Consider the following 57112-nt stretch of genomic DNA (forward strand, 5'->3'; position numbering starts at 1 on the left):
CCGTGCCCGCTACCTCTCGGCCGCCGGCCCCCCCCCCCCGCCGCCCCCCCCCCCCCGCCGGGGGGGGGGGGGGGGGGGGGGGGGGGGGGGGGGGGGGGGGAAGGGGGACGCGAGTCTCGGGGCACTCGGATGGCATGATCACGGTGGAGCCGCCCGCGCCGGACGGGCAGCGGCCTGCCTGTGCGGGTGTTGGCGAGGCCGGTGATGGGGTAGCGCTTCGGGGGCTGCCGGTAGGCCCTGGCGCGCGTGGGCGTGGGTCTTGGCGCGTTCGGGCTGAAGGTGTGCTCGCGAGCGGGCTGTTAATTCCTTGTTATCAGGACGGGTAGGTGTTTCAGGCCGTTCTGGAAGTTGGAGACGAGGCGGACGGGGGCGCCGGCGGGGGTGATGTCGAGGGGGAGGAGTTCGCGGTAGATCGCGCGCATCTGGGTGCGGGCCAGGTGGGCGCCGAGGCAGATGTGGGGGCCGAAGCCGAAGCTGAGGTGGTCGTTGGGGGTGCGGGTGACGTCGAAGCGGTCCGGGTTCGGGAAGACGGCGGGGTCGCGGTTGGCGGACGCGTGGTAGACGACGACCTTCTCGCCGGCCCTGATCGCCTGGCCGCCGAGGGTGAGGTCGCGGGTGGCGGTGCGGCGGAAGTCCATGACCGGGGGCCAGAAGCGGAGGATCTCGTCGACGGCGGTGGGCAGGAGGGACGGGTCGTCGCGCAGGCGCCGGAACTCGGCGGGGTGGTCGAGGAGGGTGAGGAGGCCGCCCGGGATGCCGTTGCGGAGGGTCTCGTTCCCGGCGACGGCGAAGAGGAAGAACATGTTCTCGAACTCGGGGCGGGTCAGGCCGCCGGCGAGCATGCGGGACATGACGTCCTCGCCGGGTGAGCGGCGCTTCTCGTCCGCGAGGGCGTGGGCGTAGGCGAACATGTCGCGCAGGGCGGCCTCGGAGCGGGGGTTCATCGGACGGCCGTCCGGGCGGGTGAGGGCGGCCGGGCGCTGCGCCACCGAGGCGCGGCCCATGGGGCTGAGGGCGTCGATGTCGGCGGTGGACAGGCCCGCGTAGTCGTCGTCCTGGTAGCCGATGATGCGGGACGCCCAGTCGTAGAGCAGGCGGCGGTCGCCGTCCGGGATGCCCATGATGTGGGCGAGTGTCCAGACGGGCAGGTCGGCGGCCAGCTCGACGAAGTCGATCTCGCCGTCGGCGGACGCGACCAGGGCGCGGGCCCGCTCGCTGATCGTCTCCTCCAGGGCGCGGACGGCCCGCGGGGTGAACGCGGCGGCGACGATGCGGCGCGTCCGGGAGTGGTCCGGCGGATCCTGGTTGAGCATCATCGCCTGGACGAACCGCAGGTCCTCAGGCGTGTCGGGGTCGCGGATCTGGGTGGCGCCGAGGTGGGACGAGAAGTCGGCGGCGGTGCGCAGCACGTGCTTGACGTCCGGGTGGCGGAAGGCCGCCCAGTAGCCGGGGCCGGACGGCCAGGGGCCGACGGCGGGTTCCGGGATCCGGCAGACCGGTGATTCCGCACGAAGCCGGGCAAAGGTGTCGTAGGGCACGCCTTCGGCGTAAGTGGCGGGCAGGAAGACCTCCGCGAGCATGATCCCAGCGTGCATCATGACGGGGTGACGGTAGAAGAGGCGGAGAAGGTCCTGCGCGAGAACTTCGCGCCGTGGGTGCTCGACCTCGGGCTGCGCGTCGAGGACGTCGGGGAGGGCGCCGCGCGCGTGCGCCTGCCCTGGTCGGACCGGCTGGCGCGGGAGGGCGGCGGGCTGTCCGGGCAGGCCATGATGGCGGCGGCCGACACCGCGACGGTGATCGCGGTGTCCGGGGCGCGCGGCGGGTTCGTCCCGATGACGACCGTCCAGCTCAACACCACGTTCCAGCGTCCGGTGAAGGACGCCGACGTGCTCGTGGACGTCCGGCTGACCAAGCTAGGCCGGACGCTGGCGTTCGCCGACATCGCGATGACGGCGGACGGACGTCCGGACGACATCGTCGCGCACGCCACGACCGTTTACGCGATCATGGGGTGATGACGAAGCGCACCGAGACCGTCCGGGTGCCGGACGGCGAGTTCTCCCTGCACGTGTGGCTGCCCGAGAAGGGCACCGGCCCCGGGATCCTGCTCATCCAGGAGATCTTCGGGGTCGGCGACTACATGGCCGCCGTCGCGGAGGACCTGACCGCGCTCGGCTACGTCGTGGCCGCGCCCGACATGTTCTGGCGGCTCGAGCCCGACTGGTCGGTCGAGCAGAGCGAGACGATGATGGCCGAGGCCGGCGACAAGGTGTCCCGGTTCGACTGGGAGAAGGGGCCGGACGACCTGGAGGCCGCGCTCGACCGGATGCGCGAGCTGCCCGAGGTGACCGGCGGCGCCGGGGCGATCGGGTTCTGCTTCGGCGGGTCGCTCGCGTTCGTCCTCGCGGCCCGCGCGTCCGCCAAGCTGGACGCCGTCGTGTCGTTCTACGGCTCCCGCGTCTCGAACTTCCTCGACCGCGCCGGGGACGTCACCGCGCCGATCCAGTTCCACTTCGGCGGGTCCGACCCGTTCATCCCGCGCGAGGAGGTCGCCACGGTCGAGGCGGCGCTCGCGGGACGCGACAACGTCGAGTTCCACGTCCAGGAGGACGGCGGGCACGCCTTCCACAACCGCACCTCGCCGATGTTCCACCAGCCCGAGCCCGCCGCGCGCGCCTGGGCCCTGACCGAGGACTTCCTCGCCCGCCGCCTTCCGGTCTCCTGACCTTCCCAGCGGTCCAGCGCCGAGGCCCAGGGCTTTGACGTCAAGGCTCAGGGCTCCCGCGCCGAGGCCCAGGGCTCTGATGTCGAGGTTCAGGGCTCCTGCGCTGGGCCCCAGGGTTCTGACGTCGAGACTCAGGGCTCCAGCGCGGAGGCGATCGCGGCCAGATGGTCGTCGGAACCCGCCCGTCCGAGCAGCATCACGCCGAACGGGCGGCCGTCCACCTGGCCGTGCGGGACGGCCACGGCCGCCATGCCGAGCATGTTCGTGGAGTTCGTGAACCGTCCCAGCCGGGCGTTCGCTCCGACGGGGTCGGCCGCGACCTCGGCGATCGTGGGGTGGCCTGGGGCCGTGGGGAGCAGCAGGGCGTCCGCCTCTCCCAGGGCGCTCATGGCCTCGTCCCGCAGCTCGGCGAGGCGTTCACGGTCGCTGAACAGGCGGAACGCCGGAATGTCAGAGGTCGCTGCCACGATGGACGCGACGGTGGGATCGAGGTCGGGGGAGCCGTCGGCGATGAACGCGCCGACGGCCGTGTACCGCTCGGCGATGAATGCTCCTCCGTAGAGGAGATCGCCGGCGTCGACGAAGGGGGAGACATCGACGGGCAGCCGATCCGCTTCTAGAGCGCGCGCCGCCGAGGCGTAGGCGTCGGCCCAGCCCCGGGCCAGTTCGCCGAGGTCATCGGTGCTGTTCGGCACGGCTACACGCCATGGGCCGGGACGTCGCGGAGGGGCCGTGACCGGGCCGTCCGCCAGGTGGCCGAGCACGCGATGGGCCAGGCTCAGCGTGCGCGCGAAGACACCGACGCAGTCGAGGCTGCGGCATGCCGGGACGACGCCGTCCGTCGTGATCAGGCCGGGTGTCGGCTTGAGGCCGACGACCCCGTTGAACGCGGCGGGGACGCGCGCCGAGCCTGCCGTGTCCGTGCCCAGGGCGACGTCGGCGATGCCGAGCGCCACGGCGACCGCCGATCCTGAACTCGACCCGCCGGACACATACGCGGGATCGACCGCGTTGCGCACCACGCCGTACGGGCTGCGCGTCCCGACCAGCCCGGTCGCGAACTGGTCCATGTTCGCCGTCCCCAGGACGACCGCACCGGCCTCGCGCAGCCGCGTCACAGCGGGCGCGTCCGCCCTGGCGACCTGTCCGTAGGACGGGCACCCAGCGGTCGTCCGCAGCCCCGCCACGTCGAAGTTCCCCTTGACCGCCGCCACCATTCCGGCCAGCGGTAGTCCGGGATCGACCGCGGCCGCCTCATCCTCGACCTCCTCCTGAGGCCGCAACGCGATCCAGACCTCCGGACGGTCGACCTCGGCGATCCGAGCGAACGCCCGCCGAACCCGCCCCACCACGTCCACGGACTCCCGCGCCGCGTCCATGGCACCCAGCATCTCGCCCGCCTTCAACCCCATGCCCACCCACCTGCTCCGCGCCGCAGCCCACCGCGCCGCTCGTCCGCTCGGCGTTCCACTGCGGGGATACCCGTTCGGGCCGTTCGCTCTCAGGTCGCCCTCCTGGACGACGTCCAGCAGCGACAGAAGGCCGGGGGCGTCGGCTTGCTGGTGGGCGGGGTCAGGCGGGGGTGGGGAGGGGGAGGCGGGCGAGTTCGCGGCGGGAGGAGATGCCGAGCTTCGGATAGGCCTTGTAGAGGTGGTATTCGACCGTTCGGGGGCTGAGGAAGAGCTGGGCGGCGATCTCGCGGCTGCTGGTGCCCGCGGCGGCGAGCCTGACGACCTGGAGTTCCTGCGGGGTCAGGCGGTCCAGGAGGGTGGGGGCGGACGCGAGGGCGGGGGGCGTGCCCTCGCCGCTGGCGCGGAGTTCGGCGCGGGCGCGGTCGGTCCAGGGGACGGCGTGGAGGTACTCGAAGGTCTCCAGGGCCGAGTGCAGGCGGGCGCGGGCGTCCGAGCGGCGGCGGTGGCGGCGGAGCCACTCGCCGTAGGCCAGCTCGGTGCGGGCCTTCTCGAAGGGGCGGACGGACCGTTCGTGCAGGTCCAGGGCCTGGACGAACGGGTCCTCGGTGTCGGAGACGAGTGCTTCACAGCGGAGCGCGACGGCGCGGGCCCACGGCTGCCCGCCGGCGTCCGCCCAGCGGGAGAGGCGGGCCTGCGCGGCGGCGGCCGTTTCCGGACGGTCGATCCGCAGGGCCGCCTCGACCAGGTCGGCGGACGCCGCCATCACGGCGGCGGTGTGCCGGTGCGGGCCGTGGAAGACGTCCTCGAGTCGCCGGACGACCTCGTCGTGGCGTCCGAGGCTCAGGTCGAGGAGGGCGCGGGACGTCTCGGCGCACGCGTCGTCCGGCAGAGCGGCGCGCACGCCCGCCGCGTCGCCCGAGAGGGCCGCGAGCCGGGCCAGGACGGCGTCGCCGCGCTGCCGGAGGCCCGTGTCGCGGGCCAGGGCGCGGGCCTCGCCGGCGGACGACTCGGCGTCGGGGTGCAGGCCCATCGCGACCTGGACCTGGGCGAGCGCCTCCAGCAGGTCGGGGAGGGCGCCGATCCGTCCCAGGCGGCGGTCGCGGGAGGCGGCGGCGGTCGCGAGGCCGAGGGTCTGCTCGTCCGCGCCCAGGATGACGCCCGCCCGGACGGCGTCGGGGCCTCCGTCGCGGACGGCCTGGGCGAGCAGCGGCAGGCCGGTCGCGTAGTCCTCGGTCGTGAGGGCGGCGAGGCCCGTGACGAACGCGTCGTCGCCGAGGCGGGACGCGGCGTCCTGGACGGACGCGGTGTCGCCGCCCGTCCACGCGTAGGCGGCGGCGATGCGGAGCATGCGCCGGGTGTCGGACGGTTCGGCTTGTCCCGCGTGGGTCAACAGGAGGCCGGCGGCGCGGCGTCCGTCGCCGCGTTCGGCCTGGACGGCCGCGCGTACGCACGCGAGGCGGGCCAGCAGGACGGGGTCGGACGTCAGGGCGGCCGCCTCCTGCGCGCTGTCCTCGGCGGCCTCGGGGCTTCCGGCGGTGAGGACGGCGTCGGCGGCGGCCGTGAGGCGGGCGGCGCGGGAGTCGTCGTCCGGGCTGAGCGAGGCGGCCTGCCGGTAGAGGCGGGCGACGACGCCGATGGCCGCCTTGCCGCGGGCGCGCTCGGCGGCGGCCTGCAGGTCGGCGGCGACGTCCTCGTCGGGTCCCATGGCCGCGGCGGCGCGGTGCCGGACGCGGCACTCGGGGTCGTCGGCGGCCATGGCGAGCGCGCGGTGCACCATGATCCGGCGGGCGGTCGGAGCGCCCTGGTAGGCGGCGGCGCGGATCAGCGGGTGCCGGAACGCGATCCCGGTGCCGGTCACCTCGACCATGCGCAGCCGCTCGGCATCGGTCAGGTCGTCCAGGCCGAGGCCGAAGGACGCGGCGGCGCGCACGAGGCTCGGCAGGTGGCCCCGGCCCTCGGCCGCGGCGATCAGCAGCAGCTCGCGGGTGCGTTCGGGCAGCTCGGCGATCTGGGCGCGGAACGCGGCGAGCACGCGCTCGGTGACCGGCAGCATCCCGGGAGCGGCCGGCCCCGCCGTGCAGAACTCGAGCAGGGCGAGGGGGTTGCCCGCGGCCTCCTCCATCACCCGCTGGACGGCGTCGGCGGTGAGTCCGCGTGCTTCGAGGACGCGGACGGCGTCGCAGTTCTCGAGGCGTCCGAGGGGCGCCTCGGGCAGGCCGGAGCCGAGCAGGGCCTCGTCGCGCGCGGCGACCAGGACGACCACGCCCTCGGCGGCGAGCCGCCGGACGGCGAACAGCAGCGCGTCGACGCTCGCCGCGTCCAGCCACTGCGCGTCGTCCACCAGGCAGAGCGCGGGACCGTCGCCCGCGAGGTCGGCCAGCAGCGTCAGCAGGCCGAGCCCGACGCCGAACCGGTCGCCCTGCCCGCCGTCCGCGAGGCCGAGGGCGGTGCGCAGCGCCTCCGCCTGTGTGCCCGGCAGCGCGTCCACGCGGTCGCGGACGGGCCACAGCATCTGGTTGAGCCCGCCGAAGGCGATGCTCTGCTCGGCCTCGTATCCAGTGGCCCGCAGTACGCGCGCGTGCGCGCACGTCTGAGCGGCCCACTCCAGCAACGCCGACTTGCCGATCCCGGCCTCGCCGCGCAGCAGCAGGGCGCCGCTGCGGCCGTTGTCGCGCGCGTCGTCCAGCAGTTCCGCGATCCGCGTCTGTTCGGTGTCCCGCCCGTAAAGCACGTGACCAACTTACGGGCACGAATACCGAAGTCCTACGGATTCGCCCCGTAGTTCCCGGCTCGTACCTTCGTGACCAGTGAGAACAGCAGCATGACACGCAGGGAGTTGGACGAGATGGACGAGTTCTTCACGCCGGTGGCCGTCGGAAACCTGAAGCTGCCCAGCCGTCTGGTGATGGCCCCGATGACCCGCAGCCGCGCCGTGGACGCAGGGAAGGTGACCGAGCTGACGGCCGAGTACTACGGGCAGCGCGCCGCCGCCGGGTTGATCATCACCGAGGGCACTCAGCCGAGCGTCAAGGGCCAGGGGTACGTGTCCACGCCCGGCCTGCACGACGACGACCAGGTGGTCGCCTGGCGCGCGGTGACGGGCGCCGTCCACGCCGAGGGCGGACGGATCTTCGCGCAGATCATGCACTCGGGCCGGATCGGCCACCCCTACCTGTACCCGGACGAATCGCTGCCGCTCGGCCCGTCCCCGATCGCGTCCGGCGAGAAGCTGTACACCCCGGACCGGGGCATGCTCGAGCATCCCGCGCCCCGTGAGATGACCCTCGAGGACATCGCCGTCGCCATCGAGGAGTTCACGGCCGCCGCGCGCAACGCGATCGAGGCGGGCTTCGACGGAGTCGAGCTGCACGGCGCGAACGGCTACCTGATCCAGCAGTTCCTCGCGGACGGCAGCAACCACCGGACGGACGCGTACGGCGGCTCGATCGAGAACCGCAACCGCTTCGCCGTCGAGGTCGCGCGGGCGGTCGCGGACGCGATCGGCGCGGACCGCGTCGGGCTCCGCGTGTCGCCCGGGACGTCCGTCAACGGCATCAGCGAGAGCGACCCGGTCCCACAGTACGAGGCGCTGCTGCGCGAGCTGAACCCGCTCGGGCTCGCCTACCTGCACGTCATGGAGCTGGGCGACCGGGCGCTGACGCTCCGGCTGCGGGACGCGTGGGACGGCACGCTCCTGCTCAACCCGCACCCGACCCCGGCGGACTTCCCCGCCAGCCCCGAACGCGGCGCCGAGGCTCTGCGGGACGGCGTTGCCGACGCCATCGTGTTCGGCGAGCTGTGGCTCGCCAACCCCGACCTGCCCGAGCGCATCAAGGTGGGCGGCCCCTACAACAAGGCCGAGCAGGCGAGCTTCTTCGGCGGCGACCACCGGGGCTACACCGACTACCCGTCCCTCGGCTGAGAACCCGAACGAGAACAGAACCCCGAACGAGAGCGGAGCCTGGACGAGAACCCGGACGAGAGCGGAGCCTGGACGAGAGCGGAACCCGGACGAGGAACAAGGAAGCCGTGCACTGCCCCGAGGGGCGGCGCACGGCTTTCCTTGAGCGTGCTGCTCAGCGGTGCCTGGCAGCGATGCTCCGCAGCGGTGTCTAGTAACCGGGCCGGACGGCCCCGTTGAACACGCGCTTGTAGTAGCTGTTGAGTTTGACCTTCTTGACGTGACGGCCCGAGCCCGGCGCGTGGATCATGTAGCCGTGGCCGACGTAGATGCCCATGTGGGTGCGTCCGCCGTAGAAGAACAGCAGGTCACCCGCGACCGCGCCCTTCCACGAGACCTTGTAGTGGACGGCACGGTAGATCTGCTGCGTCGTGCGGGGCAGCTTCACCCCGGCCTTGCGCCAGGAACCGCCGGCGAGGCCGGAGCAGTCCCAGGAGCCGGGACCGGTGCCGCCGTAGCGGTACGGGTCGCCGATCTGCTTGTAGGCGTAGGCGATGGCGACCTTCGCACGGGCCTTCTGCCGGGCGGCACGCTGCTTCGCGGTGAGGGACGCGAGTGCGTTGACACTGGTGACCGGCGACGCCGGGGCCGCGTGCGCGGGGGCCGCGACGAGCGCGGATCCGCAGACGGCGGCGGCGGTGGCGACCAGGGCGGCACGCTTCAGCGGCTTGAGGTTTCGGGGGGTATGCAGAACGACTCCAGACCTAGCAGTGGGTGCCTGCCGGTGCGGCGTGGTTCGTCGTCCGCTCGCGTCAAGGGGGGCCGCGAGGGCGGCGGGCCGCGGTGCGGACCCGGGCGCGTTCCGGTCGACGCTCCAGGCGGGAGCGGTCCGGAGGGACGCCTTGGGGGCCGCGTCCGGCTCCGTGCTTCAGGCTGCACGGACTCGGCGCTCGACGTCGGCGGTGCGGAGCGGGGGATGCGCCCGCCGTGCGTCGGGTGTTCTGTTGTCGGCGGCGTCCATGCCGCGGGTGATCGGCAGGAACGTAGCCAGACTTCGCCTTTGTTGGCAAATCCCGGGAGTCGCCGGACGTGTCCGAAGGGTCGCGACGGTTCCGCTATTGGGCGTTCTGCCTGCGATTTTCCGCGCCCTATTCGTCCAATGTGATCTGCCTCACATGGCGACTCTCAGGGCGGTTTCGGGGCCCCGGAGGTCTCGGGCGACGGTGACGGTCGGTAGTGAAGGCGGGTTCATCCGTGCTCGCATGTAGTGCTCCGGTCACCCTTTGTCGGCGTCCGGGGCGATGGCCGTCGAGCGGGTCATGCCGAGGTAAAGCTCCCTGTTCACGCCTCACCGGGTGGTCGCCGTCGGAGAACGGACAAAGGTCCCAGATTGCTGTGATGGAGGGCAATGGGGAAGTTGTTCCGATCGCCGTAATGGTGATTACCCGGTGTTATCTCATCTCGTGGAACGGCCCGGTCTTAATGGTTCCGTGAACCACGTCACAAAGGGGTGACGCGTGGAGGAGGCGGCCTTTCAATGCCCCGGTGTCCGGTTCCACGGCCCCGCCGGAACGCCCCCCGGGCGAACGAGAACGGCGTCCGCGTCGAGCGCGAACGCCGTTCCGTGTCTGCTCCGTGACTGCGGCTCGCTTCGGGTCCGTCCTCCGATGCGCCCGCGGTCCGCTTCGCGCCTGCCGTGCCTGTTGTCCGCTTCGTGTCCGTCGTGCGTCTTGTGTCCGTCGTGCGCTTCGTGGCTGTCGTGCGCTTCGTGTCTGTTGTGTGCTTCGTGCCTGCCGTCCGCTTCGGGCTCGCCTCGCCGGCTCCCCGGCGGCGCGTCCGATGGCCCGTTCCGGCCATTCGCGGTTGGGTGGTGCGGGAGGTCGGCCAACGGGGCGTCGATCAACCCCAGGAGCCCGAGGCCGACTCGACGTAGGGGGCGTTCGGCGGCAGCGGCGAGCCGGGCTGGACCGGACGCGGCGCGATGCCCGCCTCCTGCCGGTCCCGCACGCACTTGGCCAGCGTGAACGTCGAGGTCGTCACGTAGAGCATGCCGAGGGCCAGGAAGCCGCGCACCCACATGGGCGCCGGCAGGTACACGATCCCGACGGTGACCGCCGCCATCGAGACCATGAAGGAGATGATCGCCTGCACGAAGAACGCCGTCGTGCTCTTGAGCTGGAGGAATCGATCCATGCCGTTCACTTTCCTCCGCGCCGGGCGGCCGCGCCTGAGTAGCAGGACGGGGAGTGCTACTCATTCCGTGCACTCGGGTGCCTAGGTAACCGGCGGTTTTCCCGCCCGTCGCGTTTCACACCGCTCTTTCCATCTGCTCTTTCGCACCGCTTCCTCCCTCTTCTTCCCCCTGGCTTTGCCGCATCCGGTCAGGCGCGCCGGTTGACGGCCGTCCCGTCCGCGCCTGTGATCGCAAGCGGGGAACCCCGGAGGGAGCCGTCGTGCCAGCAGGAACCGCATCCGGAAGAACCGAGCCGACGCCGCAGTCGACGCCGACGCCGGCACCGGCCGTGGGCCGCCGCGCCGCCGTGACCGCGCTCGCCCTGGCCGCCTCGTCCGCGCTCGTCCCGCAGAGGGCCGCGCGGGCCGAGGCCGCGAAGGCGTCGAAGGTGCCGAAGGTCCCGGCGAACTTCATGTGGGGCGTCGCCACGTCCGGCTTCCAGGCCGAGGGGAGCTTCCCGGACAGCAACTGGACGCGGTTCATCGCGCAGAAGAAGCCCGGCATCACCGACCCGTACAAGAAGTCGGTGGACTTCCTGCACCGCTACCCGGAGGACCTCGCGCGCGCACGCGCGTTGGGAGTGAACGTGTTCCGGACGTCCATCGAGTGGGCGCGGGTCGAGCCGAAGCGCGGACACCGCGATCCGGCCGCCCTCGCCTACTACGACGACCTCGTCCGGCGGATCCGCGCCCTCGGGATGCGCCCGATGCTCACGCTCGACCACTGGGTCTACCCCGGCTGGGTCGCAGACCAGGGCGGATGGGGCGACCCGAGGACGGTGGCCGACTGGCTCGACGAGGTGAGCTTCATCGTCCGGCGCTACCGGGGGATGGGCGTCATCTGGATCACCTTCAACGAGGCGAGCTTCTACCTCGTCCGCGAGCTCGCGGACGCGCCGCTCACACCCGCGCAGGCGGACGTCATGCGCGCTGGCCTGGTCAAGGCGCACCGCGCCGCGTACGACCTCATCCACAGACTCGATCCGGGCGCTCCGGTGTCGACGAACATCGCCTACGGGACGGTCCTGAACGGCTTCATGGACGGCGTCCTGTTCGACCACGTCATGGACAAGCTCGACTTCGTCGGCGTCGACTACTACTACGGCGCGAGCCTCTTCAACACGTCCGCGACGAACGCCATCACGGGCGCGCCCTGGAAGGTGGACCCGGAACCGGACGGCCTCTACTACGTCCTGCGCAACTACCAGCGCCGCCTGCCCAAGCTGCCGCTCTACGTCGTCGAGAACGGGTTCTCGACCGACGGCGGGAAGGCGCGCGCGGACGGCTACACCCGCACGGACCACCTGCGCGACCACGTCTACTGGCTGCAGCGCGCGATCGGCGACGGCGTGAAGGTCATCGGCTACAACTACTGGAGCCTGACCGACAACTACGAGTGGGGAAGCTTCCGGCCGCGCTTCGGCCTCTACACCGTGGACGCCCTGACCGACCCGAAGCTGACGCGCCGTCCGACCGACGCCGTCGCCGCCTACCGGCGGATCATCGCCGGACGCGGCGTGCCGTCCGGGTACACACCCGTGAGAAAGCCCGCCTGGTGCACGGTCGAGGACCCGTCCACCTGCCTCACCCCGACCCCGACCCCGCCGGCCCAGTGACCACAGACCCCGCCCGTCCGATGACCCGCCTGAGACCGTAATCTGACCTGTGGGTAACATCACCCCGAACCAGATTCGGTCTGACGTAAGGTGCTGCTTATGGACCTGAACGGAGTATCCGCCGTCGTCTCCGGCGGTGCGAGCGGCCTCGGCGAGGCCACCGCGCGCGAGCTGGCCGCGAACGGCGTCAAGGTGGTCGTCGCGGACCTCAACGAGGACAAGGGCAAGGCCCTCGCCGAGGAGCTCGGCGGTGTGTTCGTCAAGACCGACGTGTCCGACGCGGCGCAGGTCGAGGCGGCCGTCCAGGCCGCCGTCGACACCGGCGCCCCGCTGCGGATCATCGTGAACTCCGCGGGCATCGGCTGGGCCGAGCGCACCGTCAACCGCGACGGCTCGCCGCACAGCCTCGAGACCTACACCAAGGTCATCCAGGTCAACCTGGTCGGCACCTTCAACCTCATGCGGATCGGCGCGGCGGCCATCGCCAAGACCGAGCCCGCCGACGCGGACGGCCTGCGCGGCGTCGTCATCAACACCGCGTCCATCGCGGCGCTGGAGGGCCAGACCGGCCAGCTCGCCTACTCGGCGTCCAAGGGCGGCATCGTCGGCATGACGCTGCCCGCCGCCCGCGACCTCGCCGCGATCGGCGTCCGGGTCAACACCGTCTGCCCGGGGATCATCGACACCCCGATCTACGGCGAGGGCGAGGCGGCCGAGGCGTTCAAGGCCAAGCTGTCGGCCCCGGTGCCGTTCCCGAAGCGGATGGGCCGGCCGAGCGAGTTCGCGCACCTGGTGCGCTCGCTCATCGAGAACGACTACATGAACGGCGAGACGGTCCGGTTCGACGGCGGCATCCGCTTCCAGCCCAAGTGAGGCCCTGAATGTCCGAAGCTGTACTGGTCGAGGAGGACGGGGCCGTCCTCGTCATCACCATCAACCGCCCGGAGGCCCGCAACGCGGTCAACGGCGCGGTGGCGCAGGGCATCGCGGCGGCCCTGGACACCCTCGACTCGCGCAAGGACCTGTCCATCGGCGTCCTCACCGGCGCGGGCGGCACGTTCTGCGCGGGCATGGATCTCAAGGGCTTCCTCACCGGGGACAACCCGATGGTGGAGGGCCGCGGGTTCGCCGGGATCGTGGAGCGGCCCTCGGCCAAGCCGCTGATCGCGGCGGTCGAGGGCTACGCCTTGGCGGGCGGCTGCGAGATCGCGCTGTCCTGCGACATGGTGGTGGCGGCGAAGGACGCGCAGTTCGGGCTCCCCGAGCCCAAGCGCGGCCTGGTCGCGGCGGCCGGCGGCCTGCTCCGCCTGCCCCGCCGGATCCCGTACCACATCGCCATGGAGATGGCGCTGACCGGCGACAAGTACCCGGCGGACCGGATGGCGGAGTTCGGCTTCGTCAACCGGCTCACCGAGTCCGGCGGCGCGCTCGCCGCCGCCAAGGAGCTCGCGCTCAAGGTCGCCGAGAACGCCCCGCTGGCCCTCGCCGCCACCAAGAAGGTCATCGTCGAGTCGCCCGAGTGGACGGCCGACGAGGCGTGGGCGAAGCAGAGCGAGATCGTCATCCCGGTGTTCGGCTCCAAGGACGCCCAGGAGGGCCCGGCCGCCTTCGCCGAGAAGCGCAAGCCGGTCTGGAAGGGCGAGTGACGCTCACCTGAGCGCCGGCCCGAACAGAGATCGTCGGAACGCCCGGGGGCGCGCGCCCCCGGGCGTTTCGCTGTCCTCTGCGTGGTGTCAGCGTGGTTTGTCTTACTTCTGAGTAAGTCTTCCCGTACTCTTTTCGCGTTCTGATCGATCTCGCGGGAGTGGGTGCCCATGCGCTGGAACGCGGTTCTCAGTACGGCCGTCGCCACCACGGGCGCCGCGTCGCTCGTCCTCGCCGCCTCCCCGGCGGCGCTGGCGGCGGGCTGGCGCAACGTCAACGGCGGCGCGGCCCTCAAGTACTCCGGCAGCCTCGACCGCGTCGACTTCGCGGCCAAGGACGTCGGCTGGGCGGTCGGCTCCAAGGGGACCGTGACCTCGCCGAACCCGGTCATCGCCCGCTACACGGCCAAGGGCTGGGCCGCGCAGGCGAGCCCGGTGAAGTTCTCCCCGATGGACGTCGCCGCCGCGTCCGCCAAGAACGCCTGGGTCGTCGGCTACGGCGCGTTCATGAACCCGGTCTCGATCCACTGGAACGGCACCAAGTGGGTCAAGGCCGACTACCCGCTGGTCGGGATCCCGTTCCAGGTGGCCGCAGCGTCCGACGGGACGGCCTACTCGACCGCCGGGATCAGCTACTCGGCCGGGATCGGCGCCGTGCTCCGCTGGAACGGCAAGGCCTGGGCGGACGCCAAGGTGCCGCTCCCCAAGAACACGACGATCACCGCCGTGGACGTCCGGAACCGCGCCGACGTCTGGCTCGCCGGGACGACCACCGCCGACGGCAAGAAGATCACCGGCCTCGTCTACCACTACGACGGGAAGACCTGGAAGCGCATCGACGTGCCGGGGGAGTTCGGCGCCACGGCCTACCAGGCGATCATCTACCGGCTCGTCGCGCTGTCCCCGACCAACGTGTACGCCGTGAAGGACGCGCAGGCCGCCCAGACGACCAACGCGCTCCTGCACTGGGACGGCAAGACCTGGAAGTCGTACACGACACCGCTGAACTCGGCCGGGCTCGGCCTTTCGGCGGACGGGCGCGGCGGCGTGGTCGTCCTGCCCGCCGGGAACAACGGCAAGGCCCGTTACCTGCACTTCAACGGAAAGACGTGGAGCACGCTCTACGGGCCGTCCCGGAAGGGGACCGTGCTGGTGACCGACGCCGACCAGCGGCCCGGCACCACGGGCGTCGTGGGCGTCGGCATGGCCTCGTCCGGCAGTGCGCGCACCCCGTTCATCGAACTGTTCGGCTGACCTTTTCCCAGGCGGGAAGCGCTTCAGCCCCCGAAGCCCGGCGGCTTCGGGGGCTGAACTTTCTCTCAACGGACTCTCGGCGCGTGTTCAGACTCCCTTCAGGTTCGCGTGGAAACCTCTGGGAAGATTGGACTAGGGGGTTCTTCTCAATTGGCTGAGCGGACGGTGACCATGGCCGGCAGGACGCCGGAGGCGGTTCTGCTGGTGGTCGAGGACGAACCGAACATCCTCGAGCTGCTGGCCGGGAGCCTGCGCTTCACCGGCTTCGAGGTCGTCACCGCGACCAACGGGGCCGACGCGGTGCAGGCCGCGCGGCGGCACCGCCCCGACCTCATCGTCCTGGACGTCATGCTCCCGGACATCGACGGCTTCGACGTCGCGCGGCGGCTGCGCTCCGGCGGCGACCACACCCCGGTGCTGTTCCTGACCGCCCGGGACGCCGTCCAGGACCGGATCAAGGGCCTCACCATCGGCGGCGACGACTACGTCACCAAGCCGTTCAGCCTGGAGGAGGTCATCGCCCGGATCCGGGCCGTCCTGCGGCGGTTCCGCGGCGGCGTGACCGAGCCCCCGCCGCGGCTGGTCTTCGCCGACATCGAGCTGGACGAGGACACCCACGAGGTCTGGCGCGGCGGCAAGGTCATCCAGCTCTCGCCGACCGAGTTCAAGCTGCTGCGCTACTTCATGGCCAACGCGGGACGCGTGCTGTCCAAGGCGCAGATCCTCGACCACGTGTGGAACTACGACTTCCGCGGCGACGCCGGGATCGTCGAGTCCTACGTCTCCGCGCTGCGCCGCAAGGTCGACAACGTCGAGCCCCGCCTCATCCACACCCTGCGCGGTGTCGGCTACGTCCTGCGCGAACCACCCGACCAGGGATGACGACCCCGCCCGCCACCGGCGGCGTTCCGGCGCGGCTGCGGCGGGCGTTCCGCCGCGTGCCGCTGCGGATGAAGCTGATCGTCGGGATGCTCGTCCTGGTGGCGCTCGGGCTGACCGTGATGGGCGCGGCGGGCAGCGCCGCGCTGCGCGGCTACATGATCCAGCAGGCCGACGACCAGCTCCAGACCACCGCCAAGAAGGTCATGGTCGGGCTCGCGGGACACCGCCCCTACTACACCCTGCCGGACGTGATGTACGTGCAGGTGTGGTCGGCGGAGGCCGACGGGCAGCCCATCCTCAACAACCTCCGCGGTCTCGCCGTGGACCCGCGGACCGTCCCGGTCATCTCCCGTGACGAGGCGCTGCGCCGCCAGGACGAGATCTTCACCGTCCACGGCTCCGGCAAGGGCGGGCTGTGGCGGGTGATGGCGTTCACGACCCGCGGCGGCGACGTCGTCGTCCTCGGACGCGACCTCAGCGACGTCCGGGGCACGGTCCGGCAGCTCGTCACGATCGACATCACCGTCGGCGTCCTGGTCCTCGGCGGGCTCGGCGCGCTCGCGGCGCTCGTCGTCACGGCCAGCCTGCGCCCGCTGCGGACGATGGAGGCGACGGCGGAGGCGATCGCGCGCGGCGAGCTGTCCCGGCGCGTCCCGGACGCCGACCCGGCCACCGAGGTCGGACGGCTCGGCGCGACCTTCAACTCGATGCTCGGCCAGATCGAGGCGGCGTTCGGCGCGCAGGCGCTCTCGGAGGCCGCGGCGCGGCGCTCGGAGGAGGCGGCGCGGCACTCCGAGGAGAACGCGCTGCGCTCGGAGGAGCGGATGCGCCGGTTCGTCGCGGACGCGTCGCACGAGCTGCGCACCCCGCTGACCGCGATCCGCGGCTTCGCCGAGTTCTACCGGCAGGGCGCGGCCCGCACCCCGGCCGAGCTCGACCGGCTCATCGGGCGCATCGAGGAGACCGCGGCCCGGATGGGCCTGCTCGTGGAGGACCTGCTGCTCCTGGCCCGCCTCGACCGGCAGCGTCCGGTGGAGCGGCGTCCGGTGGACCTGCTCGCGGTCGCCGCCGAGGCCGTCCAGGAGACGCGGGTGGTCGCCCCGGACCGTTCGGTCGACCTGGACGTCGACGGCGGCATCGCCTACCAGATCCTCGGGGACGAGCCGCGGCTGCGGCAGGTGCTCGGCAACCTGCTGACGAACGCGATCGTCCACACCCCGGCGGGCACGGCGATCGAGGTGCGGCTGAGCCCCGGCACGCTCGAGGGCGCCCCGGCCGCGGTCTGCGAGGTCGCCGACCAGGGTCCCGGGCTGAGCCCCGAGCAGGCCGAGCGGGTCTTCGAACGCTTCTACCGCGCCGACAAGGCGCGCAGCCGCGAGGACGGCGGCACCGGCCTCGGCCTCGCGATCGTCGCCGCGCTGGTCGCCGCGCACGAGGGCCGCGTCGAGGTGGACGCGGGCACCGGCACCGGCGCCACCTTCCGCGTCATCCTCCCCCTCGCGCCGGACTGACCCGCCGCCCCGCCGCCTTCTGCGGGCGGCACGGTTGGCCGGAGTCCAACGACCCGTCCGCGTTCAGAAGACTTTCAGGTGCAGTGCAGGGCGGCCTCAGTCCCGGCGCGCATTCTGAAAGCGACGGAACGACAGGGGGCCTCCGGATGAGCAACGACCAGCAGGACTTCGCTCCTCGCCCGGACGGTCCGGACGCCACCAGGCGCCCGGACGCTCATCACGAGACCCCTGTCGCACCGCCCCGAGCGGCACGGCGGCACCCCGAACCGCCGTTTGCCGGAACCGGGCCGTCCGGACCAGCCGAGCCGTCCCCGTGGCAAGGCACCCCGGACGCGCCCACCTCGGTCCGGGACGGCTCGATCCCCGTCGAGCCGTCCCGGACCGGACCGGCGTCCGTTCCGTCCCCGCAGGCGGGGACGTTCCAGGGCGGGTTCCCCACCCCGATGACCTCTTCTCCAGCCATGCCCCACCCGGCCGGCCAGGTCCCTCCGACATCCACCGCTCCGTTCGGCGGAGTGCCCGGTGGACCTGGGGGTCCCGGACCGCTCGGCGGTCCTGGCGGCCCCGGTGCGGGCTGGCCGCCGCCGGGCGCTCCGGTCCCCTTCGGCGCCCCGGTGCCGCCGCGACAGAGCCTGTGGGGCTGGAGCGCGCGGCGCAGGCTCGCCCTCCTCGGCGCCGCCGCGGCGATCGCGCTCGGCGCGGGCGGCGTCGGCGCGGCGGCCACGCTCGCGATCGACGGCGGCGCCGGCTCGCTCTCGGGCCCGTCCGCGGTCGCCGGGGTCTCTACGAAGGGGGACGCCACGACCGCGCAGGTCGCCAAGGCCGTCCAGCCGTCGGTGGTGTCGGTGCAGACCGTCACCACGTCCGGCGAGGGCACCGGTTCCGGCGTCATCCTCCGCGCGGACGGGACGATCCTGACCAACGCGCACGTGGTGTCCGGCGCGCGCCAGGTGACGGTGAAGTTCAACGGCGGCAAGACCGCTCCGGCGAGGATCCTCGGGGTCGACACGGCCCACGACATCGCGGTGATCCAGGCGCCCGGCGTGTCCGGGCTGCGTCCGGCGGTCTTCGGCGACAGCTCCAAGCTGGCCGTGGGCGACCCGGTGCTCGCCGTCGGCAGCCCGCTCGGCCTGGACGGTTCGGTGACGTCCGGGATCGTCTCGGCGCTCGGCCGCAGCATCCAGGAGGGCGACGGAGGCGGCGGAGGCGGCGGAGACCAGCAGGACGTCCCGCCGTTCGCGCAGGGCCGCTTCACCGCGCAGCAGAGCACGGTGATCAAGAACGCGATCCAGACCGACGCGGCCATCAACCCGGGCAACTCCGGCGGCGCGCTGGTGAACGGCGCGGGCCAGGTCATCGGGATCAACACGGCCATCGCCACCTCCGGCGACGGCTCGGGCAGCATCGGGGTCGGGTTCGCGATCCCGGCCAACGACGCCCGGAAGGCGGTCAACCGGATCATCGGCTCCGGCTCCGTCTGAAAAGGACTCACCACGGGGCGGCGTCCGGCCTCGGGCTCTGGGGGGAGCGGGCGGACGGCACGCCGGCCCCGGCGGTGGAGAACGGGCTGTCAGGGATCACCGTCCCCGACGGCCCGAGGGAAGAGCACGGCCGCGCGGTCTTGAGGGAGACCGCGCGGCCGTGTCCCGTTTCCGGCCGCCGGAATCGGGCCGCCGGAATCGGGCCGCCGGAATCGTGCGGCCGGAATCGGGCCGCCGGGAAATGGGACGACATGATCGGGCCCCGGTGGGGATAATCGGAACATGCCCGGCATCATCAACGTCCGCGACTCGGTCTTCATCCCGGAGACCGAGCTGACCTGGCGCTTCTCGCGATCGTCCGGGCCCGGCGGGCAACACGTGAACACCAGCTCGACCGCCGCCGAACTCTCCTTCGACGTCCTGAACTCGCCGTCCCTGGCGGAGCCGCTGCGCGCCCGCGCCCTGGAACGGCTCGCCGGACGGCTCGTCCACGGCGTCCTGTCGATCCGGGCCGAGGAGCACCGGTCGCAGCTGCGCAACCGCGAGGCCGCGAAGGCGCGGCTGGCGGCCGTCCTGTCGGACGCGATCGCGCCGCCGCCGAAGAAGCGCATCCCGAAGAAATTGCCGCGCGGCATCAACGAACGGCGCCTGGAAAACAAGCGGCGCCGCTCGGACGTGAAACGCGGCCGCTCCTCCCGCTGGGGCTGACCCGCCCGCGCGCCGCTTTCCCCCGGCTGGGAACCCCCGCGCCCGCCTGCGCGCGGCGCTTTTCGTCCGGGTGGGAACCCGCGCAACCGCCTGCGCGTGCCGCTTTTCGTCCGGCCCGGGGAACCGGGCATTAATTGATCTTGTAAACGCGGTTCAGCGGAGCTCGCGCACGGCCCTCAGGGCGTCCTTGCGCGTCGGCCCTTCGAGCGTGTCGATGTAGACCTCGCCGTTCAGGTGGCCGGTCTCGTGTTGCAGGCAGCGGGCGAAATAGCCGGTGCCCTCCACCCGGACGGGCCCGCCGTTCTCGTCCTGCCCCTCGACGACCGCGCGGGCGTGGCGCGGCGTCGGGAACCGGTGGCCGGGGAACGAGAGGCAGCCCTCGTCCTCGACCAGCGGCTCGCCGTCGGCCTCGACCAGGCGCGGGTTGGCGACGTGGCCGGTGTGGCGCCGGCCCCGGTCGTCCACGCAGTCGTAGACGAACAGGCGGAGCGGGACGCCGATCTGGTTCGCCGCCAGGCCCGCGCCGTTCTGCGCGTCCAGCGTGGCGACCATGTCGGCGATCAGGCGGTGCAGGGAGTCGTCGAAGGCCCGGACGGGGTCGCAGGCGGTGCGCAGCACCGGGTCCCCGAGCAGGCGGACGGGTCGAACCGTGGCCATGACATTCGATCGTACAAAGCTGGCGCGCGAACTCCGCAACGGATCCGGCCGCGAACTCCGTAGCGGATCCGGACGCGCACTCCGCGACCGATCCGGAGACGAACGCGCCGCTGCCCCCGGATACCGGGGGCAGCGGCGCGTCGAGCGATGTCCGGCCGGTCGGGCCGTGGGGTTCCGGGTCAGTCGATGAAGTCCGCGGGCGGCTCGCCGTCCAGCCGGGGAGCGGCCGAGACGGGCTTCGCCGGGGCGGCCTTGACCTGCGGCGGGATCGGCGACACCGCGTGGTCGGCCCCCGGGACGTCGTCCAGCGCGGACGGCGCGGACGGCGCGTGCGACGGCGCGGGCGGGGCCGGCGGCGGAGGCGTCCGCGGGATGCTCGAGACGGGCTTGGCGACGACCGGCTCCGGCGGCGCGGCGGGCGCGGGGGCCGGGGCGGGCGGGGTCGGCGGCTGCGCCTGGACGCCGTTCTGGCTCGCGTGCTGGTTCGGGAGCGAGCCCTGCTGGGCCGGGGCCGGGGCCGGGCGCTTGCGTGCGGCCGGAGCCCGGACGGCGTCCTCGACCATCTTCTCCAGCGGGCCCGCCTCGTTCTCGGCGGTGAGCAGCCGGTGCAGGGTCTCGGAGATCTCGGTGAGCCGCTGCAGCGCCTGCGTGTGGTTCTTGGTGAGGTGGTTCAGGCGCTGCGTGGCGCCCTCGTTGATGACGTTCGCGCGGCGCTCGGCGGACGTGAGGGTGCGCTCGGCCTCCAGGCGCGCGCTCGTCACCGTCTGCTCGGCCTCCTGCTTGGCCGCCGTCAGGACGCTCTCGGACTCCTTCTTCGCGGCCGCGAGCACCTGGTCGGCCTTCTCGCGCGCGTGCGCGAGGTCGCGGTCGGCGTGCCCGCGGGCGTCGTCCACGATCCGCGTGGACTCGTGCTCGGCCTCCTTGCGGATCTGGGCGCCCTTGGCCTCCGCGTCGGCCACCTTGTCCTTCGCCTCGTCCTCGGCGAGATTGATGATCTGCCGGAGCCGGTCGGACAGGTCGTCGCCGGTGGGCTTGCGGGCCTCCCGGACCTCGGCCATCTCCCGGCGGGTGCGCTCGACGTCGTCGAGGGCGCGGGCGAGCCGGGCCTCCAGCTCGCGGATCTGGTTCTGGCTGCGGGCGATGAACTCGTCGACCTGGCGGCGGTTGTAGCCGCGCATGACGATCTCGAAGGATTCCTCCCGGAGGAGGTTCGGCAGGATTTCCGCGTCGTTGCTCATGATGCCTTGGGGGTCGTGGCGGGGGGTGAGGATCACCCCTTGCGGGATCAGGGACGGCTCAAGGGCGGTCGGTTGCATGAACTCGGCATCGACTGTTGTCCGGTCCACCCCATTCGCGCAACCGGAATGCCGTTCTCGCTGCCGTTTCTTAACCTGAGCCAGGAAGACAAACTATCGAATCACGGAAAATACCGGCGCCTCGACACCTGGGCCGGACGCCGCCCCTCCCGTCCCCCCGTCCTACCATCGGCCGCATGAACTTCGTGGGTGCGTTGGACGAGGACAGACCGGAGATTCACCCGGACGCGTGGATCGCCCCCGGCGCGGTCGTGGTCGGACGCGTCCGGCTCGGCCGCGCGGCGAGCGTCTGGTACGGCTCGGTCCTGCGCGGCGAGGACGAGGAGATCGTCGTCGGGGACGAGTGCAACATCCAGGACCTGAGCTGCCTGCACGCCGACCCGGGCATGCCCGCCGTCCTGGAGGACCGGGTCAGCCTCGGGCACAAGGCGATGGTGCACGGCGCCCACGTCGAGACCGGCTCGCTCATCGGCATCGGCGCGATCGTCCTGAACGGCGCGCGGATCGGCGCGCACACCCTGGTCGCGGCGGGCGCGCTCGTCCCGCCGGGCAAGAAGATCCCGTCCGGCGTGCTGGTCGCGGGGACGCCGGGAAAGGTCGTCCGGGAGTTGACCGACGACGACCGGGCCGTCCTGCAGTACACGCCGGACGTGTACATGGAAAAGGCGCGGCGTCACGCGCGCGCGACCTGGCAGAGCTGAAAGCCGGCGGCGAGGAGGGCGGAAGCCGGGCCGCCGGCGGTCAAATGCGGCCAGCGGCCGCTGGCAGGGTTGGGGATTCCTTGACACGGCTACGATGACCACGTGGTGTGGGGACCGGGACGAGGGAATGCCCCACCGCCCGGGCAGGATCCGTTCGCGGCGGCCGAGCGGGACACGAGGGCGATGGTGGCCGCGGGGTGGTGGCAGTCGGCGCCGCCGCAGCAACGCCAGCATGCCATCGCGGGCCGCATGCTCGTCCTTCCGGACGGGACGTGGTGGCTGTTCGGCGCGTGGGCGCGCTGGTACCGGCTCCAGCCGTCCGATGGGCAGTGGTACCTGTGCCCGCCGCCGCATTCACCCGTCGTCCGTGCCGGCGCACGGCCCGCGCAGTACGCGGGCGGGCAGCCGCCGCAGCTCCCTCCGCACGTGGTGCCCGCCGGGCCGGACTTCTCCTACGACCCGTCGCCGTCGCTGACGTTCGTCCGGCGCGGGTTCGCGTCCGAGCTGACCGCCCGGATGCGCAGCACCCTCGCGTCCGCCGCCGCGCTCCCGGGCGCGGAGTACCCGCACGACGGAAAGATCTTCACCGCCCGGACGCCGTCCACGGTCGTCGCCGCGTGGGGCGTGATGCTGTGGTGCGCCGCCGCGCCCGCGTTCGACGCCCGCCACGACGCCGCGATGACCGGGCTCTGGGCGCGCCACCGGGCGAACCCGCTGCCCGACGTGGACGGCCCGCGCTGGCTCACCCCGCCCCCGCTGTCGCAGCTCGTGGGCCTGTACGCCGAACGGCTGCGCGCCGGGCGCGTCGACTCCGCCGTCGTCGTCCTGCGGACGATCTGGGCGACCGCCAGCGCGCTCCGCGACGATCCGCGCTTCCAGGCGCGCAGTGACGCGCTGCTCGCGATGGCGGGCGCGACGCTCGGCAACCCGACCGTCGACTACGGCGCCCTCCCCTACGGGGACGAGGCGATCGTCCAGCAGTGGCTGACGCGCTGCCCGCCGCACCTGGTGCCCGCGCTGCGCACCGAGAGCTCGCCGGGCGACAGCTTCCGGCACGCCTTCTACACCTTCGCCGAGGCCGTCGCGGACATCACCGGCGACGCGTCCGACCCGGCCTACATCGAGCCGCGCATGGTCGCCGCCGCGCTCCTCGCCGCCGACCTGGCCGTCGTCCGCGAGGACGTCGCCTCCGCGATCGTCCCGTGGCTGGACCCGGAGATCCGCTACACGGTGCAGGCCGTGATGAGCAATCACGGGCATCCGCTTCGACGCCTCTGGCCGGACGACCTGACCCTGGCCGAGCCGCTGCGGTCGGCGGTCGCCGCGTCCGGGGAGGGCGCGGACACCCTGCTCGCCGCGATGTACGAGCTCGACCTCGCGTGGTGCCGCCTGGCCGGAGGCATGCCCGCGCGCCCGCGCGGGTTCCCGACGCCGAACGCGATCGTCGCAGGCATCATCGGCCCCGAGCGCACGCGCGCGACCTCGCGCACGAGCACCGGCATCGCCATCCCCAAGAAGAACGCGCACTCGCAGCCGCCGTCTCCGTTCGGCATGCCCGTCCAGCCCGCGCAGCCAGGACAGGCCCCGCAGCCGCCCCAGGCGCCGTACGCGCCGCCCGGCGCCCCGGACATGGCGGGAGCGCCTGGCGGCCCGCCAGGCGCTGGAGCGCCTCCTCAGCCACTCGGACAGCCTCCCGTCCCCGGCGCGTTCGGCCCGCCCGCAACGCCCGGATATCCGCCTCAGGGCGCCGCACAGGGCGCGTTCGGGCAGCCGGGGGTGCCGGGACGGCCCGCCCAGGCCGTCCAGCCGCCGGGGCAGCCGTACGTCCAGCCCCCGGCGAACCAGGAGCAGCCGTTCGTCCAGCCCGCGCAGCCGGTCGACCCGCAGTTCGGTGCGCCCGCGCAGCCGGTGGATCCGCAGTTCGGCGCGTCCGCCCAGTCGGTCGATCCGCAGTTCGGTGTGCCCGCGCAGCCGGTGGATCCGCAGTTCGGTGCGCCGGCGCAGCCCGTTCCGCATGTGCCCAAGCCGGCCACCGGGCAGGACGAGCCGCAGGAGAGCTTCGCCCCGCCCTACACGGCCCTCGGCTACCAGCCTTCGGCCGGCAATGCCGTGCCATCGCAGAACCAGCCTCCCGGCGGTTTCGTTCCGCCAGGCGCGGGCCCGGGTGGCGGAGCGCCCGCCGGGTTCAACCAGTACGGCGCGCCTGCCCAGCCGCCGCACGAGGTGGAGGAGGCGACCAAGCCGGACGGCTCGTCCTCCAAGGGCGGGTTGAACGAGCCGCAGCATCCTCCGTACGCGGCCCTTGGGTACGCGCCGTCCGGATCCGGGCCTGGGCAGCCGCCCGTCCCGTCCTATGAGCAGGGCATGCCCCAGCCCCCGAACCGTCCGGGCGGCGCGGCGGGCTACCCGGGCTCCAACGCGCCCGGCAATGGGCAGCCGGGGCAGATCGATCCGCACGGCACGCGATTCGACGAGCCCGCGGCCCTGCACCAGCAGGCACCGCCGCCGGTCATACCGCCCAAGCCCGACATGCCCCCGCCTCGCACGCGCGTGCTGGGCCCGGACGACAGCGGAGCCGCCGTCCCTGGCGCCGGTGCGCCCGGTGCCGGTGCGCCCGGTGCTGGTGGGCCCGGTGCCGGTGGGCCCGGTGCCGGTGGGCCGCCCAAGAAGCCGGACCCGCCGGGTACGCGCGTGATGTCCGAGACGATGATCGGGGGCTTCGACTTCCTCGACCAGACGCCGTCGCCCGAACGTCCCGTGCACGAGATCCCGCCGCCGAGCGACCGCACCGAGCGGCGCGTCCTGGAGCGGTACGGCATCGGGTTCGTGTCCGGCGCGCAGGACGTCGCCGAGCTGCTCGACGGGATCCGCGAGCAGGCCGAGGCGTTCAACGCGGTGCTGTCGGCCGACGACGACTCCACCCGCATCGACGAGGTGTCCGGCATCCGCCGCGGGGTGCCGAGCGTGCTGCTGGTCGGCGCGCCGCACACCGGGCAGCGGCGGCTCGCCCGGATGGTCGCGCTGACCCTGGCCGAGGCGGGCCTGGGCGACGGGACGGTCCGCGCCCACGACGCCGACGACGTGCGCGAGTCCGGCGCCCGGACGCCTTCCGGAGCCCCGCCGAAGACCATCGTGGACGGCGTGGCCCCGCCGACCGCGGCCGACCTGATGAAGCAGGTGCTCGGCCAGCGCGGCCCGGCGATCCTGTTCGAGCGGCTGGACGCGGCGCTGTTCGGCGCGTCCGACCCGGCGGCGTTCGTGACGGCGGTGCGGCGGGCGCGGCGCGATCCGTCCACCGACACCGCGCTGATCGCGACGTGCGAGCCGTCGGCGTACAAGCGGATGCTCACCGACCACCCGCGCCTGGTCGAGGCGTTCCGGGTGTACCGGCTGCCGGACCTGTCCGATCCGGGGAACCGGATGACGCTGCTGCACCTGCTCGCCGACGAGCGGCGGGTCACGGTCGGCGGCGTCGCCCTCGGGACCGCCGGCGAGGACCTCGGCCGCCTGCGCGGCCCCGGCGACCTGGTGAACGCGCGGCTGGTCGAGGCCTACCTGGACACCGCCTGCCAGCGGCACCTGGAGCGCGCGGGCGCCTCGCGCGACCGGCTCGTCCTGGACCCGCAGGACCTGCACGGCATCGCCGAGGGCCTGGAACCGGCGCTCCGCCCGCCCGGCGACATCGACGGCTACCTGCGCCAGCTCGACGCCCTGCGCGGCCTGGACGAGGTGAAGTACACCGTCCACGAGCTGGTCGAGGAGGCGCGCGTCGCCGCCGACCGCGCCCGGTACGGCGTCACCGAGCACCGGCCGCTGCACCTGCTGCTCTCGGGGCCGCACGGCACCGGGAAGTCGACCGTCGCGGCCCTGGTCGGCGGGATGTTCGCCGCGCTCGGGCTGCTCGGCTCGGGCCACGTGGTGGCGTGCCGTCCCCCCCACCTGACCGGACGCGACGGGCACGACACCGAGGCGCGGGTCCGGGGCATGGTCGACCAGGCGCTCGGCGGGGTGCTGCTGGTCCAGGAGGCCCACCTGCTCGACCGCGTCCCCGAGGTGGTCGACGAGCTGCGCACCGTCCTGCGCCGCGACGGCCACCGCCTGCTGGTGGTCTGCGCCGGGCCGCCGGACGAGCTGCACGCCTTCCTCGCCGCCAATCCGGCGCTCCGGGAGGAGTTCGGCCAGCTCATCGAGTTCGAGCCGCTCGGCGACCGGGAGCTGGTCGGGCTGTTCCAGTCCTACGCCGAACGCGACCTCTACATGCTGGACGAGGAGCTGCGCGTCGAGCTGCTCGGCCGGTTCGAGCAGATGCGCGGCGACCCGTCCTTCGGCTACGCGCGCACCGTCCGCGAGCTGTTCGAGGGGACCATCGCCCGGCAGGCCGCCCGGCTCGCGGGCGCCGACGTCGACGCCTCCACCGTCGCCCGCCTCACCGTCGGCGACCTGCCCGAATCCTCCCTGCAGCAGATGATGGGCGGCCTCCAAGAAGGCTACTGACCGTCCCTCGGCCGTCCCTCGGCCGTCCCTCGGCCGTCCCTCGGGCGTCCCTCGGGCGTCCCCGGGCGGGCTCCGGACGGGCCCAGGGCGAGCCTCGGACGGGCCTCGGACGGGCCTCGGACGTCCCCGGACGGGTTTCGGACGTCCCCCAGGCGTCCCCGGGCGGGCCTCGGACGGGGCTGGGGCTGGCGACGGGCGGGGCCAAGGCAGGCCCCGGGCGGGGCCAGGGCGGGGTGCGGCCGGGGCCTTGGCGGGGGCCATGGGGGGCCGGGCAAAACGGGCCCTGTGGGGGTGATCCGGGCGGGCGGGGCCGCATCATCCGGGCGGGCCAGGGAAGGAAGGGGGCGGGAGTGGTCCCCGAATGGCCCTCTTGGGTCATGCGTCCCGACGAACCGGGACCGTACCCTTGACGTGGGCAGTGGGTGCGGCCCGTCCCTGCGCGGAGACGGTGTCATCGCAGGTGGCGGACGCGAATCGCAACCAGGAGGTGGACGCGGTGCGCCAGCGGAATCTCGACCTGCGCGTCCATGACCGGGTCGCACTTGACGAGATCGAACTCTACGCCGAGATGCTCAGCGCGGTCGCGGCGGCCGAGCGGCCGCTCACTCTCGCCGAGATCGACATGGTGCTCGGAGTCCGGTCCGGATGCGAACCCGGTCTTCGCGAGCTGTCGTCACGCGAATAACACGGCGGCTCGTCGGCAGGCCGAACCGGTGCCGGGACGTCCCAGCGGACGCCCGGCACCCGCTTTTACCCCCCGCCTCCGGGTCTCGTTCGGCTTCGCCTCCGGGTCCCGTTCACCCGCGCCTCCGGGTCCCGCTCACTCGCGCCTCCGGGTCCCGTTTACCCGCGCCTCCGGACCCCGTTCGGCCCCTCCTCCGGGCCTCGTTCGGCCCTGCCTCCGGACCCCGTTCGCGCCGCCACCGGACCCCGTTCGGCTCGTCCCCCGGCTCCCCTCTTGGCCCTGGACGGGGCTCGCGGGGCCCCTGAAGGGCCTTCGCGCGCCTCCTGTAACGAATATCACTCCGCGTCCCAGATGACCCTCTGTAACCACCACGCCCAGGCGGTACATCCCCCTGGACAGGGCTGTGTGTCGCGGGTGTGCATGTCGTGATCTAGGGCAACCTTGTAGGTGAGAGGATGGGGGACGGCGGTCGAACCTGGGGCGAAAGTTCTTTTTACGGCCGGTTGCGCCTACGATCCACAGCGGACTGTTCCGGCATCTCAGGAGAACGACGTGCGCTTGCGTCTCACGCCGCGTGAGGACAGCTTCTACGACATGTTCGCCGATTCGGCGAAGAATCTGGTCACCGGCGCCAGGTTGCTCGTGGAGCTCATCAGCGACGGCACTGACCGGGAAGCGATCGCGGAGAAGATGCGCGCCTGCGAGCACGCAGGCGACGAGGCGACCCACGCGATCATGCGGCGGCTGAACGAAACGTTCATCACGCCGTTCGACCGCGAGGACATCTACCGGCTCGCCTCCCAGATCGATGACGTCATTGACGAGATGGAGGAAGCCGCCGACCTCGTCGTGCTCTACAAGATCGACGAGTTCCCGAAGGAGATCGTGCACCAGGTCGAGGTCCTGGAGCGCGCCGCCGAGCTCACCGCCGAGGCGATGCCGCGGCTGCGCTCGATGAAGGAGCTCAACGAGTACTGGATCGAGATCAACCGGCTGGAGAACGAGGGCGACCGGGTCTACCGGAAGCTGCTGGCCAAGCTGTTCTCGGGCGAGTACGACACCCTCACCGTGCTGAAGTTGAAGCAGATCATCGACCGGTTGGAGGAGGCGGCCGACGCGTTCGAGCACGTCGCCAACACGGTTGAGACGATCGCGGTCAAGGAATCATGAGCGCTCCCGGCGACACGGACAGCGCGGTCCTCAGCAGGGACGCGACCGTCCCGGGTGAGGAGCCGTCGCTGGCCGAACAGGTCCGCCGGGGCCCGCACCGGTTCTGGTTCGCGCTGCCGATCGGGCTGCTGGTCGTCATCCTGCTCGGCGTGACGGGGGTGCGGGCGGAGTCGCAGGTCGCGATGCTCCTGCTCGTCATCCTGGTCTCGCTGGTCTTCGACTACACCAACGGCTTCCACGACGCGGCCAACGCGATCGCCACGGCGATCTCGACGCGTGCCCTCACACCACGCGTCGCGCTGCTGATGGCGGCCGTGATGAACATGCTGGGCGCGCTGCTCGGCGTGCAGGTCGCCAAGACGGTCAGCGAGGTGATCACCCCGCCCAGCGGGCTGCACGGCCTGACCGTGGTCGCGGCGGGCGTCATCGGCGCGATCTCCTGGAACCTCATCACCTGGTACTTCGGGCTGCCCTCGTCGTCCTCGCACGCCCTCATCGGCGGCGTGGTCGGCGCCGGGCTCGCCTCGGCGTCCTCGGTCGCCTGGTCCAAGGTGGTGGACAAGGTCGCGATCCCGATGGTGATCTCGCCGATCGTCGGCTTCATCGCCGCCTACGGCGTGATGCTGGCCATCCTGTGGATCTTCCGTAAGAAGAACCCCAGCAAGGTCGGCCGGCGGTTCCGGATCGCGCAGACGCTGTCCGCCTCGTCCCTGGCCCTCGGGCACGGCCTCCAGGACGCGCAGAAGACGATGGGCATCATCGTCCTCGCGCTGGTCACCACGGGCCACTCGAACGGCAAGGGCGTCCCGTGGTGGGTCATCGTGCTGTGCGCGGGCGCGCTGTCGGCCGGGACCTACGCGGGCGGCTGGCGCATCATGCGCACGCTCGGCCGCAAGGTCATCGAGGTCGACCCGCCGAAGGGCTTCGCCGCCGAGGCGACCGCGTCGGTCATCCTGTACCTGACCGCCTACATCTGGCACGCTCCGATCTCCACCACGCACACGATCACCGCTTCGATCATGGGCGTGGGCGCGACCAAGCGGCTGTCGGCCGTGCGCTGGGGCATCGCCGGGAACATCGTGGTCGCCTGGGTGCTGACCATGCCCGCCGCGGCCATCGTGGCGGCGGTCGTGTACTACATCGTGCACTTCTTCGGGGCCTGACCCCGGGAGCGAACGAGTGAGGGCCGTCCCCGGCGGGGGACGGCCCTCTTCGTTCGTTGTGCCCTGGTCCTACTTGCCGGCGATGCGGTCCAGCGCGGGCGGGCTGATCGGCGAGTGGGAGCCGAGGTAGTTCACCAGCGCGTCCAGGTCGATCGGGCCGAGAACCTGGTCCTTGCCCTGGGTGAAGACGGAGAAGCCGTCCCCGCCGCCGAGCAGGAAGTTGTTCGCGGCGACCTTGTAGGACGCGGCCGGGTCGACGGGCTTGCCGTCGATGGTGATGGCGGAGACGCGGTCACCGATCGGCCTGGTGCGGTCGATGGTGAAGTGCAGGCCGGAGGACGGCTGCAGGATCTTCTCGCCCGCGCTCGTCCACTGCTGCTCGAGGACGTCGTCCAGCTGCTTGCCGGTCAGCGTGGTCACGCCGGTGATGTTGCTGAACGGCTGGACGGCGAAGGCGTCGCCGTAGGTGACCGTGCCGCCGTCCTTGTAGACCAGGTCGGTGCGGACGCCGCCGGGGTTGGTGACGGCGACCTGGGCGCCCTTGTCCTTGACGGACTCGAGCTGCGCGTCCGCGATCACGTCGCCGAGCGCGGTCTCACCGGCCGGGCTCTGCGCGCGGGTCAGGGCGGCGGTGATCGTGCCGATCTTCTTGTTCGCGGTCGCGGCGACCTTGTCCTTCCAGTACTGGACGAAGGCCTCGGTGCCCGGGTCCGGCTTCACGTCGCGGGTGACGACGTGGTTGACGCCCTTCATGGACGACCGGACGATGTCGTGCGTCCTGCGGTCCACCTGGAGGTCGACCTGCGTGATGACGCGGCCGAAGGACGAGCCGGAGGAGTACAGCCGCGGCTGCCCGTTCGGGTCCTTGACCGTGCAGACGTACTGCTGGTGGGTGTGCCCGGCGAGGACGACGTCGATGTCCGGGTCGGCCTCGGCGGCGATGCGGGTGCCCGCGCCCGGCACGACGCCGCAGTCGTTCGGCTTGGAACCCTGGACGACCTGGTCGCCCTCGTGGACGAGCAGGACCATCGCGTGCACGCCGCGCTTCTTGAGCTCGCGCGCGGACCGGTTGGCCGCGGCGACCTCGTCGTCGAACTTCAGGCCCTTGATGCCGTCCGCGGTGACGATGTTCGGCGTGGTCTTGGTGACGACGCCGATGATGCCGACCCGGACGCCGTTGATCTCGCGGATCGTCCAGGGCTTGAGGGCGGGCTTGTTCGTCTTCTCCCGGAGCACGTTGGCCGCGAGGTAGTCGAACTTCGCGCCCTTCCAGGGGCCCGCGGGGGAGCATCCGTCGACGGGGTGGCAGCCGCCGTTCTGGATGCGCTTGAGCTCGGTCAGCCCCTCGTCGAACTCGTGGTTGCCGACCGCCGACGCGGTCAGGCCGATGTCACCCATGAACTGGACGGATGGCTCGTCGTGGTAAGCCGCGGAGATCAGGGGGGAGGCGCCGATGAGGTCGCCCTGGGCGACCTTCAGGGTGTTGCGGTCGGTCAGCTGCTTGATGTGCGCGGCGACATAGGCGGCGCCGCCCGCGGGGACGGAGGCGCCGTTGTCGTCGACGGCCGTCCCGGAGCTGCCGGTGGGCGGCTCGAGGTTGCCGTGGAAGTCGTTGAGGGCGAGCAGCCGCACCGGAACGGTCTTTCCGTTGTCGTGCGACGGCGCCGCCCCGGCGGGCTGGGCCGCGACGGCCGTCACCGCCACCGCGGCGGTCGCCGCGGCCAGTGTGAGACGAGGTCGGATCATGGTTCGGGAACCTAACCAACCGGCGCGTCGCGATCCATACGCCCTAATGACGGTTTCGTGACGTTTTGACGGTCGGGCCGCCCTGTCGCGGCATGTCCGCATGTCCGGGGTGGAACATCCGGGGTCGCCCGGTTCCGAATCGGGGTCGCTGACCTAGGCTGTGATCATGACGGAGTCGCAGATCGTCGAGCTGATCGAGGCCGCCACCAAGACGGACGGTGTCGCGCCGCTCTCGGAGCACGCCATGCTCGCGCTGAAGGCCGGCCGCGTCGGCGTGGTCGTCCGGGAGAACGAGACGGTCGTCGGCTACGCCCACCTCGACCCGGCCACGGGCGAGGAGCCCGCGTCGGGCGAACTGGTCGTCCACCCCGGGCACCGGCAGCGCGGGTTCGGGCGGCGGCTGGTGCGGGAGCTCAAGAAGGAGGCGGACGGCCCGCTGCGCATCTGGGCCCACGGCGACCTGCCCGCCGCCGCGCGCCTGGCCGAGTCCGAGGGGATGACCCGCAGCCGCGTCCTCTTCCAGCTGCGCAAGTCGGCCGACGATCCGATGGTCGAGGTCGTCCCGCCGGCCGGGGTCACGATCCGCGCCTTCCGTCCCGACCAGGACGAGGAGGCGTGGCTCGAGGTCAACGCCCGCGCCTTCGCCTCCCACCCCGAGCAGGGGCAGTGGACGATCGACGACGTGCGCGAGCGCCAGGCCGAGTCGTGGTTCGACCCCGAGGGCTTCTTCCTGGCCGAGCGCGACGGCCGCCTGATCGGCTTCCACTGGACGAAGATCCACCCGGACGGCCTGGGCGAGGTCTACGTCATCGGCGTCGACCCGTCCGCGCAGGGGATCGGCCTCGGCCGCACCCTGACCCTCACCGGCCTCCACCACCTGCGCGACGTCGGCGTCCCGGCCATCCTGCTCTACGTGGACGAGGACAACCCGTCGGCGCTGCACCTCTACGACTCGCTCGGCTTCGCCCGCTACTCCGTGGACGTGATGTACGCGACCTGAGCCTGGAGGTACGCGACCTGGGTCCGGAACGGCTCGAAGCTGAAGAAAGGCTGACAATTGTCGGACTTGTCCCGATAGCGGCCTGTCAAGCCTGCCAGGCTCCCCGACCAAATGATCTTTTGGTCGGGACGAGGCGTCGGGGACAGGGGCCGGAGGGCGTGCGGGGACGCGGTCCGGAGAGCGCGGCATGCCGCCGGGACGGGTCTCCGGGCGGACCTGCCCTTCGCCCTCCTCCTCGCCCTCGGAACCGCGCTGCGGGCGCTCGCCATCGCGGGATACCGGCCGGTGCTGTGGTTCAACGACGCCTACGACTACGTCCGGATCGGGCTCTCGCCGTTCGCGCACCCGCTCCGTCCGCAGGGGTACGGGCTGGCGTTGTGGCTGCTCAAGCCGGTGCACAGCCTGACGACGGTCGTCGCGCTCCAGCACGTCCTGGTGCTCGTCGTCGCGATCGCCGGGTACCGGCTGACGACCCGGGGGCTGGGCGTCCGGCGCGGATGGGCGGCCCTGGCGATCGCGCCCGTCCTGCTGGATCCGTACCAGGTCCAGCTCGAGCACATGCCGATGTCGGACACGCTCTTCTTCGGGCTGGCGTTCGGCGCGGTGGCCCTCCTGGTCCGGTGCGACCCGCCCCGGGGGACGGCCGCGCGGACGCTCGGACGGGTCGCCGCGGCCGGGCTGCTGTTCGGCCTGGCGACGATCACCCGGACGGTCGGGGTGCCGCTGGTCGTCCTGGGGGTTCTGTACCTGGTCGTCCGATGCCGGGCCGCGGGGTCGCGGCGGATCCGGGTGGCGGCGCCCGTGCTGCTGGTCGCGGTCTTCGCCGTCCCGGTCGGCGCGATCCTCGTCTGGTTCCAGGCGGAGCACGGCAGGTACGCCCTCGGTGACGCCGACGGCGTCTTCCTCTGGGGGCGCACCGCCTCCTTCGCCGACTGCGACGCGCACACCCCTCCGCCGCGCCTGCGGCGCATGTGCCCGACCAAGCCGGTCGGGGAACGGTCCGCCTCGTCCACGCAGATCTGGGAGGCGGGTTCACCGACCGGCTGGCAGCACGGCCGCCCCTTCTCGCCCGAGACGAACGAGCGCGGACGCGAGTTCGCGATCTGGGCCATAGGCAACCAGCCCGGCGACTACGTCAGGACCGTTTCCTGCGACGTGTTCGTCCGTTCCTTCGCCTGGTCGAATCACGGGTACCCGCATCCGTGGACCGTGTCCTTCTACCAGTTCCCCAAGCAGCCGCGTCCGTCCCCGCACATCGCCCTGATCGGCGGCGGCACGGACGAGAGCGTCTCGCGCGCGTACGAGCACGGGCCGGCGGCGACCAGGGTCGTCGAGCCGTTCGGGGGGCTCCTGCGCGCCTACCAGGCCCATGTCCGCACGCCCGGAACCGTGCTGGGCGTCGCCGCGCTCGTGGGCGCGGTGGGCGTCTTCCGCCGCGGGAACCCCGCCGCCATGCCGGCGCTCCTGATGTGGTGCACCGGCATGGCCCTGGTGGTGACCCCTCCGGCGACGGTGGACTTCGACTCCCGCTACCTGCTCCCCGCCGCCCCGTTCCTCCTCATGGCCGCCGTGACGGCCTGGCGTCCCGCCTACACGTTGCCGCCGGACGACGGCCCGGACGGCAGCAGGGCCGCCCGGATCACCTCGAGCATCGCGGCCTCCGAGCCGTCATGGCCCGTGTCCACGATCTTGAACTCGCTGTCCGGCCAGGCCCGCGCGAGGTTCCAGGGGATGTCGGGTGAACTGCTCACGTCCAGGCGTCCGTGAACGAGGGTCCCGGGGACCCCCGCCAGCTTGGACGCGCCGAGCAGCAGCTCGTCCTCGCCCATGAACGCCGCGTTCTTCCAGTAGTGGGTGACCAGCCGCGCGAAGCACATGCGGAAGGCTGGGTCCTCGTAGCGGGGGCTCTTCCTGAAGCCCGTCGCGAAGCCCATGTGCGTGTCCTCCCACGCGCACCAGTCGCGGGACGCCTTGTCCCGCACCTCGGGGTCGGGGGAGTGGAGGAGGCGTGAGTAGGCGGCCGCCAGGTTCCCGTCGCGGTCGGCCTCGGGGACGCCGTCCCGGTAGGCCTCCCAGCGGCCGGGGAAGAGCCGTCCGACGCCGCGGGTGATCCACTCGACCTCGCGGTGGGTCGTGGTGACCACGGAGAACAGGACCAGGTCGGTCACGCGGTCCGGGTGGGCCTCGGCGTAGGCGAGGGCGAGGGTGCTGCCCCAGGAGCCGCCCAGGACCGTCCAGCGGTCGATGCCGAGGTGCTCGCGGAGCCGCTCGATGTCGGCGACCAGGTGTTGGGTGGTGTTGGCGCTGAGGTCGATCTCCGGTTCGGACGCGTGCGGCAGGCTCCGGCCGCAGTTCCGCTGGTCCAGCAGGACGACGCGGTGGACGTCCAGGTCGAAGAAGGTCAGCCAGCCCGTGTTGCAGCCCGAGCCCGGGCCGCCGTGCAGGACGATCGCGGGGCGCCCGTTGGGGGTTCCATGGGCTTCCCAGTAGAGAAGGTTTCCGTCGCTCACAGGGAGGTGCGGCATGGCGTCCATGCTGCCAGAACCCCTATGCACAAGGGGATGACCTGGGGTGTTAACCCCACGTCCATGGCCTGTCGAGGCATTCTTCCTGGTCGTTGAAGTTTGAGTTCATTCTCCGTTCACCTGGATCGGGGCGTCCGGACACTTCGCCCGAATAGCTTCACACTCGACGGTGAGCCCACTACCTGGACAAACGTCCAAAACCCTCCGGTCGGGACACCGCTGACGACGTTAGAGGAGATCTTGCGGTGAAGAACGGTTCTCGGCTGGCCGCCCTTGGCGGTGTCGTGGTCGCTGGTGCCCTGGCCCTGAGTGCCTGTGGCAGCGACAACAACTCCGGCACCAGCGCGAGCGAGGCCCCCACCGGCAACATCGACTGCGCCAAGGGCACGGTCAACGCCGCCGGCTCCAGCGCCCAGAAGAACGCCATCGAGGAGTGGACCAAGCTCTTCGCGGCCAAGTGCGCGGGCGCCAACCTGAACTACAACCCGGCCGGGTCGGGCGCGGGCATCCAGTCCTTCAACTCCGGCCAGGTCTCGTTCGCCGGCTCGGACTCGGCGCTCAAGCCGGCCGAGGCGACCGCCGCGGAGAAGCGCTGCACGGCCCCGGCCGTGAACCTGCCGATGGTCGTCGGCCCGATCGCCGTCGTCTACAACGTGGACGGCGCCGACTCCCTGAAGCTGTCCCCCGAGACGATCGCGGGGATCTTCGCGGGCAAGATCAAGACCTGGGACGACCCGGCGATCGCCAAGGAGAACTCCGGCGTCAAGCTGTCCGGCCCGATCAAGACGATCTACCGCGCGGACGAGTCCGGCACCACGGAGAACTTCACCAAGTACCTCAAGGCCACCGCCCCCGGCGCGTGGACCTGGGAGCCGGCCAAGAAGTGGCCGAACGGCGTCGGCCAGGGCGCGACCAAGTCCGACGGCGTGTCCGCGCAGGTCAAGAGCACCAAGGGCTCCATCTCCTACGTCGAGATGTCCTTCGCGACCAACAACAGCCTGAAGACCGCCGACGTCAAGAACGCCGCGGGCGAGTACGCCAAGCTGTCCCCGGAGAGCGCGTCCAAGGCCGTCGCGGGCGCCCAGGTCGTCGGCACCGGCAACGACGTCGCGCTGAAGATCGACTACACGACCAAGGAGGCCGGGGCCTACCCGATCGTCCTGGTCACCTACGAGATCGCCTGCACCAAGGGCCTGCCGGCCGACCAGTCGAAGTTCGTCAAGTCCTTCCTGACCTACACCTCCAGCGCTGACGGTCAGAAGATCCTCACCAACCTGGGCTACGCGCCGCTGCCCGACAGCGTGCTCACCAAGGTCCAGACGTCCGTCAAGGCCCTCTCCTGACACCCGAGGTCCCTGACACCGGCAGCCCCCTCGCCAGCACCACTGGCCAGGGGGCTACCCCCGGTTCACCCCATCCCACCCCACCAGGAGGGTTCCCCGTGAGCAGTCAGTCCGGCGTCGACGCCGCGGTCGGCGCGCGGCATCGCGCAGAGGGCCGGCGGATGAGCACCGGCCGGGCCGGTGACAGGATCTTCGCCGGGGCCGCCCGCGGCTCCGGGATCCTGGTGCTGGCGATCATGGCCGCGATCGCGGTCTTCCTCGTCTGGAAGGCGATCCCGGCGCTCCAGGCCAACAAGGCGAACTTCCTCACCTCGCAGGACTGGAACCCGAACGCGACGCCCGCGAAGTTCGGCATCGTCCAGCTCGCCTTCGGCACGGTCGTGTCGTCCGCGCTGGCGCTGATCATCGCCACCCCGGTCGCGCTCGGCATCGCCCTGTTCATCGCGTTCTACTCGCCGCGCAAGCTCTCGTCGGGCCTCGGCTACGTCGTGGACCTGCTCGCGGCCGTCCCGTCGATCGTGTACGGCCTGTGGGGGCTGCTCGTCCTCGCCCCGCACATGGACGGGGTCAGCAAGTTCCTCAACACCGTGCTCGGCTGGATCCCGTTCTTCGGCGGCGACAGCCCCGGCAAGAACTCGATCTTCACCGCCTCGGTGGTGCTGGCGATCATGATCCTGCCGATCATCTCGTCCATCTCCCGCGAGATCTTCCTGCAGGTCCCGCGCGCGAACGTGGAGGCCGCGCTGGCGCTCGGCGCGACCCGCTGGGAGATGATCCGGCTGTCGGTGCTGCCCTACGGCCGGTCCGGCGTGATCGGCGCGTCCATGCTCGGCCTCGGCCGCGCGATGGGCGAGACGATCGCCGTCGCGATGGTGCTGACCTTCGCGCCCGGCGTGAACGTGCACCTCCTGGAGGACGGCGGCAACACCTTCGCCGCGAACATCGCCAAGAGCTTCGGCGAGGCCACCGACACCGGACGCGGCGCGCTGATCGCCTCCGGCCTCGTCCTCTTCGTGATCACCCTCGTCGTCAACATGGCGGCCCGGGCGGTCGTCGCCCGCCGCAAGGAGTTCGTGTGAGCAGCCCGTCCACCTCGCTCGGGTCGGTCTCGGCCGGGCGCAAGATCAAGGACCGGCTCGTCCAGGGCCTGGTCTACCTGGCGTTCGCGCTCGCGGTGATCCCGCTGATCTCGCTGCTGTGGACGGTGGTCAAGCACGGCGCCAAGCGCTTCGACGCGGACTTCTTCGGCCACTCCATGAACGGCCTGGCCGGCAAGGACGCGGGTGGCGGCGCCTACCACGCGATCATCGGCACCCTCGAGCAGGTCCTGATCACCAGCGTGATCGCGGTCCCGATCGCCCTGCTCGCCGCGGTCTACCTGGTCGAGTACGGCGGCCGGAGCAAGCTGGCGAAGGCCGTCAGCTTCTTCGTGGACGTCATGACCGGCATCCCGTCCATCGTCGCGGGCCTGTTCGTCCTGGCGCTGTGGCTGCTGACCCTCAAGATGGGCTTCTCCGGCTTCGCCGGCGCGCTGTCCCTGGCCATCCTGATGATCCCGACGGTCATCCGGGCGGCCGAGGAGATGCTGAAGCTCGTCCCGAACGACCTGCGCGAGGCGTCCTTCGCGCTGGGCGTGCCGCGCTGGCGGACGATCTGCTTCGTCGTCCTGCCGACCGCGCTGCCCGGCATCATCACCGGCGTCATGCTCGCCGTCGCGCGGGTCATGGGCGAGACCGCCCCGCTGCTGCTGACGATCTTCATCACGAAGGCGATCAACACCGACCCGTTCACCGGCCCGCAGGGGTCCCTGCCCACCTTCATCTGGGACCAGGCGGCCGACCCCAACGCCAACGCGGTCGACCGGGCCTGGACCGGCGCGCTGGTGCTGATCCTGATCATCATGCTGTTCAACCTGGTGGCCCGGCTCGTCGCGCGCGCGTACAAGCCCACCGGACGCTAGTTCACCCGAGGAGTACGAAGTCTCATGGCCAAGCGGATCGAAGTCTCGGGGCTGCACGCCTACTACGGCGGCACCCACGCCATCGAGGACATCTCGATGACGGTCGAGCCGCGTTCGGTGACGGCGTTCATCGGCCCGTCCGGCTGCGGCAAGTCCACCTTCCTGCGCACCCTGAACCGGATGCACGAGGTCATCCCGGGCGCCCGTGTCGAGGGCAAGGTCATGCTGGATGACGAGGACCTCTACGGCGCGTCCGTCGACCCCGTCGCCGTCCGCCGCACCGTCGGCATGGTCTTCCAGCGCCCCAACCCGTTCCCGACGATGTCGATCTACGACAACGTCGCCGCGGGCCTGAAGCTGAACGGCGTCCGGCGCAAGTCCCAGCTGGACGAGACCGTCGAGGAGTCGCTGAAGGGCGCCAACCTCTGGGAAGAGGTCAAGGACCGCCTCGGCAAGCCCGGCGCGGGCCTGTCCGGCGGCCAGCAGCAGCGCCTCTGCATCGCCCGCGCGATCGCCGTCCAGCCCCAGGTCCTGCTGATGGACGAGCCCTGCTCGGCGCTCGACCCGATCTCCACCCTCGCCATCGAGGACCTGATCGCCAAGCTGAAGAACCAGTACACGATCGTCATCGTCACCCACAACATGCAGCAGGCCGCCCGCGTCAGCGACCGGACCGCCTTCTTCAACATCGCCGGCACCGGCAAGCCCGGCAAGCTCATCGAGATCGACGACACCTCGAAGATCTTCACCAACCCCGAGCAGAAGGCCACCGAGGACTACATCACCGGCCGCTTCGGCTAACCGCCCCGCCGCACACTCCGCACCGGTGGGGAGGTTTCGGATCCCAGCCCCCGGTTATACAATTCTTCATATAGTCGCAGAGTGAGCGAGCTGTGGCGGATCGAGATCGAGCCGGAGATCCGGGAGTGGCTGCGGGCGCTGTCCGATCGGCAGTACGACAAGGTCGAGCGGGCGGTCGACATGCTCGCGGCGCGTCCGACGACCCTCGGCGAACCGTACTCGCGGCACCTCGGGGGCAAGCTCCGGGAACTCCGCTTCACTCTGGACGGGAGCGCCGTCCGTCTGTCCTACTGGCTTGCTCCGCAGCGGCGGATCGTGCTGCTGACCGTGTTCCGCAAGTCCAGGCCTCGTGAGGAGGCGGAGGTCGAGCGGGCTCGGCTGGCGCAGAGTGCGTGTGAGGCGGGGCATGGCAGGGCCGAGCACACGTATGACCGGACCTCGGAGGACGGGCGATGAACCACGACCAGTGGAAGACCCGGAGAGCCCGGCGGCTCTTGGGGGATTCCGTCGAGGAATCCCCTGCTTACACAGAAGCGGGGTACGCGCTCGGGCTCGGGCAGGCCGTCTACGACCGCCGTACGGAGCTGGGGCTCTCCCAGGCGGAACTCGCCCGGCGTGCGGGCATGACGCAGCCCCAGATCTCCAACATCGAAGGCGGGGACTCGGTGCCCACGCTGCCGCTGCTGACCCGGCTCGCCAGTGCGCTGGACTCCGCGCTCACCATCCGCCTGGACGACGAGACGTCCACCTTCGTCTTCGCTCCCCACGGGGGGCCGCCGGCGGGTGCCGGGACTTCTGCGGCTTGAGCCGAGCGGGGGCCACAGGGGCGGGACGCCCGCACGGAGGTTTTTCGCACGGTCCTCTTCACGGGCTTGGAGGCTCGGTCAGGTCAGGGCTGTGATGGCCAGGCGGGAGGCTTCGGCCAGGAGGGGCTCGGTGGGCGGGGTGCTGTAGCCCTTGCGGTCGGAGAGGACGGCCAGGACGAGCGGGGGCTTGTTCTGGGGTGGGCGGAGGACGGCCACGTCGGTGGCGCGGCCGTAGTCGCCGGTGCCTGTCTTGTGGGCGATCGTCCAGCCTGGTGGGAGGGCGGCGCGGATTCGGTTCGGGGCGGTCATGGCCTTGTCCAGCCAGGCGGTGAGCACGGCTCGCTTGTCGGCGGGCAGGGCGTCGCCGAGGACGAGCCGCTGGAAGTCGGCGGCGATGGCCCTCGGGGTCGTGGTGTCCCTGGGGTCGCCGGGGCCGATCCGGTTCAGTTCGGGTTCGAGGTCGTCCATGCGCGTGACCGGGTCGCCGAGGCGGCGCAGGTAGGCGGTGAGCTGGGCGGGGCCGCCGATGTCCTGGACGAGCTTGTTCCCGGCCGTCCCGTCGCTGAAGCGGATCGCGGCGTCGCAGAGCTCGCGGAGGGTCATGGCGGAGCCGATGCGCTTCTGGGTGACCGGGGAGATCGAGTTCACGTCCGCCGCGTTGATGGGGACGCGCTTCTCCAGGTGGCTCAGCGGATTGCGGTCCAGAATGGCCGCCGCGGCGAGAGCCTTGAAAACCGAGCAGAACGCGAATCGCTCGTCAGGACGATAGGCGATGGTGGCTCCGGTGCCGGTCGCCAGCGCGAACAGGCCGAGGCGGGCCTTGTGCCTCCGCTCCAGGGCGGCGAACTTCGCGGGGTCGAGCGAGGCCGTGGGCGGGGACGTCGGACGTGGCGCCGAGGACGCCGTGCCGGCCGGACGACGCGGATCGCCGCAGCCCGCGAGCGGGAGCAGGGCGGTCGCCGCCAGCAGAGCTCGGCGGGACGTGCCGCGGTGATCCATCAGGCCTGCCTTCTCTCGGGTGAACGCCGAGTAGAGCAGGCCGCGTCAGGTGATGTCCAATATCGATATTGATCGCGGATCGATAGTGAACGCGATATTCATCCAGGTCAGCTGCCGAAGGTCGGATTGTAGATACAGGACGCGGTCTTGTAGCCGCCCGTGGCGCTCGACGATTTGACGACCTTGCCGTCGACGGTGATCCGGCAGTTCACGGTGCCCGACGCCGTGTCGTTCCGGATGTCGACCCGGACGACGTCCAGCCCGCTCAGATCCCGGCGCTCGCGCTTGCGCCAGGGCAGGTGCTCGTGGGTGCTGTAGCTCGTGACGTTGCCGAAGGAGTAGGTGACGTCGGCGTTCTGCAACCCGCCCGCCGCGTCGGCCTCGAGAAGGATGATCGCGTTCTTGGTCTCGTGGTTCTTGTCGACGACCTTGACGACCAGGCCGAACACGATCGCCGCCAGCAGGCCGAGGATGCCGAGGACGAGCCCCGCGATGGCCAGCCCGCGCCCGCCCTGGCCCGTCTTCTTGATGCGGAGCAGCGCCAGCACGCCGAACACGATGGCGATCACGCTGCCCACGCCGCACAGCCACAGGATGCCGAAGATCAGCGAGGTGACCGCGAACCCGCTGATCCCACCCGATCGCGGCCGTTCACCGCCGGGCGGGACGCCCTGCCCGTACGGCCCCGTCGGCCCGGACGGCCCCGATGGCCCTGACGGGCCGGGTTGGCCGGGCGGACCGGGTTGGCCTGGGTGGCCGGGCTGGCCCGGCTGGTCGGACGGCGGGTAGTGCTCGGACATGGGAACCCCCAGCGGCTGGAACCGGGGGGTCATCGAGCTTCATGCCCTCCCACCTGCGAATTCATGCCCCTGCCCGGAAATGTCCTAGGGCGCGGCTAGGGTGGCCGCACCCAACGGGGGGGGGAAGGGGCGCGGCCATGACGGAAGAGGCCAAGAGCGGTGAGCTGGCGGGGCGTGTCCGGGCCGCGCTGGCGGGGCGCGACGACGTCCGCGAGGTGCGGATGTTCGGCGGGCTGGCGTTCATGGTCGCGGAGAGACTGGCGGTCTCCGCACACCCCGACGGCCACCTCCTGGTCCACTGCGCCCCCGACCGGGCGGACGACCTGCTGGTGTGCGAAGGGGCCCACTGGGCCGAGATGCGGGGCAAGCCCATGAGTAAGGGCTGGATCTCGGTGGACGCGGAGGGCGTCGCGTCCGACGAGGCCCTGACCTTGTGGATCACCGAGGCGACGAGGGGAGGGGAGGCCTAGCGATCACACGATCGGACAAAGGCGACCGGACGGAGGCCGCTCAGGTGCGGGCGGGGGTCTTCTCCTCGGAGTCGCCCGGGCGGTGGTCGGGGACGAAGCGGTAGCCGACGTTGCGGACCGTCCCGATGAGGGACTCGTACTCGGCGCCCAGCTTGGCGCGCAGGCGGCGGACGTGGACGTCCACGGTGCGGGTGCCGCCGAAGTAGTCGTAGCCCCAGACCTCCTGGAGGAGCTGGGCGCGGGTGAAGACGCGTCCGGGGTGCTGGGCCAGGTACTTCAGGAGCTCGAACTCCTTGAAGGTGAGGTCGAGGACGCGGCCGCGCAGGCGGGCCGTGTAGGTGGCCTCGTCGATGGTGAGCTCGCCGCTGCGGATCTCGCCCGGGACCTCCTCGGCCTCGGAGACGGCGGCGCGTCCGATCGCGAGGCGCAGGCGGGCCTCCACCTCGGCCGGCCCGGCGTTCTGGAGGAGCACGTCGGAAAGGCCCCACTCGGGGCTGAGCGCGGCGAGGCCGCCCTCGGTGACGACGCCGAGCAGCGGGCAGTCGAGGCCGGTGGTGCGGAGCAGGCGGCACAGGCTCTTGGCCTGGACGAGGTCGCGGCGCGCGTCCACCAGCACGACGTCGGCGGGCGGGGCGTCGATGAGCGCGGACCCCTCGGCCGGCGCGACCCGCACCGAGTGCAGCAGCAGGCCCAGCGCGGGCAGGATCTCGTCGGACGGTTCCAACGCGTTGGTCAGCAGGAGCAAGCTGCTCAAGTGCCGCCTCCTCGCCCTGAAAAGAGGTCGAGACCCGGACGGCTCGCGTGCGAGCCCTGGTCCGTGACCGGGCTCGTCATGCGAGCTCCCTGGCCACGTCGCCCGGATCCCTTCGGCCTCGAGCATATACAACGCGTCCCGGACGGCAACGGTCGGTGCGGTGAGTGCCCGGTTTCTGGCAAGGTGAACCCTATGGCGAAGGGGATGATCCGGTACTGGGCCGCTGCCAAGGCCGCGGCGGGCGCGGCCGAGGAGGCGTACGACGCGACGACCCTCGCCGACGCGCTCGCGGCCGCCGCCGCCCACAGGGACGACGAGTTCGCGCGCGTCGTCGCGCGCAGCTCGTTCCTCATCGACGGCGACCCGGTCGGCTCCCGCCCGCACGAGGACGTCCGGCTCCCCGAGGGCGGCGTCGTCGAGGTCCTCCCGCCCTTCGCCGGAGGGTGACCGAGGTCATCATCCGACGACGCGTCCCGCGCCCCGCCCGATGAGGCGGAGCACCCCGCGACCGGCCGGACGGCGGTGGGCGGCAGATGACGGAGGTCACATGAACTCCGGGGATCACTCCCTGGGGTGACGCGGAGCCCCGCGGCGCCCGAACTACTGTGTGGCGACCACGCCGGTGTTCGCGATCCGAAGGAGAGAGATGCGCAAGTTCCTGCTGGTGGTGCTCGTCCTGCTCGTCGTGGGGCTGGTGGCCGCCGACCGGATCGGGGTGCGGGTCGCGCAGAACGAGATCGGGAAGCAGGTCGCCGCGCAGTACAACCTGTCGCGGCAGCCCGACGTGTCGATCCACGGGATCCCGTTCCTCACCCAGGCGCTCCAGGGCGACTACGACCAGATCGACGTGGGCATCGGCGACTGGACGCAGCAGGGCATCACCGTGCACGACGTCAAGGTCGAGATGCGCGGCGTGAACGCGCCGCTGGACCAGGTCGCGGCCGGGAACGCCGACAACGTGACGGCTCGCACCGCCACGGCGTCCGCGGTGCTGCCGTTCGACGTGATCAAGTCGCGGGCGCCCGAGCAGGTCAAGGCGGTCCGGGCGAAGGGCGGGAACCTCGAGGTCGACATGGCCGGGCAGGTCATGGCGTTCAGCCTGAACGGCACCGCCGAGCTGACGGTCAAGCCGTCCCGGCGGGGCATCGCGATCACGCCGGTCAAGGTCAGCACGAGCGGGATCTCCGTGCCGCTGGACACCGTCCGGGAGCGGCTGACCTGGTACGTCCCGCTCACCGACCTGCCGGTCGGGTCGCGGATCAGCCAGATCCAGGTGACCGACCAGGGGCTGAAGGTCTCGGCGAGCGCCGACAACGTGAAGCTGAGCCGGCTCCAGCAGACCGTCCGCTAGCCGGCGGCGGGCCGGAAGTGGCCCGCCGCGCGGTCTCGCCCACACGGCGGTGAACCGGACGGCTTTCCCGGACGTGTTGTCTATGTGGGTGCCACCGCGGACGAACGACTACTGCGCGCCCTGTACGCCGAGCACGGCGGTCCGCTTCTCGGATACGTCCTGCGGCTGACGGGCGGCGACCGTCCTCAGGCCGAGGACGTCGTACAGGAGACGCTGCTGCGCGCCTGGCGGCATCCCGAGGCGCTGTCCGGACGGCCCGTCCGGCCGTGGCTGTTCACCGTCGCGCGGAACCTGGTGGTGGACGCGCACCGCGCCCGCCGGGCCCGTCCGCCCGAGACCGGGATCGACGAGCAGGTGGTCGCGATGCCCGGCGTGGACGACATCGACCGGGCGCTGGAGTCCTGGACGGTCGCCGAGGCGCTGTCCGACCTGAGCCCCGTCCACAGGGCGGTGCTCGTGGAGACCTACTACCGGGGGCGGTCGGTCACCGAGGCGGCCCGCGCCCTCGGCATCCCGCCCGGGACGGTGAAGTCGCGGACGTACTACGCCCTGCGTGCGCTCCGCCTCGCGTTGGAGGAGCGGGGGCTGGCGCCATGACCGGATGTGGAGAGCTGCGGACCGCGCTGGGCGTCTACGTCCTGGGCGCGATCGACCCGGCCGAGCGGTCCCGGGTGGACGAACATCTGGCGTCCTGCCCCGCGTGCCGGGACGAGCTGGCCGCGCTGGCAGGGCTTCCCGCGCTGCTCGGCCGGGTGGACCCGGCCCAGATCGACGCGGTGTCCGAGCCCGCCCCGGCCGTCTTGGACGGCCTGCTCGCCCGCGCCGCCGCCGAGCGCCGCCGTCCCTGGTACCGGCGCCGTCCGGCGGTCGGCTGGACGCCGATGGCGGTGGCCGCAAGCGTGATCATGGTCGTCGGTTTGGTGCTCGGCGGCGTGGTCGGACACCAGGTCGCGGGCGCCCCGCAGGCCGGTCCCGGGCCGTCCGCCACCAGTGCCGCGCCGGGTGAGACGCGCACCGCGACCGACGGGTCCACACACGTCACGGCCAGTGTCCTCCTGCGTCAGAGCGCCTGGGGGACGCACGCGGAGATCACCGTGGGCGGCGTCCGGCCGGGCTCGAGCTGTCGCTGGTACGTCGTCACGCGGTCCGGCGAACGGGAGTCGCTGGGCAGCTGGTACGTCCCATATGCCGCTGACCATGCGAAATACGGCGCGACGACCATGTACTCGCGCGACCGGATCGCGTCCTTCCAGGTGGACACGCTCGACGGGCGGCATCTGGTGACCATCCCGACCTGACGGCCCCGGAATCCGGGGCGCGGGCCGTATGTTGACGCACGTGATGGGCAGCGGTGCCGCGGTGGCCGCCCTGGTGGCGGCGACCGCGTTCGGACTGGTGCGACGGTGGCGGGACGGGAGGTCGCGGGCGGTGGACGACGGGCGGCTGCGCTCTGACGATCTCGGTTCTGAGCTGGGGGAACGCGCCACGCTGGTGCAGTTCTCCACGGCGTTCTGCGCCCCCTGCCGGACGACCCGCCGGATCCTCTCCGAGGTCGCCGGGATGATCGATGGCGTCGTCCACGTCGAGGTGGACGCGGAGGCGAACCTCGGCCTCGTCCGGCGGCTGGAGATCGTCCGGACGCCGACGGTCCTGGTGCTGGACTCCGGCGGCCGGATCGTGCGGCGGGCGGCCGGCGCGCCCCGCAAGGTGGACGTGATCGCCGCGCTGGGGACCGCCGTGGGCTGATCCGCGGGGGCGTCCCGGCGGAACCGCCGGATGTCCTGGAAATTGATAATCAGGGCTCTGACCTGCGATGAGACGCCTGTCACTGTCTCGAAGGGCGAGACAGGCGTGACATTGACGCGCGCCCCGGTTTAGCATCGGAACGTGCGTTACTGGACAGAGCAGCTGCTCACGAAGCGTCGCGCGGTCGACTTCTGCCGCGTGTCCGCCTCGCTCTGTCGCCTGGTCTGAGGCATCGAGCCGCATCCGATTCCGGTGTTCCGAACACCGCTCGTACGCACGCTTCCCCGGTTCCGGGAGCCCCTGATGCAGGTCGACCCGCGAGGGCAACGGTTCGCCGCCGTCCTCACCCCGGTCGTCCTCGTCGCGGTCCTGGCCACGGGAAGCGGGGCTCTGCTCGCCGTCCAGACCCTGGTCTTCGCCCTCGGCGCACTCCTCGGCCTGCGGTTCGCTCCGTACGGGCTGGTCTTCAGGGCGCTCGTCCAGCCGCACATCACACCCCCGGAAGATCTCGAACCCGGTTCCCCGCCCCGCTTCGCGCAGGGCGTCGGACTGGTGTTCGCGCTGGTGGGGGACGGTTGGATTCGCGTTGGACATCCCCTGGATCGCGCTCGGCGCCACGGCCCTCGCGCTGGCGGCGGCGTTCCTGAACGCGGTGTTCGGGCTCTGCCTCGGCTGCGAGATGTACCCGATGATCCGCCGCCCGCTACCGAATGATCGCTCCGACAGGGAGGTTCCCGCATGAGCCGCTCAGACGTCCTGGTGGACGCAACGTGGGTCGAGGCCAACCTCGACTCCCCCGGCCTCGTCCTGGTCGAGGTGGACGAGGACGTGTCCGCCTACGACAAGGGCCACATCCGCGGCGCCGTGAAGATCGACTGGAAGACGGAGCTGCAGGACCCGGTCCGCCGCGACTTCGTCGACCGGCAGGGCTTCGAGGAGCTGCTGTCCCGCAAGGGCATCGCCAACGGCGACACCGTCATCCTCTACGGCGGCAACAACAACTGGTTCGCCGCCTACGCCTACTGGTACTTCAAGCTGTACGGCCACGGCGACGTCAAGCTCCTCGACGGCGGCCGCAAGAAGTGGGAGCTGGACTCCCGCGAGCTGGTCGTCGACGTCCCGTCCCGTCCGGCCACGCGGTACGAGGCCAAGGAGCAGGACCTGGCGATCCGCGCGTTCCGCGACGAGGTCGTCGACGCGATCGGGGCGAAGAACCTGATCGACGTCCGCTCGCCCGACGAGTTCTCCGGGAAACTGCTCGCCCCGGCGCACCTGCCGCAGGAGCAGGCGCAGCGGGCCGGGCACGTCCCGACGGCGCGCTCGATCCCGTGGTCCAAGGCGGCCGACGACGACGGCACGTTCAAGTCCGACGACGACCTGCGCGCGCTGTACACCGCGGCCGGCGTCGACCTGGGCAAGGCCACCATCGCCTACTGCCGCATCGGCGAGCGCTCGTCCCACACCTGGTTCGCCCTGCACGAGCTGCTCGGCCTGCCGGACGTGAAGAACTACGACGGCTCCTGGACCGAGTACGGCTCGCTGGTCGGCGTGCCGATCGAGCTCGGCGAAGCCAAGTAACCCCGACCCCACCTGGTAAGACACCGTCCGCCGTGCCAGGCGGAGAAGGAGGATTCCGATGACCCAGGGCTGCGCAGCGCCCGCGCAGACGGCGCACCTTCCGGCGACCGTCGACCTTGCCAACGAGGCCGTGATCCAGGGCACCGTCGTCCGCGACGGACAGCCCGTGTCCAGCGCCTACGCCCGCCTGCTCGACTCCACCGGCGAGTTCACCGCCGAGGTCGTGACCGGCGACGAGGGTGTGTTCCGCTTCTTCGCCGCCGACGGCGACTGGACGGTCCGCGTCCTCGCCGCGGGCGGCGTGAGCGTGGACCGCACCGTCTCCGCCCGCACCGGCGAGGTGGCCGCCCTCGAGGTGGCCATCTGACGACCGCGAACGGTCCGTCGCCCGGAACCCCGCCCGGCCCTGTGCCCGGCGGGGTTCCGTCGTTCCGGGCCGATGGCACCGGTGAGCGCGGCGGGACGTCCGATGATTGTCGGTAATGTACGGGTCCAGCCGGACAGCGGCGCCTTCGGGAGGACGAGGAATGCGTGTACCGGGCATGAGGCCGGGAGTGGCCGCCGGAGCCACGGGACTGGCCTTGGCGTCGATGCTGGTGGTGATACCGGCCGCCGACGCCGAGCCGCAGGCCGCGCCCAGTCCGACGCACAAGCCGACACACAAGCCCACGACGAAGCCGAGTACGAAGCCGAGCACGAAACCGTCGGGCAAGCCCTCGGACAAACCGTCCGACAAGCCGTCGGACAAACCGACGCAACCCCCGGCGAAGTGCGACAACCCGCCGGTCGGCGCCCCGGCGTCCGCGATCACCCAGCAGCCCTGGGCGCAGGCGCGACTGGACTTCGAGAAGGTGTGGGCGGCGACCAAGGGCAACGGGATCAAGGTCGCGATCGTGGACAGCGGCATCGAGACCTCGAACCCGCAGCTGCACGGCAAGGTCGTCGCGCGGTACGGCCCGGACGACGGCAGCGTGCGCGACTGCCCCGGGCACGGCACCCCGATCGCCGGGATCATCGGCGCACGGGACATGCGCAACCGGAACGTGCCGTTCTTCGGGGTCGTCCCGGACGTGCAGCTGCTGGACGCCAAGTTCACCTCGTCCGAGTCGTCCGACACCGACAAGAGCCTCGGCGAGGCGATCAAGTGGTCGGTGGACAAGGGCGCGCGCGTGATCAACGTGTCCGCGGACTCCCCGGCGACGCCCTGGCTGAGGGAGGCCGTCAAGTACGCGCAGGCCAAGGACGTCCTGATCGTCGCGGCCGCGGGCAACGCCAAGGACCAGAGCAAGGCCCTGCCCGCATATCCCGCCGACTATCCCGGGGTGCTCTCGGTCGCGGCGGTGGACGCGCAGGGCTCGATCTCGAACTTCTCCAACATCCGGTCCCGCATCGACGTCTCGGCCCCGGGGCAGAACGTCACGTCCATCTTCGGCAAGGGGTACGCGGTCGGCACCCTGAACGGCACCAGTTTCGGGGCGCCCTATGCGGCCGGGGTCGCAGCGCTCGTCCGGGCCCGGCATCCGAGGCTCAGCTACCAGCAGGTGATCAACCGTATGGAGATCACCGCCGAGGGCAGCATCGGCACGGGCAGTGGCTTCGGCATGATCAACCCGCAGCAGGCCGTCACCGGACTCGTCGACCCGAACGCCAAGCCGCAGCAGAAGCAGACGAAGAAGTCCCTGACCGGCGCGGTGAACATCGCCCCCGTCCCGCCGACCGACCACCGCACCCGGAACATCGCGATGGGCGTCGCGGGCGGCTCCATGGGCGTCGCGCTGCTGGTCGCCTTCGGCGGCGCGGTGATCCCCCTCGGCCGCAAGCGCGGCTGGCGCCCCACCAAGGCCCGCATTCCCCAGGAGGTCGCCGAGGACTGACCTCCCCTGGCGATCAAAGCGAGAGGCCCCGCACCGTCCAACGGTGCGGGGCCTCTGCCGTTGGTGCGGTCAGGACTCCCGGGGAGTCGTGGGGTGGAAGGCGGTCTGGATGAGGCGCTTGCCCGCGCGGCGGTCGACGTGGGTGCCGCGGCCCTTGGGGAGGGGCTGGGGGCGGACGTCGAACAGGTTGCCCTCGTCCTTGTTGCCGGACATGATCAGCGCCGGGCTGGCCATGTCCTTCAGGCGCTGCAGGACCGGGTCGAACATGGCGCGGCCGGATCCACCCATCGTGCGGGACAGGATCAGGTGCATGCCGATGTCGCGGGCCTGCGGCAGGAGCTCGGCGAGCCCGGCGAGCGGGTTGCCGGACGGGGTGGCGACCAGGTCGTAGTCGTCCACGATGAGGAACAGCTCCGAGCCGGACCACCAGGACCGGTTGCGCAGCTGCTCCGGCGTCAGGTCGGACGGGGGGAGCCGGTTGACCAGGGCGCCGTTGGTGTCCTTCATCAGGCCCGTCGCGGCCGTGGAGGACGCGGCGTACCCGATGACGTGCTCGCGCTCGGCCGAGTCGAGCAGGGCGCGGCGGTAGTCGAGCATGATGATCCGCGCCTCGGCCGGGGTGTACCGCTCGCAGATCGCGTCGACCAGGACGCGCAGCAGGTTCGACTTGCCGCACTCGTTGTCGCCGAGCATGACGAAGTGCGGGTCGGCCTCGAAGTCGATCAGGACGGGGGACAGGGTGTCCTCGTCGAGCCCGATCGGGACGCGCTTGCCGGTCTCGGTCACCTGCGGCAGCTGGGTCAGCGGCAGCTCGTCCGGCAGCATCCGGACCTGCGGCGCTCCCGGCCGGCCCTGCCAGGCCGCGTTCACCGTGTCGACCAGGTGCTTGACGCCGGTGGACAGGTCGTCTGCGGACGTCCCGCCGTCGACGCGCGGCAGCGCGCCGAGGAAGTGCAGGCCCTCGCGGGTGACACCGCGGCCGGGCCGTCCCTCGGGGACGTTGGCGGCGAGCTTGCGGTCCATCTCCGACTCGTACGGGTCGCCGAGCTTGAGCTCCAGCTTGGTCGCGAACAGGTCCCGGATGGTCATCCGGAACTCCGACCACTTGTTGGTCGCGGCCATGATGTGGATGCCGTAACCGAGGCCGCGCGCGGCGAGGTCGGTGATCGTGGACTCGACGGCCTCGAACTCCGACCGGACGGTCAGCCAGTTGTCCACGACGAGGAACACGTCGCCGAAGCCGTCGCCGGGGATCTGGCCCTCGGCGCGCATCTTGCGGTACGCGGCGATCGACTCGATGCCGCGCTCGGTGAACATCCGCTCGCGGGACTCCAGCAGCCCGGCGACCTCGGCGACGGTCCGGCGGACCCGGTCGGTGTCGAGGCGGGACGCGATGCCGCCGACGTGCGGCAGGTCGGCCAGCGACGCCATCGAGCCACCGCCGAAGTCCAGGATGTAGAACTGGACCTCCTGCGGCGTGTGCATCAGCGACAGGGACGTGATCAGCGTCCGCAGCAGGGTGGACTTGCCGGCCTGCGGCGAGCCCGCGACGCCGACGTGTCCGGCGGCGCCGGCCAGGTCGAGCCACATCGGGTCGCGGCGCTGGTCGAACGGGCGGTCGACGATGCCCGCGAACGCGTGCAGCCGCCCGCGGCCCTCCCAGCCGGCGGTGGTGTAGCCGAACTCGGGGGTGGCCTGCAGGTTCGGCAGGCTGGCGTCCAGCGAGGACGGCTCGTCCAGCGGCGGCAGCCAGATCGGGTGCGGCGGCGGGCCGTGTCCGGCCAGCTGCTTCACGACCGTGTCGAACAGGCTGATCTGCGGGCCCTCGTCCTCCTTCTTGACCTGCTCCTGCTGCGGGTTCTCCAGCATCTGCGGCTGGACGTAGGTCGGGGTGAACGGGACGATCTGCGCGACCTGGCGCGGGCCGCCTTCCTGCTGTTGCTGCGGTGCGTCCTCGCCCGGGGTGTAGGGCCCCGAGACGTAGGCGGCGCGGAACCGGGTCATCGTGTCGGTGCCGACCTTCAGGTAACCGTTGCCGGGTGCCTGCGGCAGTTCGTAGGCGTCGGGGACGCCCAGGACGACGCGGGATTCCATGGCGGAGAAGGTGCGCAGGCCGATGCGGTAGGACAGGTGGGTGTCGAGGCCGCGGAGTTTGCCTTCTTCGAGTCGCTGGGAGGCGAGGAGGAGGTGGACGCCGAGGGATCGTCCGAGTCGTCCGATCATGACGAACAGTTCGGCGAAGTCGGGCTTGGCGGACAGGAGTTCGGAGAACTCGTCCAGGACGACGAACAGGGTGGGCATCGGCTTGAGGGGCGCGCCCTGTTCGCGGGCCTTCTCGTAGTCGCGCAGTGAGGCGTAGTTGCCGGCGGCGCGGAGCCATTCCTGGCGGCGGACCATCTCGCCGTGCAGGGCGTCGTACATGCGGTCGACGAGGGGGAGTTCGTCTTCCAGGTTGGTGATGATGGCCGAGACGTGCTGGAGGCCGTCCATGCCCAGGAAGGTCGCGCCACCCTTGAAGTCGACCAGGACGAAGTTCAGCACCTCCGACGAGTGCGTCATCACCAGGCCGAGGACCAGGGTGCGCAGCAGCTCCGACTTACCGGCACCGGTCGCACCGATGCACAGGCCGTGCGGGCCGAAACCGCCCTGCGCGGCCTCCTTGATGTCCAGTTCGACCGGACGGCCCTCGGCGTCGACGCCGATCGGCACGCGCAGCCGGTTGCGCGGCGCGCGCGGGCGCCAGGCCTGCGCGACGTTCAGCTGCGCGGCGTCCCCGCTGTTCAGGAGCTTCGTCAGCGTCATCGCCTGGGACAGCGCGTCCAGCTCGGCGCCGCCCGCGGCCGCCGACGCGCGCAGCGGCGCGAGCTGCCGGGCCAGGCCGTCCGCCTGGACGTAGCTGAACTCGTCCGGACGGCCGAGCAGCGTCGGGACGTCCTTGCCGGTGCGGTCGCGGCGCAGCATCGCCATCTTGTCCGGCGCGACGCGCAGCCGCAGCATCGTGTTGTCCGCGGTGTGCGTGACGTGCCCGGTGATGTCGATGACGCAGACGCCCTCGATGCCGTCCGCGCCGATCTGCGAGTCAGGGGTGACCGCGCCGCCGTCCACGATGACCACGTGGTACGGCAGGTCGTTCTGGGACAGGCCGGGCGTGAACCGCGGCCGGTCCTTCACCTCGAAGGCGAGCATCGCCTCGAGCTCGGTCAGCGTGTTCGCCATCAGCCGGACGGGGCCCGCCGCGTCCGTCACCTGCGGGTGCATCGAGTGCGGCAACCACTTGACGAAGTCCCAGTGCGGCATGGCCTGCGGCGCCGCGCACACGCTGACCCGCACGTCGTCGGGGGAGTGGAACGCGCACAGCTGGGCGATCAGCGCCCGCACCATGCCGCGCACCGCCTCGATGTCGCCCGCCGGGAGGATCCGCGAGAACGACGGCAGCGACACCGCGACCGGCAGGTTCGGCACGGTCGAGTGCGCCCGGACGAACCGGCGCAGCGCGCCCGCCGTCATGGGCTCCAGGTCCTCGATCGGCTTGGTCTCCGGCGGGATCAGCTGGACGGCCAGCTTCTGCGGGCCGGCGCCGATCCGGACGTTGCCGAAGTCGGGGTCGGTGGGGCGGCGCTCCCAGATCCGGGCGCTCATCACCAGCGACCACAGCGAGCCGGGCGCCGGGCTGTTCCACTCCAGCGACTCGCGCTGCTGGTCGGCGGCCCGCCGGACCTTGCGGCGCGCCTGCGACAGGTAGCGGAAGTAGTCGCGGCGCGCGCCGTTCAGCTTGAACTTGCGCTCGCCGGAGCCCCGGGTCAGCTGGCCGATCAGCATGCCGAGCATTGCCAGGCCCATGCCGCCGGAGCTGATCGCCGCCATCGGGCCGCGGTTGTTGCCGCCGAGGAGCATCAGCCCCATCATCAGCGGCATCACCGCCATCGGCATGAAGGTGAGCACCGCCTGCATGCCGCCGCTCTGCTGTTCGGGCAGTTCGGGCGGTGACTCCAGCAGCAGCTCGCCCTTGGGTGCCGGGGGCGGCTGCCTGCGTTCCTTGCGTCGGACGAGGGTCGTGCTCACCTGGGAGTTCCTCCACGGATGCGCCGGTGGCGGCAGGCTCGGGTCGGGACGGATCGGGGACGGGCTCAGAGCCGGGCGCGGTTCCGGCGCGACTCTGATGCGGTCCGGGGGAGTTCGGTTCCGGCGGGGGGCGATCTCGGTATCTGGTCGGCCCCGAGGGTGTTACGTGTGAGCCTCGGGGTGACTGTCGGTCAGTGGTTGATTTAGCGTATTGGGACCCAACATCCTAGGCTTCGCGTTCGATCCGACGATCCGGAGGACGGGAGCCCAGTGAATTCCCCCGCCACAACCGAACTGTGCAGGGTGACGATCGTCGCGCCACGAAGGCGGATCGACGTCTCGTTGCCGGCGGACGTGCCCCTGGCGCACATGCTGCCCACCCTGCTGCGCGCGGCCGGGGAGAACCTGGCGGACGCCGGGCTCGCCCACTCCGGCTGGGTGCTGCAGCGCCTCGACGAAGGCGCGTTCGACGCCGCCCGGACGCTGAGCAACCTCGGCGTCCGCGACGGCGAGATCCTGTATTTCCGCCCCCGCATGGCGCAGCTCCCGGAGATGTCGTTCGACGACGTCGCCGACGTCATCGCGGAGGGCATGAAGGAACGTTCCGACCGCTGGAGGCCCGCGTCCACACGGCGCTTCGGCCTCGGCGCGGCGGCCGCCGCCCTGCTGGTCGGCGCGTTCGTCATCGCGATGTCCGGGCCGCCGTGGATCGCGCCCGCCGCCGCGGCGGGCCTGATCGCGGTGGTCACCGTGGTGGCGGCGGCCGCGCTGTCGCGCGCGTTCGCCGACTCCGGGGCCGGGATGATCCTCGGCTACGCGGCCCTGCCGCACGCGTTCCTGGCGGGCCTGCTCGCGCCGGCCCGCTCGCACTCCACGCTGCTCGACCTCGGCGCGCCCCACATGCTCGCCGGGTTCGGGGTGATGGCGCTGGTCTCGGTCATCGCGATGTTCGCGGTCGCGGACGGCCTGGCGATGTTCCTCGGCGTCACGGTCGCCGCCATCGCGGCGGCGATCGCGTCCGGCGTCGAGCTCGCCGTCGGGGGGCTGCCCGCCGCGGGCCTGGCCGCCTGCGCCGCCGTGGTCGTGATGATGCTCACACCGGCCGTCCCGTCGCTGGCGTTCAAGCTGGCGCGGATGCCGCTGCCGCCCGTCCCGGCCAGCGCGGAGGACCTGCGCCGCGACATCGAGACCGTGGACGGCCGCCAGGTGCTCGCCCGCACCGGCATCGCGGACAAGTTCGCGACCGGCCTGATCGCGGGCGTCGCGCTCTCGGCGATCGGCGGGATGCTCTTCCTGGCCACCTCGTCCGGCTGGGCGCCCGCCGCGACCATCGGCGCGATGTCGGTGTCGCTGCTGCTCCGCAGCCGGGTGTTCCGCGGCGTCACGCAGCGGTCCTGGATGCTGGTCGCGGGCTTCACCGGCCTCGGCCTGCTGGAGATCGGCACCGCCTGGCGCGGCGACTCGCAGCTCCTCATGCTCGCCACCGGGCTGCTGCCCCTGCTGATCGTGGTCGGCATCGTGGTCGGCGTCTCGATCTGGCTGCCGAACCACCGGCCGTCCCCGTTCTGGGGCCGTGCCGGCGACATCTTCGACATCTTCGTGGTGATCTCGCTGATCCCGCTGGCCCTGGCCTCGCTGGACCTCTACGGCCGCATCCGCGGCCTGGCGGGGTGACGCGGCGATGCAGAACCGCCGCGACCTCTACCAGGCCCACCGGCTGATGACCCAGCGGGTCGGGCTCGCGCTGCTGCAGGGCGAGCCCGACATCGCCGAGTCCCCGATGCGCCGGCACGCGGTCGGCGCGTTCGCCGGCGTCATGGTCGCGCTGCTGGTCGCCGCCGTCTTCGGTATCTGGGGCATCCTCGCCCCCGGCGGCGCGAAGGGCCTCGACCAGCCCGGCAAGCTGATCATCGAGAAGGAGACCGGGACCAAGTACATCTACGACGCGAACACGCGCCAGATGTTCCCGGTCGCGAACTTCGCCTCGGCGATGCTCGCGCTCAACCAGGACAAGGTCGACCGGCGCACGGTCTCCCGCAAGTCGCTGGCGCACTTCGCGCGCGGCCCGATGATCGGGATTCCCGGCGCGCCCGACTCGCTGCCCGACACCAAGCAGCTCATCCGCGGTCCGTGGTCGGTGTGCGTCCGCGAGGCCGCGGGCAGCAACGGCGTCCGCCGCCAGTTCACCGCGCTCGCCGCCGGGAAGGACGTCGGCGGCCGGCGGCTCGCCGACACCGAGGCGGCCGTGGTGAAGTCCAGCGGACAGGCGTGGGTGATCTGGAAGGACCACCGGATGCAGCTGACCGTCCCGCCTGGGCAGGTCACGGCCATCACCGGTGGTCCGGACGCGGTCGAGGTGCCGCCCGCGTGGCTGAACGCGATGCCCTCCGCGGGCAACTTCGGCGCGCCCGACGTCCCGAACCGCGGTTCGGGGTCGAACCGGGGCCCCGGCGGACGCGCCGCGCGGGTCGGCCAGGTCTTCAAGGCCGACACCGGCGGCGACCGTCCGCTCTGGTACGTCCTGATGAACGACGGCCTCGCGCAGATCAGCGAGACGCAGGCCCAGCTGCTGCTGCGCTCCCCGGAGACGGTGCGGGCCTACGCGGGCCAGAGCGTCGCGCCGATCGCGGTGGACGCCGCGTCCGCGCAGCAGGTCCTCGGCTCGGAGAAGCTGATGGACAACAACCTGCCGCCGACGCTGCCGAAGTTCGCCAACTGGGACACCTCCGCGCCGCTGTGCGCGGTGTTCCCGACGGGGTCGTCCGTCGCGCAGCTGACGATGGGCGGGTCGCTCCCGCCGCCGTCCGCGGCGACGCTGGGCGCGGGTTCGGCCGGCTCGGCGAACTCCGTGGACCAGGTCGTCCTGCCGCCGGGCGGGGCGGCGCTGATGAGCCTGGTGCCCGGCGGCGGTGACTCGGGTGGCGGGCAGGCGTCCGGCTCGGGCTCGCTGTCGCTGGTGAACGACCAGGGCATCCGGTTCGCGCTGCCGTCGGCGGACGTGGCGAAGAAGCTCGGCTACGACGCGGGCAAGGCCGCCCCGGTGCCGTCCTCGGTGATCCACCTGATTCCGTCCGGCCCGGCCCTGGACCCGGCCAAGGCCCGCAACCCCATCCCGACGGCGGGCGGTTGACCCGGTAGCTGAAGAGTTCCTCAACGACGGCCGCCGCCTCAGGTTCCTCTGAGGCGGCGGCCGTCCGCATACGGCCACTCCCGCCGCACGTCTTCACTTCGTCCGGCAGGGCCCTGATCTTTGGTTTTGGGGTTGTTTTGGCGAGCGGGAGGTTAATGTGACGTGAATCACGTGAGTCGGGATGGATCCAGCTGATCGTCGAATGCGTCGACACCCTGACGGTAAAACCCATATGATCTCTGACATTTCGGGTCACAGGGCGTACTGCTCCGTCCGATGACGGGGTGGTGCGGGGGACGCCCAGTACGGTGCGGCCAGCATGAGCCTGTGACGCGGTGTCAGGACAAGCTCCCCAACCTGGAGGTGACACTGTGGCCGGCCAGTCCGCAGTCGACAGAGCAGCAATGGCCCAGGCGGCGACTCGTATCGAGGACTCCGCCAACCTGATCAAGGGCCTGCAGAGCCAGCTCGAGGGGCACAAGAGCAACCTCATGGGCGGCTGGGCGGGCAACGCCTCGGTCTCCTTCGACAAGGTCTTCAACGACTTCCAGACCGACATGAACAAGGTCCGGGCCGCGCTCGACGGCATGCACGAGAAGCTCTCGCACACCAAGAT

Annotated in this window: 50 protein-coding genes and 1 pseudogene (1 of these 51 cut by a window edge); 38 read left to right on the top strand and 13 right to left on the bottom strand. The window is 71.8% G+C overall.

Annotated features, from left to right (window positions below):
* Positions 1-299: 299 nt before the first annotated feature.
* On the bottom strand, positions 300-1598 hold the full coding sequence (locus tag AB0L06_RS12715) for a cytochrome P450 (RefSeq protein WP_500231102.1): 1299 nt from the start codon (positions 1596-1598) through the stop codon (positions 300-302).
* Positions 1599-1604: 6 nt separating this feature from the next.
* Here AB0L06_RS12715 and AB0L06_RS12720 point away from each other — a divergent pair, with 6 nt between their 5' ends.
* Positions 1605-2015, top strand: coding sequence for a PaaI family thioesterase (locus AB0L06_RS12720; RefSeq protein WP_500231103.1), 411 nt, complete (start codon positions 1605-1607; stop codon positions 2013-2015).
* Positions 2015-2725 carry a dienelactone hydrolase family protein gene (locus AB0L06_RS12725; protein WP_500231104.1) on the top strand — a complete coding sequence of 237 codons (711 nt, stop codon included), beginning with the start codon at positions 2015-2017 and terminating at the stop codon, positions 2723-2725. Before AB0L06_RS12720 ends, AB0L06_RS12725 begins: the two co-directional genes overlap by 1 nt.
* Positions 2726-2856: 131 nt before the next feature.
* Here AB0L06_RS12725 and AB0L06_RS12730 read toward each other — a convergent pair whose 3' ends face one another.
* Positions 2857-4137: an allophanate hydrolase gene (locus AB0L06_RS12730; RefSeq protein WP_500231105.1), complete on the bottom strand. Its 1281-nt coding sequence runs from the start codon at positions 4135-4137 to the stop codon at positions 2857-2859.
* A gap of 160 nt (positions 4138-4297) precedes the next feature.
* Positions 4298-6868, bottom strand: a complete 2571-nt coding sequence (locus tag AB0L06_RS12735) for a helix-turn-helix transcriptional regulator (RefSeq protein WP_500231106.1) — start codon at positions 6866-6868, stop codon at positions 4298-4300.
* A 114-nt stretch (positions 6869-6982) separates the two neighbouring features.
* On the opposite strand from AB0L06_RS12735, the gene AB0L06_RS12740 reads away from it, so the two are divergent.
* Positions 6983-8059 carry an alkene reductase gene (locus tag AB0L06_RS12740; RefSeq protein ID WP_500231318.1) on the top strand — a complete coding sequence of 359 codons (1077 nt, stop codon included), beginning with the start codon at positions 6983-6985 and terminating at the stop codon, positions 8057-8059.
* 190 nt (positions 8060-8249) lie between these two features.
* On the opposite strand, the gene AB0L06_RS12745 is transcribed toward AB0L06_RS12740, so the two are convergent.
* On the bottom strand, positions 8250-8789 hold the full coding sequence (locus AB0L06_RS12745) for a C40 family peptidase (protein WP_500231319.1): 540 nt from the start codon (positions 8787-8789) through the stop codon (positions 8250-8252).
* Positions 8790-9937: 1148 nt separating this feature from the next.
* On the bottom strand, positions 9938-10231 hold the full coding sequence (locus AB0L06_RS12750) for a YiaA/YiaB family inner membrane protein (RefSeq protein ID WP_500231107.1): 294 nt from the start codon (positions 10229-10231) through the stop codon (positions 9938-9940).
* Positions 10232-10491: 260 nt separating this feature from the next.
* On the opposite strand from AB0L06_RS12750, the gene AB0L06_RS12755 reads away from it, so the two are divergent.
* From AB0L06_RS12755 to arfB, 8 genes are all read left to right on the top strand, one after another.
* Entirely contained in the window at positions 10492-11886 is a 1395-nt protein-coding gene (locus AB0L06_RS12755) for a glycoside hydrolase family 1 protein (RefSeq protein WP_500231108.1), read from the top strand.
* 99 nt (positions 11887-11985) lie between these two features.
* On the top strand, positions 11986-12759 hold the full coding sequence (locus AB0L06_RS12760; protein WP_500231109.1) for an SDR family oxidoreductase: 774 nt from the start codon (positions 11986-11988) through the stop codon (positions 12757-12759).
* 8 nt (positions 12760-12767) lie between these two features.
* A complete protein-coding gene (locus tag AB0L06_RS12765; RefSeq protein ID WP_500231110.1) occupies positions 12768-13532 on the top strand; it encodes a crotonase/enoyl-CoA hydratase family protein in 765 nt (254 codons plus the stop codon).
* A 168-nt stretch (positions 13533-13700) separates the two neighbouring features.
* Positions 13701-14783 (top strand): hypothetical protein, encoded by a 1083-nt coding sequence (locus AB0L06_RS12770; protein ID WP_500231111.1) that lies wholly within the window; start codon positions 13701-13703, stop codon positions 14781-14783.
* 171 nt (positions 14784-14954) lie between these two features.
* The gene (locus AB0L06_RS12775) at positions 14955-15665 is read left to right on the top strand and encodes a response regulator transcription factor (protein ID WP_026417020.1); all 711 of its coding nucleotides are present in this window, start codon (positions 14955-14957) and stop codon (positions 15663-15665) included.
* The gene (locus AB0L06_RS12780) at positions 15662-17176 is read left to right on the top strand and encodes a sensor histidine kinase (RefSeq protein ID WP_500231112.1); all 1515 of its coding nucleotides are present in this window, start codon (positions 15662-15664) and stop codon (positions 17174-17176) included. Before AB0L06_RS12775 ends, AB0L06_RS12780 begins: the two co-directional genes overlap by 4 nt.
* A 614-nt stretch (positions 17177-17790) precedes the next feature.
* Positions 17791-18657, top strand: a complete 867-nt coding sequence (locus AB0L06_RS12785; RefSeq protein WP_500231113.1) for a S1C family serine protease — start codon at positions 17791-17793, stop codon at positions 18655-18657.
* Positions 18658-18939: 282 nt separating this feature from the next.
* Positions 18940-19365 (top strand): alternative ribosome rescue aminoacyl-tRNA hydrolase ArfB, encoded by a 426-nt coding sequence (gene arfB / locus AB0L06_RS12790; RefSeq protein ID WP_500231114.1) that lies wholly within the window; start codon positions 18940-18942, stop codon positions 19363-19365.
* A 153-nt stretch (positions 19366-19518) separates the two neighbouring features.
* Here the strand turns inward: arfB and def are convergent, their stop codons facing one another.
* Positions 19519-20022, bottom strand: coding sequence for a peptide deformylase (gene def / locus AB0L06_RS12795; RefSeq protein ID WP_500231115.1), 504 nt, complete (start codon positions 20020-20022; stop codon positions 19519-19521).
* A 179-nt stretch (positions 20023-20201) separates the two neighbouring features.
* A complete protein-coding gene (locus tag AB0L06_RS12800) occupies positions 20202-21260 on the bottom strand; it encodes a DivIVA domain-containing protein (protein WP_500231116.1) in 1059 nt (352 codons plus the stop codon).
* Positions 21261-21514: 254 nt separating this feature from the next.
* On the opposite strand from AB0L06_RS12800, the gene AB0L06_RS12805 reads away from it, so the two are divergent.
* The 5 genes from AB0L06_RS12805 to AB0L06_RS12825 all read left to right on the top strand — a co-directional run bounded on the left by AB0L06_RS12805 (position 21515) and on the right by AB0L06_RS12825 (position 29551).
* Positions 21515-22039 carry a gamma carbonic anhydrase family protein gene (locus AB0L06_RS12805; RefSeq protein ID WP_500231117.1) on the top strand — a complete coding sequence of 175 codons (525 nt, stop codon included), beginning with the start codon at positions 21515-21517 and terminating at the stop codon, positions 22037-22039.
* Between the two features lie 102 nt (positions 22040-22141).
* Positions 22142-26533 carry an ATP-binding protein gene (locus tag AB0L06_RS12810; RefSeq protein ID WP_500231118.1) on the top strand — a complete coding sequence of 1464 codons (4392 nt, stop codon included), beginning with the start codon at positions 22142-22144 and terminating at the stop codon, positions 26531-26533.
* 460 nt (positions 26534-26993) lie between these two features.
* A complete protein-coding gene (locus AB0L06_RS12815) occupies positions 26994-27218 on the top strand; it encodes a hypothetical protein (RefSeq protein ID WP_245628023.1) in 225 nt (74 codons plus the stop codon).
* 552 nt (positions 27219-27770) lie between these two features.
* Entirely contained in the window at positions 27771-28388 is a 618-nt protein-coding gene (locus tag AB0L06_RS12820; protein WP_500231119.1) for a DUF47 domain-containing protein, read from the top strand.
* Entirely contained in the window at positions 28385-29551 is a 1167-nt protein-coding gene (locus AB0L06_RS12825) for an inorganic phosphate transporter (protein WP_500231120.1), read from the top strand. Before AB0L06_RS12820 ends, AB0L06_RS12825 begins: the two co-directional genes overlap by 4 nt.
* Before the next feature lie 69 nt (positions 29552-29620).
* Here AB0L06_RS12825 and AB0L06_RS12830 read toward each other — a convergent pair whose 3' ends face one another.
* Positions 29621-31297, bottom strand: a complete 1677-nt coding sequence (locus AB0L06_RS12830; protein ID WP_500231121.1) for a bifunctional metallophosphatase/5'-nucleotidase — start codon at positions 31295-31297, stop codon at positions 29621-29623.
* A gap of 166 nt (positions 31298-31463) precedes the next feature.
* On the opposite strand from AB0L06_RS12830, the gene mshD reads away from it, so the two are divergent.
* Entirely contained in the window at positions 31464-32297 is an 834-nt protein-coding gene (gene mshD, locus AB0L06_RS12835; RefSeq protein WP_500231122.1) for a mycothiol synthase, read from the top strand.
* A 1589-nt stretch (positions 32298-33886) separates the two neighbouring features.
* Here mshD and pip read toward each other — a convergent pair.
* Complete coding sequence (gene pip / locus AB0L06_RS12840; RefSeq protein ID WP_500231123.1) at positions 33887-34822, bottom strand: prolyl aminopeptidase; 936 nt, start codon at positions 34820-34822, stop codon at positions 33887-33889.
* 245 nt (positions 34823-35067) lie between these two features.
* Here pip and pstS point away from each other — a divergent pair, with 245 nt between their 5' ends.
* From pstS to AB0L06_RS12870, 6 genes are all read left to right on the top strand, one after another.
* Positions 35068-36165 carry a phosphate ABC transporter substrate-binding protein PstS gene (pstS, locus tag AB0L06_RS12845; protein ID WP_500231124.1) on the top strand — a complete coding sequence of 366 codons (1098 nt, stop codon included), beginning with the start codon at positions 35068-35070 and terminating at the stop codon, positions 36163-36165.
* A 161-nt stretch (positions 36166-36326) separates the two neighbouring features.
* Positions 36327-37244: a phosphate ABC transporter permease subunit PstC gene (gene pstC, locus AB0L06_RS12850; RefSeq protein ID WP_500231320.1), complete on the top strand. Its 918-nt coding sequence runs from the start codon at positions 36327-36329 to the stop codon at positions 37242-37244.
* Positions 37241-38125, top strand: a complete 885-nt coding sequence (gene pstA, locus AB0L06_RS12855) for a phosphate ABC transporter permease PstA (protein WP_500231125.1) — start codon at positions 37241-37243, stop codon at positions 38123-38125. The genes pstC and pstA overlap by 4 nt, the downstream gene beginning before the upstream one ends.
* A 24-nt stretch (positions 38126-38149) precedes the next feature.
* The gene (pstB, locus tag AB0L06_RS12860) at positions 38150-38926 is read left to right on the top strand and encodes a phosphate ABC transporter ATP-binding protein PstB (RefSeq protein WP_500231126.1); all 777 of its coding nucleotides are present in this window, start codon (positions 38150-38152) and stop codon (positions 38924-38926) included.
* An 81-nt stretch (positions 38927-39007) separates the two neighbouring features.
* Positions 39008-39382, top strand: a complete 375-nt coding sequence (locus tag AB0L06_RS12865; protein WP_500231127.1) for a type II toxin-antitoxin system RelE/ParE family toxin — start codon at positions 39008-39010, stop codon at positions 39380-39382.
* A complete protein-coding gene (locus AB0L06_RS12870; protein ID WP_500231128.1) occupies positions 39379-39732 on the top strand; it encodes a helix-turn-helix domain-containing protein in 354 nt (117 codons plus the stop codon). The genes AB0L06_RS12865 and AB0L06_RS12870 overlap by 4 nt, the downstream gene beginning before the upstream one ends.
* Before the next feature lie 78 nt (positions 39733-39810).
* On the opposite strand, the gene bla is transcribed toward AB0L06_RS12870, so the two are convergent.
* A complete protein-coding gene (gene bla, locus AB0L06_RS12875; protein ID WP_500231129.1) occupies positions 39811-40731 on the bottom strand; it encodes a class A beta-lactamase in 921 nt (306 codons plus the stop codon).
* A 107-nt stretch (positions 40732-40838) separates the two neighbouring features.
* Positions 40839-41531 carry a DUF4190 domain-containing protein gene (locus AB0L06_RS12880; protein ID WP_500231130.1) on the bottom strand — a complete coding sequence of 231 codons (693 nt, stop codon included), beginning with the start codon at positions 41529-41531 and terminating at the stop codon, positions 40839-40841.
* Positions 41532-41668: 137 nt separating this feature from the next.
* Between AB0L06_RS12880 and AB0L06_RS12885 the strand changes: the two genes are divergently transcribed.
* Positions 41669-42001 (top strand): TfoX/Sxy family protein, encoded by a 333-nt coding sequence (locus AB0L06_RS12885; protein ID WP_500231131.1) that lies wholly within the window; start codon positions 41669-41671, stop codon positions 41999-42001.
* Between the two features lie 40 nt (positions 42002-42041).
* On the opposite strand, the gene AB0L06_RS12890 is transcribed toward AB0L06_RS12885, so the two are convergent.
* Entirely contained in the window at positions 42042-42755 is a 714-nt protein-coding gene (locus AB0L06_RS12890) for a winged helix-turn-helix transcriptional regulator (protein ID WP_500231132.1), read from the bottom strand.
* A 192-nt stretch (positions 42756-42947) separates the two neighbouring features.
* On the opposite strand from AB0L06_RS12890, the gene AB0L06_RS12895 reads away from it, so the two are divergent.
* The 11 genes and pseudogenes from AB0L06_RS12895 to AB0L06_RS12945 all read left to right on the top strand — a co-directional run bounded on the left by AB0L06_RS12895 (position 42948) and on the right by AB0L06_RS12945 (position 49304).
* Complete coding sequence (locus AB0L06_RS12895) at positions 42948-43202, top strand: MoaD/ThiS family protein (RefSeq protein ID WP_500231133.1); 255 nt, start codon at positions 42948-42950, stop codon at positions 43200-43202.
* 199 nt (positions 43203-43401) lie between these two features.
* Positions 43402-44106, top strand: a complete 705-nt coding sequence (locus AB0L06_RS12900; protein WP_500231134.1) for an LmeA family phospholipid-binding protein — start codon at positions 43402-43404, stop codon at positions 44104-44106.
* Between the two features lie 84 nt (positions 44107-44190).
* Positions 44191-44703, top strand: a complete 513-nt coding sequence (locus AB0L06_RS12905; protein ID WP_500231135.1) for a sigma-70 family RNA polymerase sigma factor — start codon at positions 44191-44193, stop codon at positions 44701-44703.
* A complete protein-coding gene (locus AB0L06_RS12910; protein ID WP_500231136.1) occupies positions 44700-45404 on the top strand; it encodes a zf-HC2 domain-containing protein in 705 nt (234 codons plus the stop codon). The genes AB0L06_RS12905 and AB0L06_RS12910 overlap by 4 nt, the downstream gene beginning before the upstream one ends.
* Positions 45405-45444: 40 nt before the next feature.
* On the top strand, positions 45445-45852 hold the full coding sequence (locus AB0L06_RS12915; protein ID WP_500231137.1) for a thioredoxin family protein: 408 nt from the start codon (positions 45445-45447) through the stop codon (positions 45850-45852).
* A 141-nt stretch (positions 45853-45993) separates the two neighbouring features.
* Positions 45994-46080, top strand: coding sequence for a putative leader peptide (locus tag AB0L06_RS12920; RefSeq protein ID WP_407920867.1), 87 nt, complete (start codon positions 45994-45996; stop codon positions 46078-46080).
* A gap of 75 nt (positions 46081-46155) precedes the next feature.
* A pseudogene (locus tag AB0L06_RS12925) lies at positions 46156-46359 on the top strand (DUF4395 family protein); the annotation flags it as partial.
* 79 nt (positions 46360-46438) lie between these two features.
* The gene (locus tag AB0L06_RS12930; RefSeq protein ID WP_500231138.1) at positions 46439-46594 is read left to right on the top strand and encodes a DUF4395 family protein; all 156 of its coding nucleotides are present in this window, start codon (positions 46439-46441) and stop codon (positions 46592-46594) included.
* Entirely contained in the window at positions 46591-47430 is an 840-nt protein-coding gene (locus AB0L06_RS12935) for a sulfurtransferase (protein WP_500231139.1), read from the top strand. The genes AB0L06_RS12930 and AB0L06_RS12935 overlap by 4 nt, the downstream gene beginning before the upstream one ends.
* A 58-nt stretch (positions 47431-47488) precedes the next feature.
* On the top strand, positions 47489-47797 hold the full coding sequence (locus AB0L06_RS12940; RefSeq protein WP_500231140.1) for a DUF1416 domain-containing protein: 309 nt from the start codon (positions 47489-47491) through the stop codon (positions 47795-47797).
* A 175-nt stretch (positions 47798-47972) separates the two neighbouring features.
* Positions 47973-49304, top strand: coding sequence for a S8 family peptidase (locus AB0L06_RS12945; protein ID WP_500231141.1), 1332 nt, complete (start codon positions 47973-47975; stop codon positions 49302-49304).
* Positions 49305-49373: 69 nt separating this feature from the next.
* Here AB0L06_RS12945 and eccCa read toward each other — a convergent pair whose 3' ends face one another.
* Positions 49374-53366, bottom strand: a complete 3993-nt coding sequence (gene eccCa / locus AB0L06_RS12950) for a type VII secretion protein EccCa (RefSeq protein WP_500231142.1) — start codon at positions 53364-53366, stop codon at positions 49374-49376.
* A gap of 303 nt (positions 53367-53669) precedes the next feature.
* Between eccCa and eccD the strand changes: the two genes are divergently transcribed.
* The 3 genes from eccD to AB0L06_RS12965 form a co-directional block, all read left to right on the top strand.
* Positions 53670-55040: a type VII secretion integral membrane protein EccD gene (gene eccD / locus AB0L06_RS12955; protein WP_500231143.1), complete on the top strand. Its 1371-nt coding sequence runs from the start codon at positions 53670-53672 to the stop codon at positions 55038-55040.
* 7 nt (positions 55041-55047) lie between these two features.
* Positions 55048-56496 carry a type VII secretion protein EccB gene (gene eccB, locus AB0L06_RS12960; RefSeq protein ID WP_500231144.1) on the top strand — a complete coding sequence of 483 codons (1449 nt, stop codon included), beginning with the start codon at positions 55048-55050 and terminating at the stop codon, positions 56494-56496.
* A gap of 371 nt (positions 56497-56867) precedes the next feature.
* Positions 56868-57112, top strand: partial view of a WXG100 family type VII secretion target gene (locus AB0L06_RS12965; protein WP_500231145.1) — the 5' portion only. It continues 76 nt past the right edge of the window; only the first 245 of its 321 coding nucleotides appear in the window; the start codon lies at positions 56868-56870; the stop codon falls past the right edge of the window.

This window comes from Spirillospora sp. NPDC052269 (assembly GCF_040679435.1).
Taxonomy (GTDB): Bacteria; Actinomycetota; Actinomycetes; order Streptosporangiales; family Streptosporangiaceae; genus Spirillospora.

What these genes read in the sequence shown, in the direction of transcription:
- AB0L06_RS12885 (WP_500231131.1), top strand. Translation starts at nt 41,669, where the DNA reads ATGACGGAAGAGGCCAAGAGCGGTGAGCTGGCGGGGCGTGTCCGGGCC.
- def (WP_500231115.1), bottom strand. Translation starts at nt 20,022, where the DNA reads ATGGCCACGGTTCGACCCGTCCGCCTGCTCGGGGACCCGGTGCTGCGC.
- AB0L06_RS12830 (WP_500231121.1), bottom strand. Translation starts at nt 31,297, where the DNA reads ATGATCCGACCTCGTCTCACACTGGCCGCGGCGACCGCCGCGGTGGCG.
- AB0L06_RS12825 (WP_500231120.1), top strand. Translation starts at nt 28,385, where the DNA reads ATGAGCGCTCCCGGCGACACGGACAGCGCGGTCCTCAGCAGGGACGCG.
- AB0L06_RS12775 (WP_026417020.1), top strand. Translation starts at nt 14,955, where the DNA reads ATGGCCGGCAGGACGCCGGAGGCGGTTCTGCTGGTGGTCGAGGACGAA.
- pstC (WP_500231320.1), top strand. Translation starts at nt 36,327, where the DNA reads ATGAGCACCGGCCGGGCCGGTGACAGGATCTTCGCCGGGGCCGCCCGC.
- AB0L06_RS12715 (WP_500231102.1), bottom strand. Translation starts at nt 1,598, where the DNA reads ATGATGCACGCTGGGATCATGCTCGCGGAGGTCTTCCTGCCCGCCACT.
- AB0L06_RS12910 (WP_500231136.1), top strand. Translation starts at nt 44,700, where the DNA reads ATGACCGGATGTGGAGAGCTGCGGACCGCGCTGGGCGTCTACGTCCTG.
- AB0L06_RS12730 (WP_500231105.1), bottom strand. Translation starts at nt 4,137, where the DNA reads ATGGGGTTGAAGGCGGGCGAGATGCTGGGTGCCATGGACGCGGCGCGG.
- AB0L06_RS12725 (WP_500231104.1), top strand. Translation starts at nt 2,015, where the DNA reads ATGACGAAGCGCACCGAGACCGTCCGGGTGCCGGACGGCGAGTTCTCC.
- AB0L06_RS12805 (WP_500231117.1), top strand. Translation starts at nt 21,515, where the DNA reads ATGAACTTCGTGGGTGCGTTGGACGAGGACAGACCGGAGATTCACCCG.
- arfB (WP_500231114.1), top strand. Translation starts at nt 18,940, where the DNA reads ATGCCCGGCATCATCAACGTCCGCGACTCGGTCTTCATCCCGGAGACC.
- AB0L06_RS12895 (WP_500231133.1), top strand. Translation starts at nt 42,948, where the DNA reads ATGGCGAAGGGGATGATCCGGTACTGGGCCGCTGCCAAGGCCGCGGCG.
- AB0L06_RS12765 (WP_500231110.1), top strand. Translation starts at nt 12,768, where the DNA reads ATGTCCGAAGCTGTACTGGTCGAGGAGGACGGGGCCGTCCTCGTCATC.
- AB0L06_RS12900 (WP_500231134.1), top strand. Translation starts at nt 43,402, where the DNA reads ATGCGCAAGTTCCTGCTGGTGGTGCTCGTCCTGCTCGTCGTGGGGCTG.
- AB0L06_RS12750 (WP_500231107.1), bottom strand. Translation starts at nt 10,231, where the DNA reads ATGGATCGATTCCTCCAGCTCAAGAGCACGACGGCGTTCTTCGTGCAG.
- pstB (WP_500231126.1), top strand. Translation starts at nt 38,150, where the DNA reads ATGGCCAAGCGGATCGAAGTCTCGGGGCTGCACGCCTACTACGGCGGC.
- AB0L06_RS12940 (WP_500231140.1), top strand. Translation starts at nt 47,489, where the DNA reads ATGACCCAGGGCTGCGCAGCGCCCGCGCAGACGGCGCACCTTCCGGCG.
- mshD (WP_500231122.1), top strand. Translation starts at nt 31,464, where the DNA reads ATGACGGAGTCGCAGATCGTCGAGCTGATCGAGGCCGCCACCAAGACG.
- AB0L06_RS12880 (WP_500231130.1), bottom strand. Translation starts at nt 41,531, where the DNA reads ATGTCCGAGCACTACCCGCCGTCCGACCAGCCGGGCCAGCCCGGCCAC.
- AB0L06_RS12760 (WP_500231109.1), top strand. Translation starts at nt 11,986, where the DNA reads ATGGACCTGAACGGAGTATCCGCCGTCGTCTCCGGCGGTGCGAGCGGC.
- AB0L06_RS12870 (WP_500231128.1), top strand. Translation starts at nt 39,379, where the DNA reads ATGAACCACGACCAGTGGAAGACCCGGAGAGCCCGGCGGCTCTTGGGG.
- AB0L06_RS12800 (WP_500231116.1), bottom strand. Translation starts at nt 21,260, where the DNA reads ATGAGCAACGACGCGGAAATCCTGCCGAACCTCCTCCGGGAGGAATCC.
- AB0L06_RS12935 (WP_500231139.1), top strand. Translation starts at nt 46,591, where the DNA reads ATGAGCCGCTCAGACGTCCTGGTGGACGCAACGTGGGTCGAGGCCAAC.
- AB0L06_RS12770 (WP_500231111.1), top strand. Translation starts at nt 13,701, where the DNA reads ATGCGCTGGAACGCGGTTCTCAGTACGGCCGTCGCCACCACGGGCGCC.
- bla (WP_500231129.1), bottom strand. Translation starts at nt 40,731, where the DNA reads ATGGATCACCGCGGCACGTCCCGCCGAGCTCTGCTGGCGGCGACCGCC.
- AB0L06_RS12945 (WP_500231141.1), top strand. Translation starts at nt 47,973, where the DNA reads ATGAGGCCGGGAGTGGCCGCCGGAGCCACGGGACTGGCCTTGGCGTCG.
- eccB (WP_500231144.1), top strand. Translation starts at nt 55,048, where the DNA reads ATGCAGAACCGCCGCGACCTCTACCAGGCCCACCGGCTGATGACCCAG.
- AB0L06_RS12780 (WP_500231112.1), top strand. Translation starts at nt 15,662, where the DNA reads ATGACGACCCCGCCCGCCACCGGCGGCGTTCCGGCGCGGCTGCGGCGG.
- AB0L06_RS12740 (WP_500231318.1), top strand. Translation starts at nt 6,983, where the DNA reads ATGGACGAGTTCTTCACGCCGGTGGCCGTCGGAAACCTGAAGCTGCCC.
- pip (WP_500231123.1), bottom strand. Translation starts at nt 34,822, where the DNA reads ATGCCGCACCTCCCTGTGAGCGACGGAAACCTTCTCTACTGGGAAGCC.